41 protein-coding genes, 1 pseudogene and 1 other annotated feature are annotated in these 53,150 nt (G+C 46.3%); of the genes and pseudogenes, 24 read left to right on the forward strand and 18 right to left on the reverse strand.

The genetic code is table 11. From position 1 onward, the window contains the following. Positions 1 to 234, forward strand: a 234-nt coding sequence (locus KIV40_RS04620; protein WP_285348082.1) for a hypothetical protein, incomplete at its 5' end; no start/stop codon positions are given. A 206-nt stretch (positions 235 to 440) separates the two neighbouring features. On the opposite strand, the gene KIV40_RS04625 is transcribed toward KIV40_RS04620, so the two are convergent. Then, positions 441 to 1,274, reverse strand: a complete 834-nt coding sequence (locus KIV40_RS04625; RefSeq protein WP_012126999.1) for a hypothetical protein — start codon at positions 1,272 to 1,274, stop codon at positions 441 to 443. 251 nt (positions 1,275 to 1,525) lie between these two features. Here KIV40_RS04625 and KIV40_RS04630 point away from each other — a divergent pair, with 251 nt between their 5' ends. Continuing rightward, complete coding sequence (locus KIV40_RS04630; RefSeq protein ID WP_009707726.1) at positions 1,526 to 2,305, forward strand: TSUP family transporter; 780 nt, start codon at positions 1,526 to 1,528, stop codon at positions 2,303 to 2,305. On the opposite strand, the gene KIV40_RS04635 is transcribed toward KIV40_RS04630, so the two are convergent. The 10 genes from KIV40_RS04635 to gltB (KIV40_RS04680) form a co-directional block, all read right to left on the reverse strand. Beyond that, positions 2,241 to 3,101 carry a LysR family transcriptional regulator gene (locus tag KIV40_RS04635; RefSeq protein WP_045379595.1) on the reverse strand — a complete coding sequence of 287 codons (861 nt, stop codon included), beginning with the start codon at positions 3,099 to 3,101 and terminating at the stop codon, positions 2,241 to 2,243. The genes KIV40_RS04630 and KIV40_RS04635 overlap by 65 nt on opposite strands. A 130-nt stretch (positions 3,102 to 3,231) precedes the next feature. After that, entirely contained in the window at positions 3,232 to 3,852 is a 621-nt protein-coding gene (locus KIV40_RS04640) for a TRIC cation channel family protein (RefSeq protein WP_285348083.1), read from the reverse strand. A gap of 77 nt (positions 3,853 to 3,929) precedes the next feature. After that, positions 3,930 to 4,754, reverse strand: a complete 825-nt coding sequence (btuF, locus tag KIV40_RS04645; protein ID WP_285348099.1) for a vitamin B12 ABC transporter substrate-binding protein BtuF — start codon at positions 4,752 to 4,754, stop codon at positions 3,930 to 3,932. Next, on the reverse strand, positions 4,754 to 5,707 hold the full coding sequence (locus tag KIV40_RS04650; protein WP_134977285.1) for a cobalamin biosynthesis family protein: 954 nt from the start codon (positions 5,705 to 5,707) through the stop codon (positions 4,754 to 4,756). Before KIV40_RS04650 ends, btuF begins: the two co-directional genes overlap by 1 nt. A gap of 14 nt (positions 5,708 to 5,721) precedes the next feature. Further along, positions 5,722 to 6,417, reverse strand: a complete 696-nt coding sequence (gene mtnN, locus KIV40_RS04655; RefSeq protein ID WP_285348084.1) for a 5'-methylthioadenosine/S-adenosylhomocysteine nucleosidase — start codon at positions 6,415 to 6,417, stop codon at positions 5,722 to 5,724. A gap of 65 nt (positions 6,418 to 6,482) precedes the next feature. Further along, on the reverse strand, positions 6,483 to 6,911 hold the full coding sequence (locus KIV40_RS04660) for a DUF1499 domain-containing protein (protein WP_285348085.1): 429 nt from the start codon (positions 6,909 to 6,911) through the stop codon (positions 6,483 to 6,485). 91 nt (positions 6,912 to 7,002) lie between these two features. Next, complete coding sequence (locus tag KIV40_RS04665) at positions 7,003 to 8,415, reverse strand: FAD-dependent oxidoreductase (protein ID WP_005528667.1); 1,413 nt, start codon at positions 8,413 to 8,415, stop codon at positions 7,003 to 7,005. 20 nt (positions 8,416 to 8,435) lie between these two features. After that, positions 8,436 to 12,899, reverse strand: a complete 4,464-nt coding sequence (gene gltB, locus KIV40_RS04670; RefSeq protein ID WP_285348087.1) for a glutamate synthase large subunit — start codon at positions 12,897 to 12,899, stop codon at positions 8,436 to 8,438. A gap of 452 nt (positions 12,900 to 13,351) precedes the next feature. Next, on the reverse strand, positions 13,352 to 14,821 hold the full coding sequence (locus KIV40_RS04675; protein ID WP_285348088.1) for a glutamate synthase subunit beta: 1,470 nt from the start codon (positions 14,819 to 14,821) through the stop codon (positions 13,352 to 13,354). Beyond that, positions 14,821 to 19,371: a glutamate synthase large subunit gene (gltB, locus tag KIV40_RS04680; protein WP_285348089.1), complete on the reverse strand. Its 4,551-nt coding sequence runs from the start codon at positions 19,369 to 19,371 to the stop codon at positions 14,821 to 14,823. Before gltB (KIV40_RS04680) ends, KIV40_RS04675 begins: the two co-directional genes overlap by 1 nt. Positions 19,372 to 19,925: 554 nt before the next feature. Here gltB (KIV40_RS04680) and KIV40_RS04685 point away from each other — a divergent pair. From KIV40_RS04685 to KIV40_RS04700, 4 genes are all read left to right on the forward strand, one after another. Then, entirely contained in the window at positions 19,926 to 20,870 is a 945-nt protein-coding gene (locus KIV40_RS04685) for a TIGR01212 family radical SAM protein (RefSeq protein WP_103413582.1), read from the forward strand. A gap of 50 nt (positions 20,871 to 20,920) precedes the next feature. Next, positions 20,921 to 22,666: a diguanylate cyclase domain-containing protein gene (locus tag KIV40_RS04690; protein ID WP_285348090.1), complete on the forward strand. Its 1,746-nt coding sequence runs from the start codon at positions 20,921 to 20,923 to the stop codon at positions 22,664 to 22,666. Between the two features lie 223 nt (positions 22,667 to 22,889). Then, positions 22,890 to 25,250, forward strand: a complete 2,361-nt coding sequence (gene arcB / locus KIV40_RS04695; protein ID WP_012127010.1) for an aerobic respiration two-component sensor histidine kinase ArcB — start codon at positions 22,890 to 22,892, stop codon at positions 25,248 to 25,250. A gap of 1 nt (position 25,251) precedes the next feature. Continuing rightward, positions 25,252 to 25,701, forward strand: a complete 450-nt coding sequence (locus KIV40_RS04700; protein WP_005425382.1) for a hypothetical protein — start codon at positions 25,252 to 25,254, stop codon at positions 25,699 to 25,701. A 104-nt stretch (positions 25,702 to 25,805) separates the two neighbouring features. On the opposite strand, the gene arcA is transcribed toward KIV40_RS04700, so the two are convergent. After that, positions 25,806 to 26,522, reverse strand: coding sequence for a two-component system response regulator ArcA (gene arcA / locus KIV40_RS04705; protein WP_285348091.1), 717 nt, complete (start codon positions 26,520 to 26,522; stop codon positions 25,806 to 25,808). Between the two features lie 360 nt (positions 26,523 to 26,882). Between arcA and KIV40_RS04710 the strand changes: the two genes are divergently transcribed. Next, positions 26,883 to 27,290 carry a DUF3293 domain-containing protein gene (locus KIV40_RS04710; protein ID WP_285348092.1) on the forward strand — a complete coding sequence of 136 codons (408 nt, stop codon included), beginning with the start codon at positions 26,883 to 26,885 and terminating at the stop codon, positions 27,288 to 27,290. A gap of 54 nt (positions 27,291 to 27,344) precedes the next feature. Further along, the gene (locus KIV40_RS04715) at positions 27,345 to 27,827 is read left to right on the forward strand and encodes a putative 4-hydroxy-4-methyl-2-oxoglutarate aldolase (RefSeq protein WP_012127012.1); all 483 of its coding nucleotides are present in this window, start codon (positions 27,345 to 27,347) and stop codon (positions 27,825 to 27,827) included. On the opposite strand, the gene KIV40_RS04720 is transcribed toward KIV40_RS04715, so the two are convergent. Further along, on the reverse strand, positions 27,824 to 28,294 hold the full coding sequence (locus tag KIV40_RS04720; protein WP_005426464.1) for a hypothetical protein: 471 nt from the start codon (positions 28,292 to 28,294) through the stop codon (positions 27,824 to 27,826). The two genes, KIV40_RS04715 and KIV40_RS04720, sit on opposite strands and share 4 nt — an antisense overlap. 442 nt (positions 28,295 to 28,736) lie before the next feature. Next, positions 28,737 to 28,853: a sequence feature (Thr leader region), on the forward strand. 53 nt (positions 28,854 to 28,906) lie between these two features. On the opposite strand from KIV40_RS04720, the gene thrA reads away from it, so the two are divergent. The 4 genes from thrA to KIV40_RS04740 all read left to right on the forward strand — a co-directional run bounded on the left by thrA (position 28,907) and on the right by KIV40_RS04740 (position 34,420). Then, a complete protein-coding gene (gene thrA / locus KIV40_RS04725) occupies positions 28,907 to 31,366 on the forward strand; it encodes a bifunctional aspartate kinase/homoserine dehydrogenase I (RefSeq protein WP_285348093.1) in 2,460 nt (819 codons plus the stop codon). Between the two features lie 20 nt (positions 31,367 to 31,386). After that, positions 31,387 to 32,343 carry a homoserine kinase gene (gene thrB, locus KIV40_RS04730; RefSeq protein ID WP_285348100.1) on the forward strand — a complete coding sequence of 319 codons (957 nt, stop codon included), beginning with the start codon at positions 31,387 to 31,389 and terminating at the stop codon, positions 32,341 to 32,343. Continuing rightward, positions 32,340 to 33,620: a threonine synthase gene (gene thrC, locus KIV40_RS04735; protein ID WP_038888976.1), complete on the forward strand. Its 1,281-nt coding sequence runs from the start codon at positions 32,340 to 32,342 to the stop codon at positions 33,618 to 33,620. The genes thrB and thrC overlap by 4 nt, the downstream gene beginning before the upstream one ends. Positions 33,621 to 33,760: 140 nt before the next feature. Beyond that, positions 33,761 to 34,420 (forward strand): NAD(P)H-dependent oxidoreductase, encoded by a 660-nt coding sequence (locus KIV40_RS04740; RefSeq protein WP_285348094.1) that lies wholly within the window; start codon positions 33,761 to 33,763, stop codon positions 34,418 to 34,420. 110 nt (positions 34,421 to 34,530) lie between these two features. On the opposite strand, the gene grcA is transcribed toward KIV40_RS04740, so the two are convergent. Then, positions 34,531 to 34,908 (reverse strand): autonomous glycyl radical cofactor GrcA, encoded by a 378-nt coding sequence (gene grcA / locus KIV40_RS04745; protein WP_005426458.1) that lies wholly within the window; start codon positions 34,906 to 34,908, stop codon positions 34,531 to 34,533. Positions 34,909 to 35,234: 326 nt separating this feature from the next. On the opposite strand from grcA, the gene nfo reads away from it, so the two are divergent. From nfo to KIV40_RS04760, 3 genes are all read left to right on the forward strand, one after another. Beyond that, on the forward strand, positions 35,235 to 36,122 hold the full coding sequence (gene nfo / locus KIV40_RS04750; RefSeq protein ID WP_005426457.1) for a deoxyribonuclease IV: 888 nt from the start codon (positions 35,235 to 35,237) through the stop codon (positions 36,120 to 36,122). A 398-nt stretch (positions 36,123 to 36,520) separates the two neighbouring features. Continuing rightward, on the forward strand, positions 36,521 to 37,201 hold the full coding sequence (ung, locus tag KIV40_RS04755; RefSeq protein ID WP_012127020.1) for a uracil-DNA glycosylase: 681 nt from the start codon (positions 36,521 to 36,523) through the stop codon (positions 37,199 to 37,201). A gap of 144 nt (positions 37,202 to 37,345) precedes the next feature. Continuing rightward, positions 37,346 to 37,897, forward strand: a complete 552-nt coding sequence (locus tag KIV40_RS04760) for a hemerythrin domain-containing protein (protein WP_043882983.1) — start codon at positions 37,346 to 37,348, stop codon at positions 37,895 to 37,897. 230 nt (positions 37,898 to 38,127) lie between these two features. Here the strand turns inward: KIV40_RS04760 and KIV40_RS04765 are convergent, their stop codons facing one another. Further along, positions 38,128 to 38,313 carry a DUF3545 family protein gene (locus tag KIV40_RS04765; protein WP_005426455.1) on the reverse strand — a complete coding sequence of 62 codons (186 nt, stop codon included), beginning with the start codon at positions 38,311 to 38,313 and terminating at the stop codon, positions 38,128 to 38,130. 722 nt (positions 38,314 to 39,035) lie between these two features. Between KIV40_RS04765 and KIV40_RS04770 the strand changes: the two genes are divergently transcribed. From KIV40_RS04770 to KIV40_RS04780, 3 genes and pseudogenes are all read left to right on the forward strand, one after another. After that, entirely contained in the window at positions 39,036 to 40,472 is a 1,437-nt protein-coding gene (locus KIV40_RS04770; RefSeq protein WP_038889001.1) for a sodium:alanine symporter family protein, read from the forward strand. Between the two features lie 110 nt (positions 40,473 to 40,582). Beyond that, positions 40,583 to 41,359 carry a peroxide stress protein YaaA gene (gene yaaA / locus KIV40_RS04775; RefSeq protein ID WP_010646571.1) on the forward strand — a complete coding sequence of 259 codons (777 nt, stop codon included), beginning with the start codon at positions 40,583 to 40,585 and terminating at the stop codon, positions 41,357 to 41,359. Positions 41,360 to 41,554: 195 nt separating this feature from the next. Next, a pseudogene (locus KIV40_RS04780) lies at positions 41,555 to 42,189 on the forward strand (alternative oxidase). A gap of 62 nt (positions 42,190 to 42,251) precedes the next feature. On the opposite strand, the gene srmB reads toward KIV40_RS04780, so the two are convergent. Together srmB and KIV40_RS04790 are read right to left on the reverse strand one after the other, a co-directional pair. After that, positions 42,252 to 43,475, reverse strand: a complete 1,224-nt coding sequence (srmB, locus tag KIV40_RS04785; protein WP_285348095.1) for an ATP-dependent RNA helicase SrmB — start codon at positions 43,473 to 43,475, stop codon at positions 42,252 to 42,254. Positions 43,476 to 43,582: 107 nt separating this feature from the next. Beyond that, positions 43,583 to 44,302: a tRNA1(Val) (adenine(37)-N6)-methyltransferase gene (locus tag KIV40_RS04790; RefSeq protein WP_050914549.1), complete on the reverse strand. Its 720-nt coding sequence runs from the start codon at positions 44,300 to 44,302 to the stop codon at positions 43,583 to 43,585. Positions 44,303 to 44,631: 329 nt separating this feature from the next. Here KIV40_RS04790 and brnQ point away from each other — a divergent pair, with 329 nt between their 5' ends. After that, entirely contained in the window at positions 44,632 to 45,945 is a 1,314-nt protein-coding gene (brnQ, locus tag KIV40_RS04795) for a branched-chain amino acid transport system II carrier protein (protein WP_038889002.1), read from the forward strand. Positions 45,946 to 46,032: 87 nt separating this feature from the next. Here the strand turns inward: brnQ and fldB are convergent, their stop codons facing one another. Then, a complete protein-coding gene (fldB, locus tag KIV40_RS04800; protein ID WP_005447890.1) occupies positions 46,033 to 46,551 on the reverse strand; it encodes a flavodoxin FldB in 519 nt (172 codons plus the stop codon). A 158-nt stretch (positions 46,552 to 46,709) separates the two neighbouring features. Here fldB and xerD point away from each other — a divergent pair, with 158 nt between their 5' ends. The 5 genes from xerD to lysS all read left to right on the forward strand — a co-directional run bounded on the left by xerD (position 46,710) and on the right by lysS (position 53,103). Beyond that, the gene (xerD, locus tag KIV40_RS04805) at positions 46,710 to 47,627 is read left to right on the forward strand and encodes a site-specific tyrosine recombinase XerD (RefSeq protein WP_285348096.1); all 918 of its coding nucleotides are present in this window, start codon (positions 46,710 to 46,712) and stop codon (positions 47,625 to 47,627) included. 61 nt (positions 47,628 to 47,688) lie between these two features. Continuing rightward, positions 47,689 to 48,477 (forward strand): bifunctional protein-disulfide isomerase/oxidoreductase DsbC, encoded by a 789-nt coding sequence (gene dsbC / locus KIV40_RS04810; protein ID WP_285348097.1) that lies wholly within the window; start codon positions 47,689 to 47,691, stop codon positions 48,475 to 48,477. 46 nt (positions 48,478 to 48,523) lie between these two features. Then, entirely contained in the window at positions 48,524 to 50,263 is a 1,740-nt protein-coding gene (gene recJ / locus KIV40_RS04815; protein WP_285348098.1) for a single-stranded-DNA-specific exonuclease RecJ, read from the forward strand. Positions 50,264 to 50,436: 173 nt separating this feature from the next. Then, positions 50,437 to 51,535 (forward strand): peptide chain release factor 2 gene (prfB, locus tag KIV40_RS04820; protein ID WP_100208484.1). Its coding sequence is split into 2 segments (ribosomal slippage): positions 50,437 to 50,511 and positions 50,513 to 51,535, totalling 1,098 coding nucleotides; the frame shifts between segments, so codons are not numbered across the junction. A gap of 35 nt (positions 51,536 to 51,570) precedes the next feature. After that, positions 51,571 to 53,103 (forward strand): lysine--tRNA ligase, encoded by a 1,533-nt coding sequence (gene lysS / locus KIV40_RS04825; protein ID WP_103410231.1) that lies wholly within the window; start codon positions 51,571 to 51,573, stop codon positions 53,101 to 53,103. The last annotated feature ends 47 nt before the right edge of the window (positions 53,104 to 53,150 follow it).

The raw sequence follows: 53,150 nt of genomic DNA on the forward strand, positions 1-53,150 counted from the left end.
TTTTATGGAGCGCTTACTTTGTATAGCATCAAACTGATAACTGAAAGTAACGTCCCTAAAGATGAAGCAATAGTACTGCCATTTGTAATAACAAAATTAGCGCTGCAAGTAACAAGAATAAATGCAATGGTGAACAAGTTTACTTTCGCTGCAATACTCAATCCCTTGCTTATAGTCAGAATGTTTGGCACACATATTACTGTTGCAGTTATGGTACCGAAGAGAATGAAATAAGTATCGAGTTCCATTTGTTGAGTGATAGAAAACCATTCATTCCAGATACTTAGGCTTATTGCTAGACCAATGGTTAAAGCTAAATATAAGCATATGCTTACTAATATGTTCACAATGCCAATCGATTCAGTATTCAACTTTCAACTCCTCATAAATGCCAATGGCAAGGTTTTTGATCTCACCTGAATAGCCGCTTCCAACTATGCTCACTGAGCCTCCAATAGCGTCGAGGAGTTGATGGGAAACAGACGTAGAAATCGTTGCTTGTGAATACCTTTAGGTATCACCCCAGACAGCGTAAGCTGCTTGCGCGCTTTACTTGAAAACGTAGGAAGGTTTTTACGGACAATTTCTTTAGTTAAGTTTGCTCGTTCTTGTCTGTTTAGTCCTTTTAGGATCTCGGAGACTCCTTTTCCGGTGGTTTGTTTGAGAGATAGAACCATTTTTGTTGTCTGATATCCGCTTACACTAGCCCCAGCTAAAGACATGTAATCTAAAGCTTTTGTTGTGTTTTGGTACCATTCATTACTGTCTAAATTAGATAGCTTATCTGGTGATTTTGAAGCCATTACAGTTCTTGCTACTCCTATAGAGCATTTAGCTGTAGCCGCGGCAGTCGCTCCAAATGAAATATAGGACATGGCTAAACCAGCGGGACCACTAATAGGTATTGTCAAACCGGAGCCAATAACACCAAGCCACCCAATAGCAGCTCCAACGCAGCTAATGCTCGCTGACAAAAGTTCTTGATGGAACTTGGATTTTGGCTCTTCTTGTTTTATCTCTTTTGCAAACTCATGCGTGGTTTGAGCTTTTATCGGCTCACGTAAGACGATGAAAATGGGGTTGATACGGCATGTAGACTTAAAGTCTCTCAAGCGAATAATGGTAAATTTGCTATCGATATAAATAACCCCAGCACCCGAAGTTTCAGGCCTAGAGTCTATGACTTTAAAGAGCTGTTTTAGACTTACGGTTTGTTCTATATGAGAGCGTAACTGTTGCTCTTTTATTGATGGGCGAATCCCTAAAGCATCCATTGTTTTCACTTTCTATAAGATTGAATTTACCAGATTAGGCCAGTGTTTTTCTTTCCCATCAAAAATTTGAAATGCTCTTGAGAGTCAATTCTATTGGAAATGTAATTGATACATTTAACGTATCATTTCTTAGAACTTTCTAATTGATGAAAATGTGGAATAGGTTAGTGTCTTGAGTTTCCTTTTGTGCGTTTGCTTGGCAGTGCTATCGTTGCCTCATCTTAGTTACAAATATTTACAAGGACGCACAAGTGGAAGTTACGTTCGAAATCTTAATTGCCCTGTTTTTTGTCGCATCCGCTGCGGGATTTATTGATGCGATGGCGGGAGGTGGTGGCCTCTTGACGCTGCCTGCTTTGTTGGCAGCAGGCTTAAGTCCTACTCAGGCATTGGCGACCAACAAACTCCAAAGCTCGTTTGGAAGCTTTTCTGCCAGTTGGTACTTTGTGCGTAATGGCATTGTTAGCCTTAAAGAGATGCGCTTAGCGATTCTATGCACCTTTATTGGTTCCGCTATTGGCGCAGAGGCTGTGCAGTTTATTGATGCCGGTGTGCTCACTAGTCTTATCCCTGTCTTGCTGATCGCGATTTCACTCTATTTTTTGCTCTCTTCAACTTCGAAAGCCGCGGAAGGGGAGCCAAAGCTCTCTGAAGCGATGTTCGCTTTGTGCGTTGGTGGCGGCGTGGGCTTTTACGATGGCTTTTTTGGTCCAGGTACTGGCTCTATCTTCGCGCTTTGCTTTGTCGCACTGGGTCACTTCTCTTTAGTTGATGCGACCGCTCGTACTAAGATTCTCAACTTCACCTCAAATATCGCGGCCCTGCTGTTCTTTATTCTTGCTGGCTTGCCTGTTTGGGAAATCGGTCTGACCATGGCTGTGGGGGGCTTTATTGGTGCTCAGCTTGGTGCCAAAGTAGTGGTGACCAAAGGCCAAAAGTGGATTCGACCTTTGGTGATTACTATGTCTATGCTGATGGCCGCGAAACTTCTCTGGCAACAACATCACCAATGGTTTCTATCACTGTTTTAACTCTTGGTGACTGGTACACGTTTTGCCTAACGCAGATATGAATCGGTCGAATTAAAGATGTCAGTTGTTCGAACATAAAGCAGTGATGGTCAGGGATCTTTAACGCTCTAACGATCGATAACGGTATTAATGCTGGCGCTGCCCCTCCAAGTGCAAGTTGGGCTGCAGCAGTGTAGGCATCCATTTCCATCAATGGTTTGATGCCGATTTTCTCTAATGCAGGCAGTTGGTAGCTATTGGACGGGTTAGCTAAATCATTTGTGATGACTTTTTTCGGTAGTTCATTCAGTGGTTGATCACTAACGAGGAAAAAAGGTTCATCGCACAGATGAAAAGCCATCAAGCCGTGATGTGGTGGAAGCAAACCAGCGCAAAGCCCAATGGTCGCTTTACCGGATTGAACTCGCTCAACGATTCTAGGGCTGTGGTTGGTGGTTATGGTTAAGTACTGATCTTGCTTGAGGTAATCACCAATGGTTTTTCCAAGATAACCCGCAATAAGAGACTTTGAGCTATCGAGGGTGATTAATGATGTGTCTTCTAGCTCTTGCTGTTCATAGATAAGGCCACGTAACTCGTTAAAAGAAGGGCCAATATTCTCGATCAAAGCCATGCCATCAGGTGTGAGTTTAATGGTTCTCCCCGACGGTTCGACAAGTTTTTTTCCCAGTTTTTTCTCTAGGTTCGCGATACGTTTACTCACCGCAGATTGGCTGATATACAGCAAACTCCCAGTGCGACTCATTGTTTTCGCTTTGCTTAAAACTAATAGTGTTTCGATACCTTCCAGTAACATGTCTATCCATGAATATTGGGAATAATAGGCCTAATATAGCCAAGCTTGAGATGAGAAGCGACAGGTGATTTTACAAACAAAAAGAGCCGACGTATCAGTCGGCTCTTTTGCGTAAATTGATTGGTATCGCTCAACGATTGATAGCAAAGGTTGGCAGTGACAAATGCCAGCGAATCGCACCAAGGCGAATAATCAAGGTTGAGATGACACCTGCGAGTAGGGCGACTGAATGGTCGTGTCCCATACTCAATGCCGTTGTATGGAAAATTCCGCCTATGATACATGCGGTCGCATAGACTTCACTTCGCAGTACCATGGGTACCTCGCGAGCCAGTACATCACGGATAATACCGCCACCGCAGCCAGTGATCACGCCCATGATCACCGCTACCATGCCAGAAGCATTGTAGGCGAGAGCTTTCTCGACACCGATACCGACGAATACCGCCAAACCAATGGCGTCACAGACAGGTAGAACCCACCAAGGCAAGCGCTTAGGGCGACGAATGATAATCATGGTGAGCAAACAAGTGATGAAAATTACCCAAAGATAAGTGGTGTCAGTGATCCAGAATACCGGGGTTGCGCCAAGCGCCATATCACGAATGGTGCCGCCGCCAATAGCTGTCACACTACCGAGTACGATCACACCGAAAGGATCCATCTTTAATCGGCCTGCGAGTAAAACGCCAGAAACCGCAAAGACAGCAGTACCGAATAAATCGATCATATAAAGCAGCATGGAGTCCATGTTACTTGGTACCTTTTAAACAAATTGTGGGGGAACAGAAATGGGACGGAAATTGTACGGGATTTCCAACGAAAACGTTAGCGTTTTTGCCGAACGGTTTCAAAGTGTTCACACACCTCTGTGATCGCGTTTAAGGTTCTTGGGGTTGGGCGGTTGATCCAATCGGAATTGAGTGACCAAACGTGGTTGTTCTTTAACGCAGGGAGGTCGTTTTTCCATTCAGCCCACATGCCATCATTACTCATGGCATGGCGAGAGGTAAACAGGACTTCGGGTTGGCGAGTAATCACTTGCTCGATGCTGACTTGTGGGTAAGGGGCACTGCCTTTAGCAAAGATATTCTCGCCACCACAGAAGGTGAAGACTTCACTTGGCCAGTTCTTGCCCGCAACGGTGATGATCGGTTTCTCACTTAATTGATAGAAGTAACTGACTTTATCCTCGGTATTGTATTTTTCTTTTAATGCTTCTAACTGCGCGCGGAATTCTGCGGCGGCTTTTTGCCCAACTTCTGGCTTCTCACTGTACTGGCTAAGTTGCCCAATGTTCGTAGCGATGTCTTCTAACGTTCCGGTAGTTGAGTAGTAGATAGGAATGCCAAACTGCTTGAGCTTTTCAAGCTCTTTGGCTGGATTACCTGCTGGCCAAGCGATAACCAAATCGGGTTGAAGGGCAATGATGCGCTCTAACTTGATGCCTTGATAGTTTGATACTTTCTCTAAATCTTTAGCTTGTTCTGGGTAGTCACTCATCTCACTGACGGCAATCAGTTTGTCACCAAGACCTGCAGCATAGGCGATTTCTGTTGAGTGTGGTGCCAGGCTGATGACGCGTTGAGCTGGTTCATTGGCAAAAGAAGCGGCAGAGAAGATAAGAGCAAGAGCAAAACAAAGTTTCTTCATCATAGTCCTTGATAAATGAGTCCGAGAATCAGGCTTTGGATAACGATCCAAGCAAAAATACGCCACACAATGAGGGTTTGGATTTGTGCTAAATGAATAGCAGATGGTGCTATACGACCACCAATTTTCGCTCGTTCAGCTCTTTGACCTTGGTACAGCGCTGGGCCGCCAAGTGACAATTGAAGTTTGTTACCAATTGAGCACAACAACCAAGCTGGCCCCGGAAGTGGCCAAGACTTCGCTTGTTGAAGCATGGCAATCGAAACACTCGATAGGTTTTTACCCATGCTAATGAACACGGCAAACAAGCGTAAAGGAACAACCTCCAATGCAGCCGTTAGCTGAATAGCAGGCTTACCAAAAGGTGAATACTGGCGGCGACTTGGGGACCAAGCACGAGCGAGCTCTGCCGTTAGGCGATACATTAATGCGCCAATTCCACCAGTCAATCCATACCAGAACAACACGCACACAACGTTACGTCCGTAACCCATGATGATGGTCTCTGCACCAGCTTTACCAATCCCAAGCAGTGATAAGCTCTCGGTATCTCGATTAAGGTAAGGTTTTAGTAGTGCTCGGCACTGTGCTTTGTTCTCATTAGACATCGCAGTAACGAGTTGTTTCGCAAGTGATTCGTTGTTTCGCCAGTCGAGAGCAATAAGCAGTAATGCCAGCTCAAATAAGGGCGCTTGCCAAACTAAAGGTTTCATCGCGAGCAGTAATATCAAGCAGGGTACAAGCATAAGAAGAAGTGCGAGTCCGCCAGAGAGAATGCTTTGTGAGTAGTTATGGTTGTTATTAACTTTGTTCGCCAGTTGTTCTGCGAATTTATGCCACAAAGTCACAGGATGAGCAGCGTGAGGAATAGGGATTAATAAGTGGAATAGTAATGCGCCCCACATGACGAGGAGCGCACCATTGGCATAGAGCTGTTGAAATATTTCTTCCATGAAATTCTGGGGACTTACTTAGTCAGTTCCAACATTTTGCATACCATTTCTGAAGAGCTTTTCGCTGCTAGCGGTAGGAACTCTTCGAAGCTCATTGGCGATTCTTTGTCTGCTACGTCAGAGATAGCACGAACAACAACAAACGGTGTGTTGAATTGGTGACAAGTTTGAGCGATAGCAGATGCTTCCATCTCTACAGCGATAACTGAAGGGAAGTGTTTACGGATAAACTCTTGGCGTTCTGCTGTGCAAACAAACGCATCACCAGTACAGATCAGGCCGCGAACTGCGTGAGTGTTTTCCATTTGAGCCATTGCTTTTTCAGCAAGGTCCATTAACTTCTCATCCGCTTTGAATGCTGCTGGTTGGCCTGCCATTTGACCCATTTCGTAGCCAAACGCCGTTACGTCTGCATCGTGGTGACGAACTTCTGTTGAGATAACAACGTCGCCTAGGTTTAGGCTTGAGTCAAAGCCGCCTGCAGAACCAGTGTTGATAACCACATCTGGTTGGTACTCGTCTAGCAGAATGGTTGTACCAACTGCTGCCGCTACTTTACCGATGCCAGATTGAAGCAGTACCACATCAACGTCGTTAATCTGACCAGAGAAAAACGTACAACCTGCTTTGTTTACTGTTTGGCAGTTTGTCATTGCTTCTTTCAGGATGGTGACTTCTTGTTCCATCGCACCGATGATACCAACTTTCATAACACTCTCTTTCGATAAAAATTAAAGTTGGCGAGAGTATACCACTCTGCACCAATATGTGGTTGTTATTTGATTAATCCAGCATTCGCCAACAGTGAACGTAATTGTTCGGCACGCTTACGGTTCACGCCAAAATCTGAATAGCCAACGCGAGATTCTGAGCGAACAATGAGCTTATCGCCTTCGATCTTAAGCTCTAAATCGTCCACAAAGCGCATGATTTTAGATGTGCATTCGAAACGTAGATAATTGCCTTCTTTAACGGCTGTCTTCGCGCCTGGCAGTTCAAGCGCCACTTGCTCAATTGCATCGATGTTCGTGGATTCGGTTAGGGTGAATGGTGTTAGGTTGTATTCTTCACGCGTGTCTTGGGTGGAGACGCAGTTGGGTTTGTCACCACAAGGTGATTGAGAACGATCCGTCATGGTTGTGACTCCTTGGCTACAAGCGGTTAAGCCGAGCAAAGTAATGGAAAGGAGAGCGGTTTTTTTCATTGGTTCTATCCCTTATCTTAGGAATTTAATTATATGTAATAAAAGAAAAAAGGATCCAATAGTAGGATCCTTTTTGAGACGTTAGCTGTGATTAAACTTCAAGGTAATCGAGAATACCTTCTGCGGCTTTTCGACCTTCATCAATCGCGGTCACGACCAGATCAGAGCCTCGTACCGCATCGCCACCAGCGAAGATCTTTTTGTTGCTGGTCTGGAATTGGAACTCTTGTTTCGCAGGAGCTTTGATGCGGCCCCATTGGTCCAATTCGACATCAAACGGAGCTAGCCAGTCCATTTTGTGTGGTTGGAAACCAAACGCCATGATAACAACGTCTGCTGGTAGAACGTGCTCGCTGCCTTCGACGGGTTCTGGACGGCGACGACCCGCTTCATCAGGCTCGCCAAGGGCAGTTTTCACCACTTTGACCCCCGAGACCTTACCTGACGAATCGACTTCAATTCCTAAAGGCTGGAGGTTGAACATAAACTTCACGCCTTCTTCTTTGGCGTTTTTCACCTCGCGGCGAGAGCCGGGCATATTGGCTTCATCACGACGGTAAGCACATACCACGTTTGACGCACCTTGGCGGATAGAGGTACGAACACAGTCCATTGCGGTATCACCACCACCAAGTACGACGACGCGTTGTTTTGCCATGTCGATAAAAGGTTTGTCGTGCTCCAAGCCCATGACCTTGTAAGTATTTGAAATCAAGAATGGCAGAGCATCGTAAACGCCCGGCGCACCTTCATTTTCTAGTCCCGCACGCATGTACTTGTAAGTACCAACACCCAAAAAGACGGCATCGTACTCATCAAGTAGCTCTTGCATCTGTACATCTTTACCTACTTCGACATTCATCTGGAACTCTACGCCCATCTCGGTGAAGACGCGACGGCGGTTTTCCATTACGCCTTTTTCAAGCTTGAACGAAGGGATACCGAAGGTCAGTAGGCCTCCAATTTCAGGATAGCGGTCAAATACGACAGGTTTCACGCCATTGCGCACTAGGATATCAGCGGCTGCCAAGCCTGCAGGGCCTGCACCAATGATGGCAACCTTTTTGTCAGTCCATTCCACCTTGGACATGTCAGGTTTCCAGCCCATTTCAAAGGCTTTGTCGGTAATGTATTTTTCAACGTTACCTATAGTGACTGCACCAAAGTCCTCATTGAGAGTACAAGAGCCCTCGCATAGACGATCTTGCGGACATACGCGGCCACAAACTTCAGGCAAGCTGTTGGTTTGGTGTGATAGCTCAACGGCCTCAAGGATACGACCTTCATTGGCTAACTTTAGCCATTGAGGAATGTAGTTGTGGACTGGGCACTTCCATTCACAATATGGGTTACCACAATCCAAGCAGCGATCCGCCTGCGCAGTCGCTTGTTGTTTGGTAAACGGTTCATAGATTTCAACGAATTCGATCTTACGAACTTTGATAGGCTTTTTCGCAGGATCTACGCGTTGAACATCGATAAATTGATAAACGTTCTGACTCATGATTCAAACATCCTCCATGATTACTGGGCTTGAACGCGCAGTTCTGCGGCACTGCGACTCTGGTGACCAAGTAGCGTGCGCAAGTCCGCCGCTTGTGGTTTCACCAAGTAGAACTTTGGAATCCATTCATCAAAGTTCGCCAAGATATCTTCTGCGTGGCTAGAGCCGGTTTCTTCAAGATGTTCGGCAATAAGACCACGTAAGTGCTCTTGATGGATGTAGAGATCTGACAGAGAAATCGCTTCAACAGACTCGTTGTTCACGCGACCTTGGAAATCTTGGTTCTCATCCAATACGTAAGCAAAACCGCCAGTCATGCCTGCGCCAAAGTTCACGCCTGTCGCGCCAAGAATGGCAACAATACCGCCGGTCATGTATTCACAAGCGTTATCGCCAGCGCCTTCAATAACAGCAATCGTACCTGAGTTACGTACGCCGAAACGCTCACCTGCTTTACCTGCCGCAAACAACTTACCGCCGGTCGCGCCGTACAAACACGTGTTACCAATGATGGTCGCTTCATTACACTTAAATGCAGTGCCAAGGTGAGGTTTGATAACCACCTTACCGCCAGCCATGCCTTTACCTACGTAGTCGTTGGCATCACCAGTGAGGTAAAGCTCTACGCCACCCGCGTTCCAAACGCCAAATGACTGGCCTGCAGTGCCATCCAAATGCAGTTTGATTGGCGTCGCCGCCATGCCTTGGTTGCCGTAACGCTGAGCGATTTCACCAGATAGGCGAGCACCAACAGAGCGGTCGGTGTTGATCACGTTGTAGAAGAAGCTAGCAGATTGACGTTTTTCAACCGCTTGTAGTGCGTCTTCGATGATCTTGTTGTTTAGCTCTGCTTTATCAAATGGTGTGTTTGGCTGTGTCCAGTAAAGAGGGTGTCCGTCTGGAGAGACTGGTGCCTCAAGGATATTCGACAAATCCAGCTTGGTTTGTTTCGCTGTCAGACCTTCAACGGTTTCCAACAAATCCGTGCGACCAATCAAGTCAGTCAGTTTTTCAACACCAAGTTCAGCGAGCAATCCACGCACTTCGTCCGCCAGACCGATGAAGTAGTTCATCACCATTTCCGGTAGACCTTTGAAGTACTCTTTACGTAGTGTCTCGTCCTGAGTCGCGACTCCAGTCGCACAGTTGTTGAGGTGACAAATACGTAGGAACTTACAACCCATTGCCACCATTGGCGCAGTACCAAAACCGAAGCTTTCTGCACCGAGAATCGCCGCTTTCACTACGTCTAGACCCGTTTTTAGACCACCATCTACTTGCAGACGGATCTTATGGCGTAGGCCATTAGCAACCAGTGCTTGTTGTGTCTCTGCTAGTCCCAACTCCCAAGGGCTACCTGCGTATTTCACTGAGGTTAGTGGGCTTGCTGCGGTACCGCCGTCGTAACCCGAGATGGTAATGAGATCAGCGTAGGCCTTCGCGACACCTGTTGCGATGGTGCCGACGCCTGGTTCAGAAACTAACTTCACCGAAACCAGCGTATTTGGATTGACTTGTTTTAGGTCAAAGATCAGCTGGGCTAAGTCTTCAATCGAATAAATATCGTGGTGCGGAGGAGGGGAGATCAGAGTCACCCCCTGTACCGAATAACGCAGTTTTGCAATTTCTGCGGTGACTTTGTGTCCTGGTAACTGACCACCTTCGCCCGGCTTCGCACCCTGTGCGACCTTGATCTGCAGTACGTCAGCATTGGTTAGGTAGTGAGGGGTAACACCAAATCGCCCGGAAGCAATCTGCTTGATACGCGAGTTACGCTCTGTACCGAAGCGACGAGGATCTTCACCGCCTTCACCCGAGTTGGAGTAACCACCAAGACGGTTCATCGCTGTTGCAAGTGCTTCGTGCGCTTCTGGGCTAAGTGCGCCAATGGACATCGCCGCAGAATCAAAGCGTTTGAAGAGCTCAGTGCTAGGCTCAATTTGCTCTAAAGGTAGCGGTGAGTCTGATTTTTTCAGCGCCATTAAGTCACGCAGCATGGCAACAGGGCGTTGGTTCACCTGCTTAGCAAAGCTCTGATAATCGTTACTTTCGCCTGATTTAACCGCAGTTTGCAGTGTGCCAACCACGTCTGGGTTGTAGGCGTGATATTCACCACCGTGGACATATTTCAATAGACCACCATGCTCGATGGCCTTACGTTTTGCCCAAGCTTTACGAGAAAGGTTGTACAAATCTTGTTGGAAGTCGTCGAAGTTCGCGCCTTCAATACGAGTTGTAACACCTTTAAAGCACAAATCGACCACTTCTTGGCTCAAGCCAACCGCTTCAAACAGTTGCGAGCAACGGTAAGAGGCGATGGTAGAAATCCCCATTTTCGACATGATCTTGTACAGACCTTTGTTGATGCCGTATTGGTAGTTTTGCATCACATCGCGGTAGTCTTTTTCTAGCGCTTTATCATCAATCAGCTTACCTAGCGCTTCATAAGCTAGGTATGGGTAAACTGCAGTGGCGCCAAAGCCAAGCAAGACAGCAAATTGGTGTGGGTCACGTGCAGTTGCGGTCTCAACAACAATGTTGGCATCACAACGTAAGTTCGCATCAATCAAGCGAGTTTGAACCGCACCGACCGCCATTGCTGCAGGAATTGGCAGCTTGCCTTTGACTAAAGCGCGATCTGAAAGCACGACTAGAACCGTGCCTTCACGCACCACTTGTTCTGCTTGCTCACACAGATCATCAATGGCTTGTTTGAGATCTTTCTGTTGTGGATCGTAGTTGATATCGAGAATGGTATTACGGTAGTGATCGTCACCAAGCTCAAGCAATTGCTGCATGTCTGAGTAAAGTAATACTGGCGAATCGAAGGTCACTCGGTAGGCGTGGCCATCGGTTTCACAGAAGACGTTCATCTCCTGACCAATACTGGTCGCCAGTGACATAACGTGTTTTTCACGCAATGGATCGATTGGCGGGTTGGTTACCTGAGCGAACTTTTGGCGGAAGTAATCAGTCACCAAGCGCTCTTTCGACGAGAGAACGGCCATTGGGGTGTCATCACCCATAGAGCCGACCGCTTCTTGGCCCATATCACCAAGGACGCGCAGAACTTGATCGACTTCTTCATTGCTCATGGCGAATTGCTTTTGATAAGTCTTAAGCAAGTCTTCATCAAAGCTGCGCTCCCCCACTTGATCTTCAGGTAGCTGAGCAAAAGGTGTGAGTTTGCGAACGTTGTTTTCCATCCATTCGCGGTAAGGGTGGCGAGATTTCAGATCGTTATCGATCTCGCTAGACTGCCAAAGCTTACCTTTACGAGTATCGACAACCAGCAGTTCACCCGGACCAACACGGCCTTTCTCGGCAACTTCATCGGGAGCGTAATCCCAAATCCCTACCTCTGATGCTAGGGTGATAAATTTGTCTTTAGTAATCACATAACGTGCAGGGCGCAGACCATTTCGGTCTAGGTTACATGCAGCGTAACGGCCGTCGGACAATACGATACCTGCCGGACCATCCCATGGCTCCATGTGCTTGGAGTTGAAGTCGTAAAACGCTCGCAGATCCGGGTTCATGTCTGGGTGGTTTTGCCATGCTGGTGGCACAAGCATGCGCATGGCACGGAAGATATCCATACCGCCAGAAAGGAATAGATCCAACATATTATCTAAGCTGGAAGAATCTGAACCTGTCTCGTTCACAAACGGTGCTGCGGTTTGTAGGTCCGGCAGCAGTGGTGACGAGAACTTGTAAGCACGCGCTCGCGCCCACTGTCTGTTACCTTCGATAGTGTTGATCTCACCATTATGTGCAAGGTAACGGAACGGTTGAGCTAATGGCCAACGCGGTTGAGTGTTGGTAGAAAAACGCTGGTGGAACAGGCAGATAGCAGATTCCATGCGTAGATCAGCAAGATCAAGATAGAAGCGCGGTAAGTCCGCAGGCATGCACAAGCCTTTATACACCAAAACTTGTGTTGACAAGCTACAGATGTAGAAATCAGGATCTTCGGTGATTTGTTTCTCGATGCGACGACGTGCGATGTAGAGACGACGTTCAATGTCACGCTCGCGCCAACCTGCCGGAGCAGAGATAAATACTTGTTGAATGTCTGGAAGTGAATCGGCGGCGATTGGGCCGAGTACTTCTGAATTGGTTGGTACTTCACGCCACCCTGCCACCGTCAGAGTCTCTTGTGCGAGCTCTTTGTTGATGATGTCTTTAGCTAGTTGAGCTTTCACCGGGTCTTGGTTGAAGAAAATCATTCCTATGGCGTATTGCTTGCCAAGGTTGAAGTCACTTTCTTCAGCGATAAGGCGTAAATAGGAATCGGGCTTTTGTAAAAGAAGACCACAACCATCACCGGTTTTACCATCGGCGGCGATGCCACCACGGTGGGTCATGCGATCAAGTGCAGAAATTGCTGTACGTACCAGCTTGTGACTTTGCTCGCCTTCCATGTGCGCGATTAAGCCAAATCCACAGTTGTCTTTCTCAAGACTTGGATCATAAAGAGCCATTGCAATTCTCCCTTTGCTTATCTGTCATCCCGACAGATATATCAACACTGCTCAAGTTGATAATGATGACTAACTATGCGTCACTCTCTAAGTTTTATGTATATCTATTCAATAAAATTCGTCAAATATATTAACAAAAATTGTGTGTTTTATTTTCACCAACTTCACAAGCTATAGCTTATTGTAAAAAAGGTCAAGTTATTAGTGAATCATCGCGTGAATATGCGATTTACCATTTAATTGGCTGAAATAGTTCAAGAAAAACAGTGAGATAGAAAAGTAGTTGTTACAAAAAAGTAACATTTGATTCTGAAGGGAATAAAAAAGACCAGCACAAAATGCTGGTCAAAATAAAAAGATTGGAAGGAACTATTTTCTTTCCTGACAACCAGCCATCGATAGTACTGATGGCTGGATTTATGCCTCGAAAAGAGGAAGTGAGCGCACTCCCTTTAAGCTGAAAGCATCAGTGAATCTGCTTTTGCTTCTAGGTTCGTGCCACCCATTAGGTAATCATCGATAGCACGGGCACATTCGCGGCCTTCATTGATACAACGAACCACCAAAGATTGGCCTGTTCGCATATCACCAGCAGCAAATACACCTTCTTGGTTAGTAGCAAAACCTTGAGTTGCTACGTTACCGCGATCATCTAGCGCGATATCCAGTTGAGCAAGTACGCCTGTTGGTTCAGGGTGTAGGAAGCCCATCGCTAGAAATGCCATATCACATGGAATCACACGCTCGCTGCCTTCTACTTCTTTGAAGCTTGGACGCTCGCCTGGTTTCGCATCTTGCCAAACGATATCAGCTAAACGAAGGCCTGTAACTTCACCTTTGTCATTGCCGATGAACTCTTTGGTTAGGATATTCCAGTGACGATCAACTCCTTCTTCATGAGACGTCGAAGTACGTAGAATCATCGGGTACTGTGGCCATGGCATATTGGCAGGGCGTTTCTCTGGTGGAATCGGCATGATTTCAACCTGAGTGATGCTTGCTGCACCGTGGCGGTTTGATGTACCTACACAGTCAGAACCCGTATCACCACCACCGATAACGACAACATGTTTACCCGCAGCGTGAAGTTCTTCACCCTTGAGATCCATGTTGTTGGCACGGCGGTTGTTTTTACCTAGGAATTCCATTGCGAAGTGAACGCCTTTTAGCTCACGCCCCGGAACTGGCAAATCACGAGGAACGGTTGAACCACCCGTTAGTAGAACCACATCGAACTCTTGACGCAGCTGCTGGGCATTCACATCAACACCAACGTGTTGATTAACTTTGAATTCAATACCTGCTTCTGCCATCAAGTTGATCTTACGATCAATCACGTCCATACCCAGTTTGAAATCTGGGATACCAAAACGTAGCAGACCGCCTACTTTCTCGTCTCGCTCGAATACTGTCACAGTATGGCCAGCGCTGTTTAGTTGCTCAGCAGCCGCAAGGCCAGCAGGGCCCGAACCGATGATCGCAACGGTTTTGCCTGTGCGAGAGCGTGGTGTTTTTGGTTTGGCGTACCCTTCACGATACGCCGTTTCCACGATGGTTTTCTCGATATTACAGATAGTGATTGGATCTTGATTGATACCAAGGACACAAGCACTTTCACATGGAGCTGGGCAAACACGACCAGTGAACTCTGGGAAGTTATTGGTTGAGCTTAGAATGTTCCATGCTTCTTCCCAGCTATCACGATAAACTGCGTCGTTAAACTCTGGGATGATGTTACCGATAGGGCAGCCGTTATGACAAAACGGCACACCACAATCCATACAACGAGAAGCTTGAGTATTGATCTTGTCACCAAACTCCTCGTTCAGAACGAACTCTTTGTTGTTCTTGATACGTTCAGTTGGGTCGATCTTCTGTGGTAGTTCACGACCATGCTCTAAAAATCCAGTAGGCTTACCCATTATACGGCCTCCACTTGAGTTTCGTTTCCTTGAGACTGTGCTTCAGCTTTACGCTTTTGAAGAACCGCTTTGTAGTCACGCGGCATTACCTTAACCATAGAGGCTAGGCTTGCTTCAAAGTTGTCTAGGAAAGACTGAGCGACTTCACTTCCTGTGAATTGAACATGCTTAGTTAGCATGTCGAGTAATAGATCTCTGTCTTCTTGCTCGATTGGATCTAGGTCTACTAGCTCTGGGTTCAGTTTTGACTCAAAGTCGCCTGATTTATCCCATACGTAAGCCACACCGCCACTCATACCTGCGGCAAAGTTACGACCTGTTGAACCAAGGATGAGGGCTGCACCGCCCGTCATGTATTCACAACCGTGGTCACCGACGCCTTCTACTACTACTTTCGCGCCTGAGTTACGAACACAGAAACGTTCGCCAGCCATACCGCGAATGAAAGACTCACCCGAAGTTGCACCGTAGAAACACACGTTACCAACCACGATATTGTCTTCCGCGACAATGCTTGATTTCGCATCCGGGTAAAGTACTAAGGTACCGCCAGATAAGCCTTTACCCCAGTAGTCGTTCGCGTCGCCTTCCACTTCAAACTTCACGCCCTTAGCGAGGAATGCACCGAATGACTGACCCGCAGAACCTTTGAACTTCACGTTCATTGGTTGAGGTAGACCCGCATCTTTGTACACTTTCGATATTTCGTTCGACAACATGGTACCTGCAGAGCGGTCTGTGTTGACGATAGGGAACTCGGCGTTCACCGCTTCGCCTTTCTCGAGTGCAGGAATCGCTGCTTGAATCAGCTTACGGTCTAGTACTTCTTCTAGGTTGTGGTTTTGCTGAGCTTGGTTGAATACACCATCAGCTTCACGTGGTTGCTCAACGTGGAGAACAGGAGACAGATCTAGGTTCTTGTATTTCCAGTGAGAAACGTCTTGGCGAATCTTCAGCTTCTGGCCTTGACCGACCATCTCATCGATAGTGCGGAAGCCAAGTTCAGCCATGATTTCACGCAGACCTTGTGCCATGTATTGGAAGAAGGTGACGACGTCTTCTACGCGACCATCAAAGCGCTCACGAAGCGTCTTGTTTTGAGTCGCGATACCAACAGGACAGGTGTTCTTATGACACTTACGCATCATGATACAACCTTCAACCACCAAGGCTGCGGTTGCCACGCCCCATTCTTCTGCACCAAGTAGTGTTGCCACTGCTAGGTCGCGAGGTGTCTTCATCTGACCATCCGCTTGAACCACGATACGATTACGTAGACCGTTCTTCAGTAGCGTTTGGTGCGTTTCTGCCAAACCAAGTTCCCAAGGAAGACCTGTATGACGGATTGAAGACATTGGGGATGCACCTGTACCGCCGTCGAAACCTGCGATAAGTACAACGTCCGCTTTCGCTTTCGCTACACCAGAAGCGATCGTACCTACGCCAGCTTCCGATACCAGCTTCACGTTTACACGACCCGCGCGGTTCGCGTTCTTCAAGTCGTAGATAAGCTGAGCCAAATCCTCGATTGAGTAGATATCGTGGTGTGGCGGTGGCGAGATAAGACCAACGCCCGGAGTCGAGTGACGTGTTGCACCGATCCAGTCATCTACTTTATCGCCTGGTAGCTGACCACCTTCACCTGGCTTCGCACCCTGAGCCATTTTGATTTGTAGCTCTTCAGCGTTAGTTAGGTAGTAAGAGGTTACGCCGAAACGACCTGAAGCCACCTGCTTGATTGCAGAGCGTTCCCAATCGCCGTTCTCTTTGCGTTCGAAACGCATTGGGTCTTCACCACCTTCACCAGAGTTCGATTTCGCGCCAAGGCGGTTCATCGCAACAGCCAGTGTGGAGTGTGCTTCGTAAGAAATAGAACCGAATGACATTGCACCAGTCGCGAAGCGTTTCACGATGCTTTCAATTGGCTCGACTTCGTCGATAGAGATAGAACCGGCAGGGTTCTTAATGAACTCAAGTTGACTACGCAGAGTTACCGCGTTGTCGCCTTGCTTATCTACAGCAGTCGCGTATTGCTTGAACTGTTCGTAGTTCTTGTTGCGCGTAGACTCTTGCAGTAGAGAAATAGTCTCTGGATTGAATAGGTGCTTCTCACCACGCTGTTTCCATTGGTAAACACCACCAACATCCAGCATTTGAATTGGGATTTCGCGTTGTGGGTAACCGATGCGGTGACGGATCAGCACTTCTTTGGCGATATCATCAAGGGTTAGACCTTGGATACGAGAAACCGTACCAGTGAAGTATTTGTCGACCACTGACTTGTGGATACCCAAGGCTTCGAAGATTTGCGCACCGTGGTACGATTGTAGCGTTGAAATACCCATCTTCGAGAAGATCTTCAGAAGACCGCCATTGATCGCTTTACGGTAGTTGTTGAACAGGTCGCGAGGGTTCGCTTCTGGAGCCAACTTCTTCGTACGTTGAAGTTCAATGATGGTTTCAATTACTAGGTATGGGTTAACTGCGTTTGCACCGTAACCAAGTAGCGTTGCAAAGTGGTGCGTTTCACGCGCATCACCGGTTTCAACCACGATGTCACACTTCGCACGTAGACCTTTACGGATCAAGTGGTGGTGCACTGCACCAACTGCCAGCATTGCTGGGATCGCCGCGTGGTTTGAGTTCACTGCACGGTCAGTTAGTAGGATGATTGAGTAACCATCGATAACTGCGTCTTCTGCGTATTGGCAGATACGTTTTAGTGCACGTTCGAGCTTGCCTTGATCTTCATTGGCTTGGAATACGATATCCAGCGTCTTCGCTTGTAGGTGCTCGTTATCGATCGCACGCAGTTTTTCAAGCTCAGAGTTCGCTAGAACAGGCGATTCCAATTCGACTTTCTGACAGTGAAGTGGTGTTTCATTCAGAAGGTTTTGGTCTTTACCCAAGTAAGTGTTCAGCGACATAACCATGCGCTCACGGATCGGGTCGATCGGTGGGTTAGTTACCTGTGCAAACAGCTGCTTGAAGTAGTTTGAAAGGTGCTGAGATTGATGAGATAGAACCGCAAGAGGCCAGTCGGCACCCATTGCTGATAATGGCTCTTTCGCATCATTCGCCATTGGAACGATGATTTCGTTCACTTCTTCAGTGCTCACACCGAAAGCTTGCTGACGATGTAGCAAACGCTCTGGAGAAGGTTGGCTGAACTGGTTGCTCGCATCTGGCAACTTCTTCAAGCTCAGTAGGTTTTCTTCTACCCACTTCTCGTAAGGCTGCGCCGTTGCAATGGTGTCTTTCACTTCTTCATCAGAGATGATGCGACCTTGCTCTAGGTCTGCAACGAAGATACGACCTGGTTGTAGACGACCACGGAACTCAACGTTCTCTGGCTCAATATCCACAACACCAGATTCAGATGCCATTACTAGGAAGTTGTCTTTGGTCACTGTGTATCGAGAAGGGCGCAAACCGTTACGGTCTAGTGTCGCACCAACTTGAACACCATCAGTAAAACATACTGAAGCAGGACCATCCCATGGTTCCATGATGTTCGCGTGGTACTGATAGAACGCGCGACGTTTAGGATCCATGTTTTTGTTTTCTTGCCATGCTTCCGGGATCATCATCATCAATGCGTGTGGCAGGCTGCGACCAGAAAGAACTAGGAGCTCAAGTGCCATGTCAAAGTTAGATGAATCCGAGCTGCCTTCCTGACAGATTGGAAGAAGCATGTCGATTTCAGCCTGAGTAAACAGGTCTGATTCTAGGATTGCTTCACGGGCTTTCATCCAGTTCAAGTTACCGCGAACTGTATTGATTTCACCGTTGTGGGCAATGTAACGGAAAGGCTGTGCAAGACGCCATTTCGGGAAGGTATTAGTAGAGAAACGAGAGTGTACCAGTGCCAGTGCAGTCACCATGGTCGGGTTTTGCAGATCAAGGAAGTACTGAGGTACTTGCTCGGTCGTTAACTGACCTTTGTACACCAATGTCTTGTAAGACATGGAGTTAATGTAGAAGTCGTCACCAATGTTCGAAACGCTTTCTAGGCAAACTCGCACTGTGTAGTTACGAAGTACGTACAGTTTACGTTCTAGCTCTTCAGGTGTGATGCCAGGGCCACCAGAGATAAACACATGCTCAAACTGAGGCTCTGTGCTTAGTGGGTCTGCACCGATCATGGAGTTATCGGTCGGCAATACACGGTAGCCGATAACTTCAAGGTCTAGACGTTGTGCGTTACGTTCTAGAATGTCACGGCATTGTTCGCGTTTGTATTCGTCTTTCGGGAAAAGAACGACACCAACACCATACTTTTCAAACGAAGGCAATTTAATGCCTAACTTAACGGCCTCTTCTAATAGGAATTCATGAGGTTTTTGTAGCAAGATACCCGCACCGTCACCGCTGCATGGGTCACAACCTTGACCACCACGGTGTTCCATGCGAGCCAGCATATCCAATGCTTGAGTCACTACTTCATGAGATTTACGGTTTTTAAGGTGAGCAACAAAACCGATACCACAAGCGTCATGCTCCAGCTCCGGAGTGTACAGACCCTGTGAATTTTGCTCTCTATCTACCATAGATACATCCTTCCAGTTCAATGTCGACGCAAGAATCCCGGACAGATCTCGACTGCCTTAGGTGCGCTCTTTGCGTCTTGTCCTTTATATTTATGATTCGCCACTGGCCGAGGTTGACCAGTCTTGATTCCTTTCCGTATCTCGCAGGAAAAATTTTGCGAGAAAAACAATCCTTGGTGATATCCCTTTATTTATTGCCACAATTTAGTGACTTATATAGGTGGGAGCGGGGTATCGCCGACAATTCCCGCAGTTATTGTTGTAATAAAAGTCACAAAAATAGCGGGGTTGTGTAAGTATCCTACAATTTTGTGACTTGAGAATGCAACGAAAAGTCGCTTTTGTGACCCAATTTTTTCGTTTAAATATTCACTTTTTGTTTAACATTTGCGCAACATTGCGGTTTTTGAGTTGATTTTATGCAGTTTTATTGATTTCACACCGATACCTGTTTGTTTGAATTGACTAGAATTATTTGTTTTTTCTTGCAGGGATGTAATTTATTTACATGAATCGTAGTGAGATTTATTACGGTTTACTATTGGTGAGAATCTATGCAGTTACATGAGTTGGTCAACACATTAGGCCAAGACCTTCAGCGTCGTTACGGCGAAAAAGTCCATAAGCTGACTTTACATGGTGGCTTTAGTTGCCCAAACCGCGACGGCACGATTGGCCGAGGTGGTTGTACATTCTGTAATGTGGCTTCGTTTGCTGACGAAGAAGTGCAGATCAAAAGCATCCACGATCAATTGAAAGATCGCGCTGGAGAGATCCATCGAGCGAAGAAGTATCTGGCTTATTTTCAGGCGTACACCAGTACCTATGCAGAAGTACAAGTTCTTAAAAACATGTACGAAGAAGCTCTCAAAGCGGCTGATATCGTCGGCCTTTGTGTGGGTACTCGTCCTGATTGCGTTCCTGATGCGGTATTAGATCTGCTGTCGGATTACGTGAATCAAGGCTATGAGATTTGGCTAGAGCTCGGTCTTCAAACTGCCAACAATGATACCCTCAAGCGTATCAACCGTGGTCATGATTTTGAGTGCTATGCAGAAATCACTAAACGCGCTCGTGCTTTGGGTATTAACGTTTGTACCCATCTGATCGTTGGTTTGCCGAAAGAGACACGCGACGACAATGTTGAAACACTGCGTAAAGTGCTCGAAGTCGGTACTGACGGCATCAAGCTTCACGGTCTACATATTGTCGAAGGCAGTACTATGGCAAAAGCGTGGCGTGCTGGAAAGCTAGAAGCGCCTGAGCTTGAAGAGTATGTGGCTATCGCCAGTGAAGTGATCCGCATGACGCCAAAAGAGGTGATTTATCATCGTGTTTCTTCTGCGGCGCGTCGTCCAACCTTATTATCGCCATTATGGTGTGAGAACCGCTGGTTGGCGATGACTGAAATTGGTCGTGCATTAGATAAAGATGGCGCACAAGGTAGCTTAACCGGCGATGCTTTCATCTATAGCAAACCAGAATTAAAGGCAGAATGATCGATTAAGAACTGTTATATTTCTCCCGATTTGCTTTAAAGGTCGGAAAAATGGATCAGTTACTCAATTGGCTCTGGGATGGGCAGGGCGACTACGGATTTGTGGTCCTGCTCTCTGTGGTATGTGTAATCACTGTTACGCTGATCTATCTGCGATTCCAATCCGCTTTAAAACACCTCGTTACTGACTCTCCTTACCCAGTACTTGTACTCGACGCAAGTCATGGTCAATTACTGCTTTCTAACGATCCTGCGATGCAATTACTTGGTATCCGCGCATTAGGTTCTGGCTTTCTCTATCCTGCCTCTTTTCACACTGAAGAGCTGGTGGCGTTACTCGATAGCTTTTCCAGCCGCCATTTCCGCCATCAATTATTTGATTGGCGATTATCCGAAACAGAAAACGTCAAAGTTGAACTGTCTGGTAAAAAGAGTGTGCTGCGTGGTCATCGTGTCTGGATTATCTACGCTCAACCTTATCAAGCGACACTTCAAGAGCAGCAGAAAGAGCTAGAAAAATTAGGCATTGCTCGCTCTGCGATCGATTCTCTATCTGAGTTAATTTGCTTACAAGATCAGCAGGGCAAAGTGTTAACAACTAACCGAGCGTTTGATCTTTTCTGGGAGGGGCGAAGAGAAGAAGCCTGCTCTGCAAACATTAGCCCGATCGCGACAAGAAAAAGTGAGCGTCGTTGGACGACAGATCCTCAAGGGCGAAGTTGTTTGCTTGAGGTTAATCAGAGCTCGTTAGTCACTCAAAGTGGAGAGATGATCGGCACCTTGTCTATCAGCCATGATGTCACCGAATGGCATAAGATGCAGCAGAACCTGCGTGATGAGATGGAACGTCGTAAAGATACCGAAGTCGCTTTGGCACAGCGCGATACCATCTTACAAACCATTCTGGATGCTAGTCCGGACTCGATCGGTATCTTCAATGAAAACATGGTTTACCAAGCCTGTAATAAACCCTTTGTTAACGCTCTCGGCATTTCCGATGTGGGAGATTTGATTGGTAAGCGCCTGCAAGATGTCATTCCTGAGGATATGTATATCCGTTTAGAGGCGAGTGACCTACAGGCTTTACAACAAACTCAGCCAATTCGATACATCGATAAAGTGAGCAGCACCGATGGTTACTACACATGGTTTGATGTGGTGAAATCGCCGTTCAAAGATAAAGCCTCTGGCACCAATGGTGTGCTGAGCATGGCTCGTGATATTTCAGAGCGTTATCTTGCCGAGCAGAAACTTGAAGAAGCGAATTTAGAACTAGAGAAACTCAGCTTCTCAGACAGCTTAACTCAAGTGGCCAACCGTCGTCGTTTCGATGAGCAACTGCATACCCTTTGGTACCACCATATTCGTGAGAAGTTACCACTGACCATCATGCTATGTGATATCGACTTCTTCAAAGACTACAACGATTGTTATGGTCACCAGCAAGGTGATGAAGCCTTAGTGAAGGTGGCTGCGGTATTCCAACAAGTCGCGAGCCGATCTTCTGACTGCGTGGCGCGTTACGGTGGTGAAGAGTTCGCTTTCATTTTACCTAATACAACGACGGAGGGGGCGCTGAAAGTCGCGCAGCGCATCCATGAGCAAATTCACGAACTGGCGGTCGAACATCGCAGTTCAAATACATCGGACCGACTGACAGTCAGTATCGGTTTTGTCGCTTATGTTCCTCATCATGGTGATGAGCCAGAAATGGGCGTTGCAATGGCAGACAGTGCGCTTTACCAAGCCAAGGCTGATGGCCGTGATTGCACCAGTGTTCATCCAAGTTCTTACTAACGCTTTGTGACCGCTTGCTCTAAGTTGAGAGTAGGCTGTTTAAATCACCGTATTAAACACGTTAAACTGCAAGCACATAGGATGAGGCGTTGATGAGCCCTGAAACACCGCTACTCCATCCGTGTGTCTTTCAAATATGTAAATCGTTGTTGCTTCTTCGTTCAGCGGTTTCGCTTTTCATTTTGTCAGGGTTCGATATCTAGCTTGTTCCGTGGAGTAGTGAATGAAGCCCATGAAAAATCTCGCCCAGTACTATGTTGACCTATTGGTCAAGCTGGGGATTGTCCGTTTCTCGATATTGCTGGCGCTGGCGTTGGTGGCATTGGCTGTTGTGGTGCAAGTGGGGATTACCTTAGCGCTGAAAGGCAATGTCGACGATATTGATATTGTCCGTTCAGTGTTCTTTGGTTTGTTGATCACCCCTTGGGCGGTGTACTTCCTATCTGTGGTAGTCGATCAACTAGAAGAGTCACGTCAAAGATTGACCAAGTTAGTATCTAAGCTTAAAGACATGCGCTCTCGTGACCAAGAGCTGAATTTCCAGCTACAGCAGAACATTGAGAAGCTCAACCAAGAGATTGAAGAGCGCATTAAAGCCGAAGAAGCTCGCGAAGAAGCGATGCAAGATCTTGAGAACGAAGTTTTCCAACGTGAACGTACTCAGCTTGAGCTTGCCGAGCGTACGGCACTGTTGCGTTCTTTTATCGACGCATCTCCAGACTTGATTTACTACCGTAACGCTGACGGTGTTTTCTCGGGCTGTAACCGCGCGATGGAAGAGCTAACTGGTAAGAAAGAGCACCAATTAGTCGGCTTGAGCCCGTGGGATGTCTACAGCAAAGAAGTAGCGGAGCATATCGTCGATACCGACCAAAAAGTCTTTGCCGACAATCAAGCTATTACTTACGAACAATGGCTGGAATACCCTGACGGACGTAAACATTACTTTGAGCTGCGCAAGGTGCCGTTCTACAGCAAAGATGGCCGCCATCTTGGTCTGGTTGGTTTCGGCCGTGATATCACTGAGCGTAAACGCCACGAAGAATCACTAGAAAAAGCCAGCCGTGACAAAACCACGTTTATCTCTACGATCAGTCATGAGTTGCGTACGCCATTAAATGGCATCGTTGGCTTGAGCCGTATGTTGCTTGATAGTCAGTTGACTGAAGAGCAGCGTAAGCACATGCAAACCATTAATGTCAGTGCTATTACTTTGGGCAACATCTTCAACGACATCATCGATATGGACAAGTTCGACCGTCGTAAGTTGGAGCTGTTACCAGCCCCATTGAACTTTGAAGACTTCGTCGCTGAAATCGAAAGTATCTCGGCTCTGATGGCTGAGCAGAAAGGGTTGCGCTTCGATCTAGAGCGCTTGAGCTCGCTGCCAAAAGCGATTGAAGTGGATGCGACTCGCTTGCGTCAGGTGATTTGGAACCTCGTTAGCAACGCCATGAAGTTCACTAAAGAAGGTGGCGTAGTGATGACGGTGAGTGCAGATGTAGAAGACGATTACGCGACCATCATTATGGAAGTGGAAGATACTGGCATCGGTATTCCAGACGAAGAGTTGGATAAGATCTTCGCTATGTACTACCAAGTGAAATCTGGCAAAGATAACCTGCATGCGGTTGGCACAGGTATTGGTTTGGCAGTTTCTAAGCAGCTGATCAACATGATGGACGGTGATATTACCGTAGCGAGTGAAGAAGGCTTTGGCAGTACCTTCACCGTGTCCATTCACGTCCCAATTGTTGAGCTCGCAGAGCCCGTTGTCGATGCAAAACGCGATAACGTGCGCCTGAATATCTTTATGGTGGAAGACATTGAGTTGAACGTCACCGTTGCTAAGTCACTGCTTGAGAGTTTAGGGCATACCGTGACCGTTGCAATGACAGGCCAAGAGGCGCTAGTGAACTTTGTTCCGGATGAATATGATTTAGCACTGCTTGATATTCAATTGCCTGACATGACAGGTTTTGATGTCGCCAAGTACTATCGCGAGCACTACGACAATCTGCCGCCGCTGGTGGCCCTGACGGCTAACGTCATGAAAGATCGTCGCGAGTATCTAGATAATGGTATGGACGATGCCATCAGCAAACCGCTTGCGGTTCAGGCAATGCAGGCAGTGATTGATAAGTTCTTCGTTAATCGTATTGAAAGCCAAGAAGAAGTCGTTATCGAGCCTGAAGTGGTTGAGGATGTTACACCGACCCCATCACCAGTCATCAATACCCATTTGCTTGATTTAGATATGCTAGAGTCGTACGTGGATATCGTGGGCGTGAAGCCTGTGTACGATAGCATCAAGATGTTCGAAGACATGATGCCGGATTATATTGAAGTGCTCGACTCAAATATGACGGCCAAAGACCAAGATGGCATTGTCTCCGAAGCTCACAAGATCAAAGGTGCGGCGGGCTCCATTGGTCTTAAACATATTCAAAGCGTTGCTCAAAAAGCGCAGTCTCCAGACATGCCAGCATGGTGGGAGAACATCTCTGATTGGGTCGAAGAAATTAAAAACGAGTATCAAAACGATATTCAAGTCTTGAAAAGTTGGTTGGAACAGAGGAAATAACATGAAGAAATTTGCATCGGCAGCACTGGCAATGGCGCTTCTGGCGGGTTGTAGTTCTGCTCCTCAGGTTGGTTGGCAAGGGGACAGTCAAATCACCATGAATAAGGTGAATGTCGAACTGAAAAGCAATCTGTGGGTAAATCTAATGCCAACCATTGGCGAAGTTCAAGAACAGAACGTGCATGGCGCACTTTACTTGAAGGCCGATAAAGAACTTCCCGCAAACTTGACCGTTGATTCGTTGATCATCAAGCAGGGTGACTCTGAGTGGGAAATCGATGGTGATCTGCTCGAACTGCGTACTCACAGCGAAAATCAGTGGGAAGTAGCGTTTGTATGGCAAATTGAAGCGGATATGGAGAAGTCGGTCGATTTAGCACTCTTGTTGGATGACGCAGGTAAGAAAGGCTGGTTAGTTGAGAAAGGCATCCGAATCGACAAGGTGTACTAATCACTAGGTTTGTACTAATTACGTTTTTTGTATTATTTGCTCATTTACAGATAGAAAAAGGGCTTGCTCATAGAGCAAGCCCTTATTGTTTTTACTGAGGCAGATTAGTCTTCTAGATCGCCACAGAAGCGGTAGCCTTCACCGTGAATTGTCGCGATGATTTCAGGTGTACCTGATACTGATTCAAAGTGCTTACGAATACGACGGATAGTTACGTCTACAGTGCGGTCGTGTGGCTTAAGCTCACGGCCAGTCATCTTCTTAAGAAGATCAGCACGAGTTTGAATCTTACCTGGGTTCTCACAGAAGTGCAGTAGAGCACGGAACTCAGAACGAGGCAGTTTGTAGCTATCACCAGCTGGGCTCACTAGCGAGCGGCTGTTGATGTCTAGCACCCAACCGTTGAACTCGTATTTTTCTACCGAGCGTTTATCTTCCTGTACAGCGTTAGTGCTCATAGAGCGGCTTAGCAGGTTGCGCGCACGGATAGTCAGTTCACGTGGGTTAAATGGTTTAGTGATGTAGTCATCAGCACCAATTTCAAGACCTAGGATCTTGTCTACTTCATTGTCACGACCAGTTAGGAACATCAGAGCGATGTTCGCTTGCTCGCGAAGTTCACGTGCTAGAAGGAGACCATTCTTGCCTGGAAGATTAATGTCCATAATAACCAAGTTGATTGAATTTTCAGACAACACTTGGTGCATCTCTTCACCGTCACTGGCTTCAAAAACAGCGTATCCCTCTGCTTCAAAAATACTCTTAAGAGTGTTACGAGTTACTTGCTCATCTTCAACGATAAGAATCTGCGGGGTTTGCATTGGCGGTACCTAAATTTGTGACAAAATTGTGCTAATAGAATAAATTCTAGGCAAAAATATAACATACAGGTAATGTGATTTTGATAATAAATCAAGTTGATCAAAAAAACACTTCTTTCAGTTATCCGCCCTCCTTGGAATTTTGCCAACTCACCAGTATCCAATGGCGACGTTTATTCTATAGGGCTTGTTTACCTTTCAATTCCAGTATTTATGGGGCCTGAAACGTAAACACCCTAAGATATGGAGCGGATTTTATATTGTTAACAGCATGCTAACAATGCTCAAATGTTAATTCCATTCAGTTTGTTGATTTACATCAATTGATGAAATGTAACTGTTATTAATCGTTTAAGAGTTATGATAGAAAAAAGTAATACGAACATAGACGCATCGTTATGGAATGCTTATTCAAAGTCTTTCTTCCGTTTTCATGCTGAATGGCAGGTTACCAGCTACGCAGTGATAACTGCTTGGAACCCTTACAGTAATTTGCGGTCAAAAGAAGAGAATTGCATAAGTAATCATAAGCTCGAGAAACAATTAAACCACGTAAAGTACGTGCCTGTCACGGTAGGCGATCAGGCATTTGAGTGGTTGGAAGAAAGTTACGCTGCGGAGTTAATCCCACAAGCGGCGGTAGAGTTGGCCAATAAGTTCCAGCAGAACGCGATTTACTACGTTATTGATGACGAACTTTATTTGATTGCTTGTTCCGCTCCTGAGGTGATGCACAAGCTAGGGTCGATAACACCGCGACTCGTATAGAAGGATACTACTCACCTGAGCGTTGGTTCGGATGAGACAATTCACGGAGGAACTATGAGAGACATTACACCAGACATTTGTGACCAATTTGAGGACCAAGTTACCCTGCTGAGCTTGCCATTGCAGAACTTTGGTCAACGCAGTGCCTTTCACGGCGAAATTGTCACTGTGCGTTGCTACCATGATAATTCCAAAGTACGTGAAGTGCTGAGTGAAGACGGCACAGGAAAAGTGCTGATCGTGGATGGACACGGCTCTTGTCAAAAAGCTTTGCTTGGCGATCAATTGGCGATTCTTGGTATCGAAAATGGATGGGAAGGGATCATCGTTTACGGTGCGGTTCGTGATGTGGCGCAGATGTCACAGATGGACATCGGTATTCAAGCATTGGGTGCATGCCCGTTTAAAACTGAGAAGCGTGGCATGGGAGAAGTCAACGTGACACTGACCATGCAAAACCAGATCGTACAACCTAAGCATTATGTGTATGCGGATTGGAATGGGGTATTAACTTCGAAAGAGGCGTTGGATTTTTAGAAGCGGAAACCTAGGCCTACTTCAAAGCCTTGTTGCCAGTCTTGATAATCCAAAGTGGCGTGAAGATCCAAGTTCTCGGTGATTTTCACGCGGCTCGATACTTCTGCGGCAAGGCTACTGTCTTCTTCACGTATGCCTTCTGTCGTTTCGCCTTTGTAAGAACGCACCGTACTTTTCACCGTTACGCGATCGTTCAAGTGATAGCTGATACCACTTAAAAAGCCGCTCTGATTCTGAGTTGGAGAGTTATTGACGCGAGCACCCACGTAAAGATCGACAGAATCAAACAGCTCATACGCGTACCCACCATCGATATTCCAGACGTCAAAGCTGTCGGTTTGGTAGTTTTCACTAGAAATGAAAAGTTTGTGTGGAGACGAAGAAGTTTTGCCCGGTAAAGGCGGAAGATCACTGGCGACAGAAATGCCAGGCACAACGAACAGTAACAGAAAAATCCATTTTTTCATGTTGACCACTCCTTGTGTCTAACTTTGTTATTAGTATGTGCTAAAAGCTTCTCACTATTAAAGCATAGAATATGAAATCCAGCTCATTTATTTTCTGTTTAATTCGATCCTATGAACATTGATCACGGTTAAGTGTTTGTTAAGTAATGTCAGTAAAGGATGGCATTTTGATCTTGTGCTCAGCGTTTAAGATCGGCTCAAGGATCATTCGATGATTTGGTTTTTAGTGAGATACGAACTGTGCACAAAAAAGTAACCCAAACCGCTGTAACGGTAAATCCTTGTAATTACTTTTAAATATCAATGACATTGCGTAGCAGAAATCTCTGCAAGGCCGGAAAATAAACAATTTTTTGTTGACTCTGTTTACGAAACTCGGTAAACGTAGAGTTAAGCAAACACATAATTATCGTTGAATATTTATTTATGACATCTCACAGCCAAGTAGTAATGACCACAACCATTATTATTACCAACACGACCAATGTTGGGGCAGGCTGCTGAGCGAAAGAAATTCACAAAGAAGGCCTGTATCCAACAAGATACAGGCCTTTTTTTATGCTTTTTTATACAGAATTTAGACAGATTTAAGAAGATACATCGGAGGAAGGGATGCGAGTATTAAAGTTTGGCGGCTCATCATTAGCAGATGCAGATCGCTTTTTGAAAGCGGCGGATATCATCGCCAACAACGCACAACAAGAAGAAGTCGCAGTGGTACTTTCTGCACCTGGCAAAACAACCAACAAGCTGGTAGCGGTGATTGAAGGTGCGCTTCGCAATGGTGAAGCTGAACTGCAAATTAATGAGCTGGAAGCTTCTTTCAAAGCTCTGTTTGCAGATATCCAAGCTGTATTACCAAACATCGATGGTGCAGCTTTCGATAACCAAGTTAAAACCTCACTTTCTCAACTTCGCCAGTTCGTTCATGGCATCAATCTTCTTGGCATGTGCCCAAACAACGTCAATGCACGCATCATTAGTAAAGGCGAGCGCGTTTCGATTCAGCTGATGAAAGCGGTATTGGAAGCGAAAGGGCAACCAGCGCATCTTATCGACCCAGTTGAATACCTCTACGCAAAAGGCGATCACCTAGAAGCCATGGTCGATGTTGAAGTTTCAACTCAGAAGTTCCGTCAGAACCCTCTTCCTCAAGGCCATGTGAATATTATGCCGGGCTTTACCGCAGGTAACGAGAAAGGTGAACTAGTTACACTAGGTCGTAATGGTTCAGACTACTCAGCAGCGGTTCTTGCGGCTTGTCTGCGCGCAGATTGCTGTGAAATCTGGACAGACGTTGATGGCGTGTACAACTGTGACCCTCGCTTAGTAGAAGATGCTCGTCTGCTTAAATCGCTTAGCTACCAAGAAGCGATGGAGCTTTCTTACTTCGGTGCTTCTGTTCTGCACCCGAAAACCATCGCACCAATCGCACAATTCCATATTCCTTGTCTGATCAAAAACAGCTTTAACCCACAAGGTGCGGGTACGCTGATTGGTCAAGACACTGGCGAAGATAACCTCGCTATCAAAGGCATCACGACGCTGAACGACCTAACGATGGTTAACGTGTCTGGCCCGGGTATGAAGGGTATGGTTGGCATGGCAAGTCGAGTATTTGGCGCAATGTCATCAGCAGGTGTGTCTATCGTTCTGATCACTCAATCTTCTTCTGAGTACAGCATCAGCTTCTGTATCGAAGCGCAAGACAAAGCAAAAGCACAACAAGTATTGGCGGATGCGTTTGAACTTGAATTAAAAGACGGTCTACTCGAGCCCGTTGAGTTTATTGATGATGTGTCTATCGTCACTTTAGTTGGTGATGGTATGCGTACTTCACGCGGTGTTGCATCTCGCTTCTTCTCATCTCTTGCTGAAGTGAACGTAAACATTGTAGCTATCGCACAGGGCTCATCTGAGCGTGCTATCTCTGCCGTGATTCCTGAAGACAAAATCTCTGAAGCGATCAAAGCGTGTCACGAGAACCTATTCAACTCTAAGCACTTCCTAGACGTATTCGTGGTTGGTATTGGCGGCGTTGGTGGTGAGCTGGTGGACCAAATCGAGCGTCAACAAGCGAAGCTTGCGGAAAAAGGCATTGTGATTCGCGTATGTGGCTTGGCAAACAGCAAAGGTCTTCTGCTTGATAGCGAAGGTCTGCCACTAGAGCATTGGCGTGACCGTATGTCGGCAGCGACAGAAGAGTTCAGCCTAGCGCGTTTGATTTCTTTGGTTCAACGTAACCACATCATCAACCCAGTATTGGTGGACTGTACTTCAAGTGAAGATATCGCGAATCAATACGCTGATTTCTTAGCGGCTGGTTTCCACGTAGTTACACCAAACAAGAAAGCAAACACAGCCAGCATGTCTTACTACCATCAGCTTCGCGATGTTGCGCGCAGCTCTCGCCGTAAGCTGATGTACGAAACAACCGTAGGCGCAGGTCTTCCGGTGATCGAAAACCTACAAAACCTAATCTCAGCGGGTGATGAACTAGAGCGCTTCAGCGGTATCCTTTCTGGCTCTCTGTCATACATCTTCGGTAAGTTAGATGAAGGTATGAGCCTAAGTGAAGCAACCAACATCGCCAAGCAAAATGGCTTTACTGAACCGGATCCTCGTGACGATCTATCGGGTATGGATGTGGCGCGTAAGCTACTTATCCTTGCTCGTGAAGCTGGCATGTCTCTAGAACTAGAAGACGTTGTGGTTGACCAAGCTCTGCCACCAGGTTTTGACGACTCAGGCAGTGTTGAAGAGTTTATGGAGCGCTTACCAGAAGCGGACGCCTACTTTAAAGAGCTGTCAGCTAAAGCGGCAGAAGAAGGCAAAGTACTGCGCTACGTGGGTGAAATTGTTGATGGTAAATGCACAGTAAGCATTGCAGCAGTCGATGAAAACGACCCTATGTTTAAGATCAAAGATGGTGAAAACGCACTGGCATTCTACAGCCGCTACTACCAACCAATTCCACTGGTATTGCGTGGTTACGGTGCGGGTACTGAGGTTACGGCTGCTGGCGTATTCTCGGATGTGATGCGTACTTTAGGTTGGAAGCTAGGGGTATAACAACAATGAGTTCAAGTGATATGGATGTAGTGGTTTATGCCCCAGCATCAATTGGTAATGTAAGCGTAGGTTTCGACGTTCTGGGGGCGGCGGTGTCTCCAGTCGATGGCACACTATTGGGTGACCGAGTATTGGTTAAGTCCGGAAATGAGCCGTTCAGCCTAAAGACGGCGGGTGATTTTGTTGAGAAGCTGCCAACCGAGCCGAAAGAGAACATCGTTTACGACTGTTGGGGGGTGTTTGCTCGTGAGCTAGACAAAAAAGGTGTTGAGCTAAAGCCACTTGAAATGACGCTAGAAAAGAACATGCCAATCGGATCAGGATTAGGCTCAAGTGCATGTTCTATTGTTGCTGCATTAGATGCATTAAACCGATTCCATGGTCAGCCGCTTAACGAGACAGAGTTACTGGCGCTGATGGGAGAAATGGAAGGCAAAATCTCTGGTGGTATTCACTACGACAACGTCGCGCCGTGTTACCTTGGCGGTGTGCAATTGATGCTTGAAGAGTTGGGTATCATTAGCCAAGAAGTGCCTTGCTTTGACGATTGGTTCTGGGTGATGGCGTATCCGGGTATCAAAGTATCAACTGCAGAAGCGCGTGAGATCCTACCATCTCAATACCGCCGACAAGATATCATTGCTCATGGTCGTCACCTTGCGGGCTTTATTCATGCGTGTCATTCTGGTCAGCCAGAACTCGCTGCAAAAATGATCAAAGACGTGATCGCAGAACCGTATCGTGAGAAACTGCTTCCTGGCTTTGCGAATGCACGTCAATACGCAGCGTCTGCGGGTGCATTGGCAACCGGTATTTCTGGCAGTGGTCCGACACTGTTCAGTATTTGCAAAGAGAAAGATGTCGCTGAGCGAGTTGCTCGCTGGTTAGAACAGAACTACGTACAAAACGAAGAAGGATTCGTCCACGTTTGTCGTCTAGATAAACAGGGTTCGAAAGTAACAGGAAGTGAGCTATGAAGCTTTACAATATAAAAGAAAATGATGAACAAGTTTCCTTTGGCCAAGCCGTTCGCCAAGGATTAGGCCGTAACCAAGGTCTATTTTTCCCATCGGAATTACCAAAATTTGAAGATGTTGATGCGCTGCTGGCAGAAGACTTTGTTTCTCGTAGCACGAAAATCCTATCAGCACTGATTGGCGATGAGTTGGCGGAAGAGCAAGTTAATGCATTGGTTGACGCTGCATTCCAATTCCCAGCACCAATCAACCAAGTAAAAGACGATGTTTACGCTCTGGAGCTTTTCCATGGTCCAACGCTTGCGTTTAAAGACTTTGGTGGTCGCTTTATGGCGCAATCTCTTGCGGCAGTTTCGGACGGTGGCAAGATCACTATCCTAACGGCAACTTCTGGCGATACTGGCGCAGCCGTTGCGCACGCTTTCTATGGTATGGAAGACATCAACGTTGTGATTCTGTATCCGAAAGGCAAAATCAGCCCATTGCAAGAGAAGCTATTCTGTACGCTTGGTAAGAACATCCATACTGTCGCGATCGATGGAGACTTCGATGCGTGTCAGGCTCTGGTTAAGCAAGCTTTTGATGATTCTGCACTGCGTGAAGAGATCGGTCTCAACTCTGCAAACTCAATCAACATCAGCCGTTTGATGGCGCAAATCTGTTACTACTTTGAAGCAGCTGCGCAAATGAGCAAACAAGAGCGTGAAAACCTAGTGGTATCAGTACCAAGCGGTAACTTCGGTAACCTAACTGCTGGCCTACTGGCAAAAGCACTGGGTCTGCCTATTAAGCGCTTCATCGCTGCAACGAATGCCAATGACACTGTGCCACGTTACCTAGAAACGGGTCAGTGGGCGCCGAAACCAACGGTTGCAACAACATCGAACGCAATGGACGTGAGCCAACCAAACAACTGGCCTCGTATCGAAGAGCTATGCCGCGTGAAAGAGTGGGGCTTGGAGACGCTAGGTAAAGGTGCAGTGTCGGATGAGCAAAGCGCTCAGTCGGTGAAAGACCTATACGCACTTGGCTACCTATGTGAGCCACACGGTGCGATTGCTTACCGCGTTCTTGAAGAGCAGCTGCAAGAGGGTGAAACCGGTCTGTTCCTATGTACTGCTCACCCAGCGAAGTTCAAAGAAGTGGTGGATGATATTCTAGAATCCGACATCGACCTTCCTGCACCACTAGCGAAGCACGCTGCGATGGAGCTGCTATCGGAAGATCTCGACGCTGACTTTGACGCATTGAAACAAGTACTGCGCCGCGTGCAGTAAGCTTCAAAAGTACAGTAAGTATCAAAAACAGAAATAACGAGAGGTGAATGAGCAATCATTCACCTTTTTTATTGCTAGTCAGTTTTAGCTCTCTTTAAGATTGAAAAACGAACTTAACTACATGAGATGGAAAGAGCAGCATGCATTTTTTGATTTTTCTTGGCTCAGTGAGAGACAGCACGCCACCACGACCAGCGCGCTTAGGAATGCGAGTCAGTAGAGCGTGTGAAAAACTTATCGCGAGTCAGCACTCACAACATACGGTCGAAATCATTGACCCATTGAACTACGACTTTGGTGATGTGTTTAAGCCCGAGTTTGCTTATCATCGCTCAAAAGTGCCGGAGCACCTCAGCGAGTTGGCAGATAAAATCAAACATGCGGATGGGTATGTGATGGTTAGCCCGGAGTACAATCATTCGATGAGTCCTGCTTTGGCAAACATGCTTAATCACTTTGGCAGCTCGCTGTTTTCCTATAAGCCAAGTGCTATCGTGACCTATTCTGCAGGGCAATGGGGCGGCGCTCGTGCTGCAGTGTCGATGCGCACTTTCTTATCCGAGTTGGGATGCTTACCCGTGTCGGCAATGATCCATATTCCGAAAGCACAAGAGGTGTTTGATGAGCACGGTGTTGTTGCGGATGAGTCGGATCAGGCGCAGTGGGATAGCTATATGAATCGCACTTTGCATCAACTGATTTGGTGGGCAGAAGGGGTGTCATTGCAAAGAGAGAGGCTTGATCCAACCTCGTTGGCACAAGCGTTCAAGAAAGATCCTTCGCAAAGAAACGCACCTTAGAAAGATGCGTTCGCCACTATCGGAGGGGACTCGAAGGATCCAGAAACAAAAAAAGCTTGGTCATTGCTGACCAAGCTTTTTAAATTCTAGCAAGCTAGTCTACTGAGAGATTATAGAGACTCAGTAAAAGTACGAGCGATTACGTCACGTTGTTGTTCTGGAGTTAGCGAGTTGAAACGTACTGCGTAACCAGAAACACGGATAGTTAGCTGTGGGTAGTTCTCTGGGTGTGCAACTGCATCTTCTAGAGTTTCACGCTTAAGAACGTTCACGTTTAGGTGTTGACCGCCTTCAATGCGAGGAGCTGTTTCGATTGCTACTTCGCGGCTTTCGTAGTCACCTAGGTCGCTGATTGCGATAACTTGGTCTGCTTCGTAAGTTGATGCTGCAGCAACACAACGCGCTTCGTTCTTCTCGCTATCTAGTAGCCAGATTGAGTTTAGTAGTTCGTCGTTAGCTGCTTTAGTAATTTGGATACCTTGGATCATCACTATCTCCTAGACCACTTACGTGGTGATTATTGGTGTTAATTTTCGAATTTTTGTCGAGCTAAGTATTGTATAGCGAATATCCATTATTTTAATATTGATTTAAGTCAAAAAACAACCAAAAACCTTAATTTTTTGAAGGTAATTTTCTTGCGCTAAATCAATAAAACCTTTGAAAACATAATATTTACAATTTATTTGATAATATAAAAAATATTTAATAGTTAGTTTTGTTGTAAATTTACTACAAAATAAGCTCAAAAATTAACCTTGCTAACGCAACTGCCTGTATTTAGGTAGCCATACTGAAAGTCTAAAGTGATTAAATGACAAACATAAAAAACACGTTTGGAAACAAATTTATTGGTGCTCATGTCTCGGCTGCGGGCGGTGTTGACCAAGCGCCTCTGCGCGCTCGCGAAATTGGTGCGAATGCATTTGCTTTGTTTACCAAGAACCAACGTCAGTGGGTTGCGAAGCCGCTTGAAGAGAAAACCATTAGCGCATTCAAAGCGAACTGCAAAATGCTTGGCTTTGGCGCAGAGCATATTCTTCCCCATGATTCTTATCTGATTAACTTGGGTGCGCCGGAAGAAGAAAAGCTGAATAAATCCCGCGCGGCATTTATTGATGAGATGGAGCGTTGTAATCAACTTGGGTTAACGCTGCTGAATTTCCATCCTGGTAGTCATCTAAAGAAAGTATCGGAACAAGAGTGCTTAGCGACGATCGCCGAGTCGATCAATCTTGCGCACAAAGCGGTGCCCAATGTGATCGCTGTGATTGAGAATACGGCTGGTCAAGGGACAAACCTAGGTTGGAAGTTTGAGCACCTTGCTGAAATCATCGATCAAGTGGAAGACAAAGAGCGTGTTGGCGTATGTCTCGATACTTGCCACACGTTTACCGCTGGTTACGATCTGCGTACTAAAGAGGATTGTGAGCATACCTTTGCTGAATTCGATCGTATTGTTGGGATGCACTATTTAAGAGCAATGCATCTAAATGATTCAAAAGTTGAATTCGCTAGCAAGGTTGACCGTCATCATTCATTAGGCAAAGGCGAGATCGGTTGGAGTTGTTTTGAGTACATCGCTAAAGATCCGCGTTTTGATGGTATACCTCTGATTTTAGAGACAATTGATCCCGATATTTGGCAGCAAGAAATCAATACTTTGCGCAAATTCCATATCGAAGAGATCGCTAATTCGTAACGAAACAGCGAAGTTGGCATACTTCTTTCTTAGCTAGATACATGAGCTATTCGCGCTTGTTTTAAATGCCTGAATCCAGAGTGGTATTTAGGCGAAGCTAGTTAGGAGGATGACAGCATGTCTCGACCAGTTTCTTTGAGCCCAGTGACACACACTCGACGAGTATTACGTTTACCAACCCCAAATCGCCATATATCAGGGCAGGGGCACTATCGAACGCCGCAGCGCAATTAGCGGTACTAGTTCTAGTTATCTCAGGCTGTATTAGGTGTCGCATTGCTCAACGCAGACAGTTCGCGTATCCGTTTTTGAGAAGCCGTCTCAAGCTGGTGGTAAGTTTTTGTTTGTTTTGGTTTCGCTCGTTAGAATAGAGGGAAACACTAGGATAGGAACCTTCCATGAATCAGTTACCCACTTGGCACGATGTAATCGGCGAAGAAAAACAGCAGAGCTACTTTGTCGACACTTTGAATTTTGTTGAAGCAGAGCGAGCGGCGGGCAAAGCTATCTATCCGCCAGCCAAAGACGTGTTCAACGCGTTTCGTTTTACCGAGTTCAATGACGTTAAGGTTGTGATTCTAGGACAAGACCCTTACCACGGCCCTAACCAAGCACATGGTTTGTGCTTCTCTGTATTACCAGGCATCAAAACCCCGCCGTCTTTGGTGAACATGTACAAAGAGCTGGCACAGGACATTGAAGGTTTCCAAATTCCTCAGCATGGCTTTTTGCAAAGTTGGGCAGAGCAAGGGGTGTTGCTACTGAATACTGTATTGACGGTAGAGCAGGGTAAAGCACACTCGCATTCGAAAACTGGCTGGGAAACGTTTACTGACCGCGTTATTGAAGCCATTAACCAGCATCAAGAAGGTGTGGTGTTCTTGTTGTGGGGGTCACACGCGCAGAAAAAAGGGCGTTTTATCGACCGTAATAAACATCACGTGTTAACGGCTCCGCACCCGTCACCATTATCTGCTCACCGAGGATTTTTTGGCAGTAAGCCATTCTCACAAGCAAACCAGATTCTTGTTCAGCAAGGGAAAGAAGTGATCAATTGGCATTTGCCAATGACGGTATAAAGCCCACTTTTCCTCTTAATATAGAGAAAGAAAAAATAGTACAGCGATCGTGACACTACGATCGCTGTTTTTTTGAACACCGTCGAGTCAGGTATTGGCTTTCTCATATACACTTATCAAAAGTAGGTGTTAAGGAGAGACGCTATGATGATCGAAAGAATTCGACGCGAACACGGCTATATGGTCCGTCTGTTGGCGATACTGCGCCACAAATTGAATGAGATTAAACAAGAGCACGCTATCAACTATGCGTTGGTGAGTGAAATTGTGGATTACCTCTCTAACCATTCGGAAAAGATTCATCACCCTAAAGAAGACATTCTCTACCACTATTTTCTGGAACACTATGGTCAGCAAAAGACCATGGAAAACTTAGAGCTTGAGCATCAAGAGTTAGCGGAGAAAACCAAAGCGTTTTCGATGTTAATAGAGATGATCCTTCAGGATGCAGTTGTCCCACAAGACATGTTTATTGCACAATTAGAAGATTTCATTGTGACCCAAAAACGCCACCTTGAGCTGGAAGAGCGCCAAATCTTACCTCTAATTGAAGAGCTCTTTACTTCTGAAGATTGGCAGTACGTTGAAAGTTTATGGCATGAGAATGAAGACGACCCAGTGTTTGGTAATACGATTGCCGATCGCTACAAGCAGCTCGCCGATCGAGTACGTCAGAGTGACGCTGAGTTTGTCTAAATCATAAAAATGGCGAAGTAAACGATTGCGTAAGCAGGATTTGTTTCGTCATTTTCTTATCCAGTGGGAATATCTGGGAAATTGTTTGGCTATTGCTATGAGTAAAAACTGAGGGAAATTCTCAACAGGTAAGAATTGTTGTTATGCCAATAGAGTCAGCCTCAAAATCCTCCCATTTTTTTGGTATCCATAAAAGACAAAAGGCACCATCTAGGTGCCTTTTGTACAAATTATAGTTTGATGTCATCCAGAGTGATGTCGTTGCAGACATCGAGTTCACGCAGTTCCTTGAGTAAAGTGCGTCTGTCGTTCATTTCTTCAATTTCTCGCCACTTACGCTTCACTGGTTTCGAACGAGATTTGGTTGTTGAGGTAGTATCCAGACCAAATAGGTCATCGAGTTGAAAGCCTTCCATAAGCCACCTTTACCTTTTTCTATCTAAACTGTTATATCCAATCCTTGTGGAGTTTTTTAAGTACCACAATAGCCTTGAGGATAACCATGATATATTTCGCATTTGTGTCGGTAACATGACATTTTCGTGCAAAAATACTCACAGAATCACATTTTGCATGCATTTAAAATGAACAAAAAATAAGCGAACGATCTCACGAAAACGATTAAATGAAGAGATTTGGTATGTTAATTCGAAGGGCTGATTTCACTCAATTTTTGAATACTAAGGTTGCATAGCATCGCTTTGATGAAAATGTATCCAATGGTAACAAACCGACACAGGAAATATTTGTCGGATACCTTGTGATTGCTAGCCTTATTAAAAATAAACGATACGCCGTTTTATTAAGTTTGAGGGGGCTAGTTATGTTGAATTTTGATAAACAAGATGTTGCTGTTTGTGAGCGTTAAGTTTTCCTTTTATGTTAACTTTTGGTGACTTTATAGTGAAAAATAACAAGCTTATTTTACTTGTTGCATATTGATTTTTGCCTTTCGAGGCTGCATTATCCGCCCGTCAAAAAATACGCTGGTACGTAAAATGGATGCATGAAGCGACATTTACGATTCTAGATTGCACAATAAACATTACTCAAAAAGCTAAGCACACTTTGACACTTAGCAGGCAATCTGGTGGATGGCTCGGAAGCAAAGACCGGCGCAACTCACTTTGAGGTACACATGACAGACTTAATCAATTTGATGAACGATCTCCTTTGGGGTTCGATTCTGGTTTATCTTCTTGTTGGTGTAGGAATCTACTTCACCGTTCGATTGGGTTTCATCCAATTCCGTCACTTCGGTCACATGTTCTCTGTTCTTAAGAACAGCCGTAAAGCAGACAAAGCTGGTATTTCTTCTTTCCAAGCGCTTTGTACTAGTCTTGCTGCACGTGTAGGTACCGGTAACATGGCGGGTGTTGCAGTTGCATTGACTGCGGGTGGCCCTGGTGCAATCTTCTGGATGTGGTTGATTGCAATGCTTGGTATGGCGACGTCGTTTGCAGAAAGTACGCTAGCGCAGCTATACAAAACCAAAGATGATGATGGCAACTACCGTGGTGGTCCTGCTTACTACATGGAAAAAGGTTTGGGCATGCGCTGGATGGGCGTGTTGTTCTCAGTTTTCCTAATCATCGCTTTTGGTTTGGTATTCAACGCCGTTCAAGCAAACTCAATTGCAAACGCAATGAGCACTGCATTTGGTTGGGATGATCTTTACGTTGGTATCGCAGTTGTTGCGCTATCAGCAGTGGTTATCTTTGGTGGTATCAAGCGTATTGCGAAAGTAGCGGAGCTGATTGTTCCTGTGATGGCACTTGCTTACCTAGTGCTAGCACTGTTCGTTATGTTCTCTAACCTAGACAAACTTCCTGATGTACTGATGCTTATCTTCAAGAGCGCATTTGGTCTGCAAGAAGCAGCGGCTGGTGGTCTTGGTTACGCAATCGCACAGGCGATGATTAACGGTATCAAACGCGGCCTATTCTCGAACGAAGCTGGTATGGGTTCTGCGCCAAACGCGGCAGCATCAGCAACGCCTTACCCACCACACCCTGCATCTCAAGGTTATGTTCAGATGCTAGGCGTGTTCATGGATACTATCGTTATCTGTTCGGCGACTGTGGCTATCATCCTGATGTCAGGTGAATACGTAGGCCAAGCGACGGAAGTGACTGGTATCGAGCTAACTCAGCGTGCATTGAGCTCGCAAGTCGGCGATTGGGGCGGCATCTTTGTTGCTGTAGCAATCTTCTTCTTCGCGTTTACTTCTATCATTGCAAACTACTCGTACGCAGAAACGAACTTAATCTTCCTGGAGCATAACCACAAAGCGGGTCTAGGTATCTTCCGTATCGTTGTACTAGGTATGGTTATGTTTGGTGCGCTAGCTTCTCTACCAGTGGTTTGGTCATTGGCCGATGTTTCTATGGGTCTGATGGCGATTGTGAACTTGGTGGCGATTATCTTGCTATCAGGCATCGTGATTAAGCTGGCGAAAGATTACAACCGTCAGCTAAGCGAAGGCAAAGTGCCTACGTTTGATCCGAATGACTTCCCTGAGCTGAAATCTCAGTTAGAAGAAGGTATTTGGGACAACAACAAGAAAGATAGCTAATTGATGTCCAATCATCGTTGAAAGCTATCAACACGATTCAAAAAGCCATGCAGACAATGCATGGCTTTTTTTGTACTCTAATGAAAAACAAAATTAGGGAAGTTAAAGTCATGCTTATCGTAGTTTCTCCAGCTAAAACGCTCGATTACGAATCACCACTCGCGACCGAGAAGTTTACTCAGCCAGACTTGGTTAGCTATTCAAAAGAGCTGATCGAGGTATGCCGTAAGTTAACACCTGCCGATGTTTCATCACTGATGAAAGTGAGCGACAAGATCGCTGATTTAAACGTCGGCCGTTTCCAAGAGTGGAGTGAAACCTTCACTACCGACAACGCGCGCCAAGCGATTCTTGCGTTTAAAGGTGATGTGTACACTGGTCTTGAAGCGGAAACTCTTTCAGATGCCGATTTCGATTACGCGCAAGATCATCTACGAATGCTGTCTGGCCTTTACGGTCTGCTTAAGCCGCTTGATTTGATGCAGCCATACCGTCTTGAGATGGGCACTAAGCTAGCAAACGAAAAGGGCACTAACCTTTACCAGTTCTGGGGGAATGTCATTACCGATAAGCTGAATGAAGCGATTGCTGCGCAAGGCGACAACGTACTGATCAACCTAGCATCGAACGAATACTTCAAAGCGGTGAAGCCAAAGAACTTGGATGCACAAGTGATCACACCAATCTTCAAAGATTGTAAGAATGGTCAATACAAGGTGATCAGCTTCTACGCGAAGAAAGCGCGCGGTATGATGGCTCGCTACATCATCGAAAACCGTATCGAAAGCGTTGCTGACCTCACTAAGTTTGATGTTGCGGGTTACTACTTCGTTGAAGAAGAGTCGACACCAACAGACTTAGTGTTTAAACGAGAAGAGCAAAACTGATTGAGCGAAGTTAAGTTTCAGCTCTGCTAAACAATTCAAACGAAAAGCCGGATAGTTATCCGGCTTTTTTTATTTCATCGAACACTGATCTTAATTTCATTTATTACATAAAAATTTTAGTTATTAAAAAATAGTTGAGTAAGAAGAATTAAAGTTGTATTTTAAATGCAACTTTAAAAATAAAGGAGTTCTCCTATGTCAGACTTCAAGCTCACACACAAAAAAGCCTCTAAGTTATCAGAGTACGTTGCACTGCGTATTACCAAGTTGCTGAAATTCACTCTGAACATCTTCTACGGCAAGAAATACGCAAAGCGAGCGGTGATTCTTGAAACGATCGCAGCTGTGCCCGGCATGGTTGCGGGCATGTTCAACCACCTCAAAGCGCTACGTCGAATGAAAGATGATGAAGGCTGGATCCGAGAACTCCTCGACGAGGCCGAGAACGAGCGCATGCACCTGATGATTTTCCTCGATATTGCCAAGCCGAGTTTGATTGAGCGTTTGCTCGTGCTGCTTGGGCAAGGCGGTTTATTCTCGTGTATAGCTTCATCTATCTACTGTCTTCTAAAATCGCTCACCGTGTTGTGGGCTACTTCGAAGAAGAAGCATGTAATAGCTACACAGAGTACCTAGAGAAAATTGATAGTGGGGAAGTGGAGAACGTACCAGCTCCGACTCTGGCGGTTGATTACTATAAGCTGCCTGCTGATGCGATGCTAAGAGATGTGATTTTGCGGATTCGAGAAGATGAAGCGGGGCACCGTGACCGTAACCATGGCTTCGCGGATGCCTATGAAGACAAAACTCTTCCAGCCCATCAGCTGTAAACATGAAAAACAAAAAGAGCCGCGATTGCGGCTCTTTTAGATTTGGAATTAATCAGACGTGATTACTTTTTCTTAGCGGTTTTCTTCTTAGCTACTTTCTTCTTGTCGTCTTTTTTCTTTTTCTTCTTAAACACAGGTTTTTTGTGTTTAGGGCGCATCTCTTTCACGAAACGCTCTTTGATGTCTTCTTTTACGTAACGAGCAACGCGATCCATCATTGGTTGGTCGTGTGCTTCTACGATTGAGATAGCGTTACCTTTCTTACCAGCACGAGCCGTACGGCCGATACGGTGAAGGTATACGTCAGCCGTGCGCGGCATATCGTAGTTGATTACGTGTGATACGTCTGGAAGGTCGATACCACGCGCCGCTACGTCTGTCGCTAGTAGCACGTTAACTGTGCCTTCACGGAAGCGAGAGATTGCGTTGTTACGACGATCTTGAGGCATTTCACCTTGAATCCAAGAACATGGAATCTGTGCGCTCTCTAGTTGTGCACGGAGCTCTGCTAAACGCTCACGAGTCTTCAAGAACACGATAGTGCGTTCTGCTTGCTCTGTAATGATGTGTTTTAGTAGGGCAAGTTTATGCTCTGCGTCATCAGCACGGTGGTACCACTGTGCAATCTTCTTACGCTCACGCAGTGGGGACTTAGCGTCGATCTCTGCTGGTTCGTTCAGTAGGTCTGCTGTGAAACCTTCTACGCCTTTGCCTTCTAGTGTTGCTGAGAACAGAAGGGTTTGTTTACGCCAGCGACATTCGTTAGACAGACTGTCAACCGTTGGCGCAAAGCCCATGTCTAGCATGCGGTCTGCTTCATCAAGGATTAGCCATTCAATTGCACGACAGTCAAAACGTTCTGCGTCGATGTATTCACGTAGACGACCTGGTGTTGCTACTACGATGTCTTGTGTGGTTGCTAGGATGTCTGCGTGTTCTTGGTATTGAACGCCACCAGTGATGGTGAAGATGTTTAGCTTGGTGTTTTTCGCCAGTGCACGCGCTTGATCCGCTACCTGCATTGCAAGTTCACGAGTTGGCGTTAGGATCAGAATACGTGCAGGCCCAGGTTTACGACGTGGGAAATCTTGCAGGTATTGCAGTGCTGGCAGGACGAACGCTGCCGTTTTACCCGTACCAGTTGGTGCTGACGCTAGAATGTCACGACCATCTAACGCTTGTGGAATCGCTTCGGCCTGAATTTTAGTTGGGCGTTCGTAGCCCATCTCATCAATGGCTTCAAGTAGGTTTTGGTCTAGATCAAGTTCAGCAAAGGTTCTGATCACAATGAGTTCTCCACAAGCAAAGCTTGGTTAATGGTTCGCCACAGCAGCATAGAATATAAAAAGGTCGCACATTATAAAGTGATTGGTGACAAGGATCACATGTTATTTCACATCTTAAGGTAAAACTCGCGAGTTAGCTGGATAAAGTCGTCGCTGTAGCCCTCGTGCGAGTGGATGATCAAATGCGTTTCTTGAGTATCACAAGCTTGTTTGGCTAATTCAAACAGTAAACGGTGCACGGGCTTTTTCTGTGATGGTTGCACGCGGCACAGACGTGACAAGTGCCACCCCTGTTGCAGCGCCATAGTAATAAATTGCTCGCCTTCGGTAATCGGCAGGACGAAATTGGCTGTCCCTTCCTCAGTCAGCAGTTCATGACATCGGTTGAGTAATGCGCTGTGCTGCAAGGTATCTGTGTGCCTGGCGGTTGCGCGCTGGCTTTGTTTCGATTGCTCACCATTGTTGAAGTAGGGTGGGTTACAGATAATGCGTTCAAAACGATGCTCAGGTTCAAACTGCAATACATCGCTGTGGTGAAGACTGAGTCTGTCTGACCATGGTGATTGAGCGAAGTTTTGTTTTGCCGCTTCGATCGCTGTGATTTCGATATCAAGGGCGGTGATTTGCGCTGAAGGAAATCGCTGTGCGCACATTAAGGCCAGCAAACCTGTGCCCGTACCGATGTCCAAAATTTTATTCTGTGGTGTGCAATTTGCCCAAGCTCCAAGCATCACACCATCGGTACTGACAGGCATGCCACTTTCGCCACCGTGAATGGAAAATTGCTTGAACTTGAAGCCTTTAGTCTGAATTCTTTCGCTCTTCATGATTGTTTTATATTTACTCAATAATAGAGAGAAATGCTCTATTGTTTCTTAATTGTATAGGTTGTTATCTTGTTGGTTATTAAATTGTATTCTCAATTGAACGAGACAAAGAACTGGTCATAAAACCTAGAGTAGTGATATTCACTGCTTTTAAGTTGGCGAACTAAATTAATATGGTGTTTTTTTCTTAAAGGTTGCCAAATGATGGGTCTTTCGTCATTATGCGGCGGAAAATTTATAGATTGAACCACAGGTACTCATTTTATTTGGGTATACAAAAAGTGGTCGATGCATACACAACATTCATTAATTCAGAAAAAGGGTTATCTGTGAAGCAGACGTTAAAACTAACAGATATTATCGCAGTAGGCTTTATGCTATTTGCGTTCTTTTTGGGTGCCGGCAACATCATTTTCCCACCACTAGCGGGTCAGCTAGCGGGTGATCATTTGATGCCAGCAATGTTCGGTTTCTTGCTAACAGCGGTAGGTCTACCTCTTATTACTATCGTTGCTATTGCTGTAGCAGGCGGCTCTTGGGATCACTTGACTCAAGATCTTCCTAAGAAAGCAGCAGTGCTGATGGCGGCGTTGATCTTCATCATCATCGGTCCTGCATTTGCTGCACCTCGTACTGGCCTTGTGGCTTACGAGATGGCTATCAAACCATTCTTCTTAGATGCATCACAAGCACATCTAACGTCATTCTCAATCTTGTTCTTCGCGGTAGCAATGGCTTTCGCTTGGTTCCAAGGTCGTTTGATTGACTTGATTGGTAAAGTGCTAACGCCAGTACTGTTCCTTGGTCTTATCGTTCTTGCGATTGCTGTATTTGTTGACCCGCAAGGCGAAATGATGGGCGCGCATGGCGAGTACTTAACTCAGCCGCTAACCAAGGGCTTCCTTGAAGGTTACAACACCATGGATACGTTCGCATCGTTGATGTTCGGTATGCTAATGGTGGATGCACTTCGTAGCAAAGGCATCACTGAGCGCGCGGCAACAACGAAATACCTAATCTGCGCTGGTTGTATTGCCGCTGCGGGTCTTGCGTTTGTATACATCTCATTGTTCTACCTAGGCGCGACGAGTGCAACTATTGCAGCGGGTGCAGACAACGGCGGTGCAGTACTGAGCCAGTACGTTCAAGCGTTATTTGGTCCTTACGGCCAGATTGTTCTTTCAATCATTGTACTGTTGGCATGTTTGACGACAGCGATTGGCCTTATCTCGGCATGTTCAGATTTCTTTAGCTCTAAGACAAAACTGACTTACAAGCAGTGGGTTATTATTAACGGTGCGGCTTGTGCTCTAATTGCTAACGTTGGTCTAGCTCAACTGATCTCTCTATCAGTGCCAGTGCTATTTGCACTTTACCCTGTAGCGGTTGCATTGGTTGCGCTAACGTTTGTTCGCAGCAAGCTGCCAAACCCACGTGTGGCATACCGCTCTGTACTACTAGTATCTCTACTGTTTGCATTGATTGATGCTGCGAAAGTAGCAGGTCTAGACGTTTCAGCATTCGACATGCTGCCACTATTCGAAGTGGGCATGGGTTGGGTTCTACCAACGTTTGCAGCGATTGTTTGCATGTTCTTTGTTGCTAAATCTTCACAACCAGAGTTGACTGAAGAAGCGGCATAATTGCTGACTCGCAAGATTAAAAAAGCCCGGTGAAGTGATTCACCGGGCTTTTTGTTTGTCTGTTGTATCGTCACTGCTATTGCTGACTTATAGCGTGTCGTGAAACTCCACCAACACTTGCTCACACCATTTCTCGATGCGTTCGTCACTCAGTTCATACTGGGAATCTTCATCCAGTGCTAAGCCGACAAACTGGCTGCCATCTTCAGTCAATGCTTTTGACGCTTCAAACTCATAACCTTCGTTTGGCCAGTAGCCAATGAATTGCGCGCCAGTCGCTTTGAGTTCGTCATGCAGTAGACCCATCGCGTCAAGGTACCATTCGCCATAGCCTTCTTGGTCACCCAAGCCAAACAGAGCAACCACTTTGCCTTTTAGCGGGGTCGTTGCAATGTCTTCCCAGATTGCACTCCAATCTTCTTGGATTTCACCGAAGTCCCAAGTCGAGATACCAATCAGCAGTAAATCGTAGTCTGCCATCAGTGACAGCGGTGTCTCTTTCACGTTGTGAATGTCGACAAGGTCTTCACCAATGATATTGCGAATTTTCTCTGCTGCCATTTCTGTGTAGCAGGTTGTTGAGCCGTAAAAGAGTCCGATTTTCATTATATTCGTCGTTTTTTGTGTTGCTGTTGTGGCAGATTCTAACCATAAAACGGAGAAGATTGCAGCGAATATCCCGCGGGAGATGATTTTTTTATGGTATTGGTTGGGCTCTTGTCTTACTCTCAATACTGTAAATATAAACAGATAAGGAAGCATTCATGACGGCACAACAGCCTGTCAATCAACAAGATTTTGGCCTTGTTGAGCAATTCTTAGATGCGATGTGGATGGAGCGTGGCTTATCAGAGAACACGTTGGCTTCCTACCGAAATGATTTAATGAAACTGCTCGCGTGGATGGAGCAACACAGCTACCGTCTGGATTTCATCAGTCTGTCTGGCTTGCAAGAATACCAAAGCTATCTTGTAGATTTAGATTATAAGCAGACTTCCCGCGCGCGTATGCTGTCGGCGATTCGCCGCTTGTTCCAATACATTCACCGTGAAAAAGTACGCGCGGATGATCCGAGTGCTTTGTTGGTCAGCCCAAAGTTGCCGCAGCGCCTACCTAAAGACATCAGTGAAGAGCAAGTCGATGCTCTGCTAGATGCGCCAGATCCGAATGACCCAGTTGAGCTGCGTGATAAAGCCATGCTAGAACTGCTTTACGCGACAGGTCTGCGTGTGACAGAGCTAGTCAGTTTGACAATGGAAAACGTCAGTTTACGCCAAGGGGTAGTGCGCGTGACGGGTAAAGGTGGTAAAGAACGCCTTGTCCCAATGGGAGAGAACGCGGTCGATTGGATTGAAACTTTTATCCAACAAGGTCGGTCTGCTTTATTGGGGGATACTACGTCAGATGTGGTTTTCCCGAGTAAACGTGCTAGGCAGATGACTCGCCAAACGTTTTGGCACCGTATCAAGTACTATGCAGTGATAGCGGGTATTGATACTGACCAGTTGTCGCCGCACGTACTTCGCCATGCTTTTGCAACACACTTATTGAACTATGGCGCAGATCTCAGGGTCGTACAGATGCTGTTGGGGCATAGTGACTTATCGACCACGCAAATTTATACTCACGTGGCGACTGAGCGATTGAAACAAATCCACAGTCAACACCACCCAAGAGCATAATGATGGTTTGGTTCATCCATTGTCTCATTGGATGAAAAGATTTAATTTTAAGGTGAATTTAATGAGCGTATTACGCCGACTAACTCTACTGACTTTACCGTTTTTCGTTACCGCTTGTGGTGCTGAAGAAAGTCAGGCAAAAACGGAAACTCCTGCACAACAAGTCGCACCAGCGGCAAAACAGAATTTTGATGAGGCTGCACTAAAAGCCAAGTTCTCTAAGTTGGGGGTATCTATTCTTGATATCCAACCATCAGACGTTGCTGGTTTATTAGAAATTCAAACCAATGGCGGTGTGCTGTTCGCATCAAACGATGGTAATCACTTTATTGCCGGTCCGCTTTACGCCATCGATGATAACGGCGGCTACAAAGACGTCGTTGCTGAACGTCAAGCACCATTGAATGCAGCAAAAATCGCGAAGTTCTCTGACAGCGTGATCGAATATAAAGCGGACAACGAGAAGTATGTGGTGACGGTATTTACGGATATCACATGTGGTTACTGTGTGCGTCTGCATAGCCAAATGCAAGGTTACAACGACTTAGGCATTACTGTTCGTTACATGGCGTACCCTCGTCAAGGCGCAACAGGCCCAGTCGCTGAGCAGATGGCAACTATTTGGTGTGCAGAGGATCCTCAATCCGCTATGCACAACGCAAAAGCGGAACGTACATTTGATAACCCAGCGAAAGATCTTAAGCAGTGTAAAGAAACTATCCAAGCGCATTACACTCTAGGTAGTGAGCTTGGTATTTCTGGTACACCTGCGATCTTTCTACCAAACGGTGAGCTAGTAGGTGGTTACCTTCCACCAGCAGATCTGCTAAAACGTTTAGAGCAACAATAATCCTTTAAGGAGCAGAGCCAGCCGTATTCGCTGGCTCTTTTCAAACATGATAGAAATTCAACGACGTCCCGAACCGGATCTTTCTCTTCTTCCTGATTCCATTCCTGCCATTCTAAAGCGCATTTACATTAACCGTGGCATCACGGATGTGGCTCAACTAGAGACCTCTGCACGTGGTTTGCATTCGTACCAGCAGTTGGGTGGCATTGACCAAGCTGTTGAACTGCTGTTCCAAGCCATTAATGAGCAAAAGCGCATTATTGTCGTAGGCGACTTTGATGCCGATGGTGCAACCAGCTCTGCTTTGTCGGTGCTTGCCTTACGTATGCTGGGCAGCAATAACGTGGATTACTTGGTGCCGAACCGTTTCGAAGATGGCTATGGTCTGAGCCCGGAAGTGGTTGATCAAGCTTTAGAGCTTGGCGCAGAAATGATCATGACGGTGGATAACGGGGTCTCGTCGATTGAGGGTGTCCGTTATGCCAAAGAAAACGGCATTACGGTGCTGGTGACTGACCACCACTTACCGGGGCAAGTGCTTCCGGATGTGGATGCGATGGTGAACCCAAACCTAGACAGCTGTGCTTTCCCATCGAAGGCGTTGGCTGGGGTAGGCGTGGCTTTCTATCTGATGATGGCGCTGTGTGTGTACATGCGCAAACAGAACTGGTTCGCGCAGCAAGGCATGCAAGAGCCTAAGTTAATGGAACTGATTGACTTAGTGGCACTTGGTACGGTCGCAGACGTTGTTCCACTTGATGAGAACAACCGAATTCTTGTACACCAAGGCTTGCAGCGCATTCGTGCGGGCAAAGCACGTCCCGGCATTCAAGCCTTGATTGAAGTCGCGAAGCGCGATGCACGTCGTTTGGTCGCGTCTGATTTTGGTTTCGCTCTGGGCCCACGCATTAACGCCGCAGGTCGCTTGGATGACATGTCATTCGGTGTCGAGCTGCTGATGTCTAATAACATCCATGCCGCGCGTCGCATGGCGAGTGAGTTGGACGGTTTGAACCAAACTCGTAAAGAGATTGAAGAAGGCATGAAGCAAGAGGCGATGGCTTTTTGTGAGCGTCTTCAGTTTGGTGAAAACAGTGAACTGCCATACGGCCTAGCACTGTTCCAACGTGATTGGCACCAAGGCGTGATTGGTATTCTTGCTTCGCGTATCAAAGAGAAGTTCCATCGTCCGGTTATCGCCTTTGCTGATGGTGGTGAAGGGACAATTAAAGGTTCTTGTCGCTCTATTCCGGGGCTTCACATGCGTGATGCGCTGGATTTCATCGATACACAAAACCCTGGTTTGATCATCAAATTTGGTGGCCACGCGATGGCGGCGGGCTTAACCATCAAAGAGCAAGACTTTGAACGCTTTAGCCGTTTGTTTGATGAAGTCGTGAAGAAAGAGTTGGATGAAGCAGCGCTGAAAGGTGTGATCATGTCTGATGGTGAGCTTAAGCCTGAAGAGTTTTCCATGCATGTCGCGGAGCAGCTGCGCTCGGGTGGCCCTTTTGGTCAAGCCTTCCCAGAACCAATTTTCGATGGTGAGTTTAAAGTATTGCATCAAAAGCTGGTGGGTGAGAAGCACCTTAAGCTGATGTTAGAACCGCTTTATAAAGGCCATCCAACCAATGTGATGATTGATGGGATTGCGTTTAACGTTGATTTGCGTCGTTGGCCAGATGCATCGGTCAAAACAGTACGCCTAGCGTATAATTTGGATGTGAATGAATTTCGTGGCAACCAATCATTGCAACTAATGATTGACCTCATCGAAGCTAAGTAATACCTAGAAAGTCACTTCTTATAGAGTACGGTCGCCTTTTTGTGGGGCAAAAATTTTATGACCGTGCTCTCTCTAATTGCAATCTGATTTCCCACCCGAAATTTTCCTGTATCTCCGTCACATTTTTGAGTAGAATTTCTCGGTTAAATTCTATTCTAAAATGTTGAGCCAACATGTTTGAAATCAATCCAATTAAAAACCGTCTGCAGGACGTGTCTGAGCGCACGAATGTCCTGAGGGGGTATCTTTGACTATGACGCTAAGAAAGAGCGTCTAGAAGAGGTCAACGCAGAACTTGAACAACCGGATGTATGGAACGAGCCAGAACGTGCACAAGCACTAGGCAAAGAGCGTGCATCTCTTGAAGCGGTTGTAGAGACGATCGATCAACTGGAACAAGGTGTAGAGGACGTTGAAGGTCTTCTAGAACTTGCGGTTGAAGAAGAAGATCAAGAAACGTTTGACGAAATCGAACCAGAACTTGCTGAGTTGGAAGAGAAGCTAGAACAGCTTGAATTCCGTCGTATGTTCTCTGGCGACCACGACAGCTCTGATTGCTACATCGATTTGCAAGCAGGCTCAGGTGGTACAGAAGCACAAGACTGGACCAACATGATGCTACGTATGTACCTACGTTGGGCTGAAGCGAAAGGCTTTAAGTCTGAGGTGATCGAAGTATCGGAAGGCGAAGTTGCGGGTCTTAAGGGCGCAACTGTGAAGATCTCTGGTGAGTACGCTTACGGCTGGCTACGTACAGAAACAGGCGTTCACCGTCTTGTTCGTAAATCGCCATTCGATTCAGGCGGCCGTCGTCATACCTCATTTGCTTCTGCGTTTATCTACCCAGAGATTGATGAAAACATTGATATCGACATTAACCCGTCTGACCTACGTATCGACGTTTACCGTGCGTCAGGTGCAGGTGGTCAGCACGTTAACACCACTGAATCAGCGGTACGTATCACGCACGTTCCAACGAACACAGTAGTGCAATGTCAGAACGACCGTTCTCAGCATAAGAACAAAGATCAGGCAATGAAACAGCTTCGAGCGAAGCTATTTGAGCTTGAATTGCAAAAGCAAAACGCGGAAAAACAAGCTAATGAAGACGCTAAGTCTGACATTGGCTGGGGTAGCCAGATCCGTTCTTACGTATTGGATGACTCGCGCATTAAAGACCTCCGTACGGGCGTTGAAAACCGTAATACTCAAGCGGTTCTTGATGGCGATCTGGACAAATTTATTGAAGCTAGCCTGAAATCAGGTCTATAAAGCTTTTCACCGACAAAAAACAGGATACATCGAAAATGACTGATGCTGTTCAAAACGAAACTGTACAAGAAGCCTCTGCACAAGAAGAGAACAAGCTAATTGCTGAACGCCGCGCTAAACTGGATGCAATCCGAAAGAGCTGCAAAGCGAACGGCCATCCAAACGACTTCCGTCGTGACGCACTAGCGGGCGACCTTCAGAAAGAGTTCGGTGAAAAGACGAAGGAAGAGCTAGAAGAGCTTAACCACGTAGTAGCAATCGCTGGCCGTATCATGGCTAAACGTGGCCCATTCTTGGTAATTCAAGAAACTTCTGGCCGTATCCAAGCTTACGCTGATAAAGCGGTACAAAAAGTACTGAAAGAAAAATACCAAGGTCTAGATATCGGTGACATCATCGGTGTTAAAGGTGCGTTGCACAAGTCTGGTAAAGGCGACCTATACGTGAACATGGAAGAGTTCGAATTGCTAACCAAAGCACTTCGTCCACTACCAGAGAAGTTCCACGGCCTAACTGACCAAGAGATGCGTTACCGTCAACGTTACGTTGACCTAATCGTTAACGAAGATTCTCGTCAAGCGTTCGTAGTACGTTCTAAAGTAATGTCTGCAATCCGTAACTTCATGATCACTAAACAGTTCATGGAAGTTGAAACGCCAATGATGCACGTTATCCCTGGCGGTGCGAGTGCGCGTCCATTCATCACGCACCACAACGCACTAGACATGCCAATGTACCTACGTATCGCACCAGAGCTATACCTGAAGCGTCTAGTTGTTGGTGGTTTCGATCGCGTATTCGAAATCAACCGTAACTTCCGTAACGAAGGTCTTTCTCCACGTCATAACCCAGAATTCACTATGATGGAATTCTACATGGCGTACGCGGATTACAAAGATCTGATGGACCTAACTGAAGAGCTACTAAGCTCTGTTGCTCTAGAAGTTCTAGGTTCAACGTCAATGCCTTACGGTGATGACACGGTTGAGTTTGGCGGCACTTACACTCGTATGAGCATGTTCGAAGCAATCAAGCACTACAACCCAGACCACGCGCAAATCCAAGCGCTAACAGAAGAAGATATTCAAAACCGTGACCTAATGGTTTCTATCGCGAAATCTGTTCACGTTGAAGTAGAATCTTTCTGGACATGTGGTCAGCTTCTTGAAGAGATCTTTGGTGAAACAGCTGAACCTAAGCTAATGCAGCCAACGTTCATCACTGGTTACCCAGCAGATATCTCTCCATTGGCTCGTCGTAGCGATGACAACCCGTTCTTCACTGACCGCTTTGAATTCTTCATCGGTGGTCGTGAAGTAGCGAACGGCTTCTCTGAGCTTAACGACGCTGAAGACCAAGACGCACGCTTTAAAGCACAGGTTGAAGCGAAAGAATCTGGTGATGACGAAGCAATGTTCTACGATGCTGACTACATCACTGCACTAGAGCACGGCCTACCGCCAACAGCAGGCCAAGGTATCGGTATCGACCGCCTAGTTATGCTGCTGACTAACACGCACACTATCCGTGACGTGATCCTATTCCCAGCGATGCGCCCACAAGCGTAATCTCCTCGCTGAGTCATAAAAAACCACCTTCGGGTTAACTCCGATCA

The sequence above is a fragment of the Vibrio sp. D173a genome, from assembly GCF_030248475.1.

Coding starts and splice junctions, on each gene's coding strand:
- KIV40_RS04625 (WP_012126999.1), bottom strand. CDS start 1,274: ATGGATGCTTTAGGGATTCGCCCATCAATAAAAGAGCAACAGTTACGC.
- KIV40_RS04635 (WP_045379595.1), bottom strand. CDS start 3,101: ATGTTACTGGAAGGTATCGAAACACTATTAGTTTTAAGCAAAGCGAAA.
- KIV40_RS04640 (WP_285348083.1), bottom strand. CDS start 3,852: ATGGACTCCATGCTGCTTTATATGATCGATTTATTCGGTACTGCTGTC.
- btuF (WP_285348099.1), bottom strand. CDS start 4,754: ATGAAGAAACTTTGTTTTGCTCTTGCTCTTATCTTCTCTGCCGCTTCT.
- KIV40_RS04650 (WP_134977285.1), bottom strand. CDS start 5,707: ATGGAAGAAATATTTCAACAGCTCTATGCCAATGGTGCGCTCCTCGTC.
- mtnN (WP_285348084.1), bottom strand. CDS start 6,417: ATGAAAGTTGGTATCATCGGTGCGATGGAACAAGAAGTCACCATCCTG.
- KIV40_RS04660 (WP_285348085.1), bottom strand. CDS start 6,911: ATGAAAAAAACCGCTCTCCTTTCCATTACTTTGCTCGGCTTAACCGCT.
- KIV40_RS04665 (WP_005528667.1), bottom strand. CDS start 8,415: ATGAGTCAGAACGTTTATCAATTTATCGATGTTCAACGCGTAGATCCT.
- gltB (WP_285348087.1), bottom strand. CDS start 12,899: ATGGCTCTTTATGATCCAAGTCTTGAGAAAGACAACTGTGGATTTGGC.
- KIV40_RS04675 (WP_285348088.1), bottom strand. CDS start 14,821: ATGGGTAAGCCTACTGGATTTTTAGAGCATGGTCGTGAACTACCACAG.
- gltB (WP_285348089.1), bottom strand. CDS start 19,371: ATGGTAGATAGAGAGCAAAATTCACAGGGTCTGTACACTCCGGAGCTG.
- KIV40_RS04685 (WP_103413582.1), top strand. CDS start 19,926: ATGCAGTTACATGAGTTGGTCAACACATTAGGCCAAGACCTTCAGCGT.
- KIV40_RS04690 (WP_285348090.1), top strand. CDS start 20,921: ATGGATCAGTTACTCAATTGGCTCTGGGATGGGCAGGGCGACTACGGA.
- arcB (WP_012127010.1), top strand. CDS start 22,890: ATGAAGCCCATGAAAAATCTCGCCCAGTACTATGTTGACCTATTGGTC.
- KIV40_RS04700 (WP_005425382.1), top strand. CDS start 25,252: ATGAAGAAATTTGCATCGGCAGCACTGGCAATGGCGCTTCTGGCGGGT.
- arcA (WP_285348091.1), bottom strand. CDS start 26,522: ATGCAAACCCCGCAGATTCTTATCGTTGAAGATGAGCAAGTAACTCGT.
- KIV40_RS04710 (WP_285348092.1), top strand. CDS start 26,883: ATGATAGAAAAAAGTAATACGAACATAGACGCATCGTTATGGAATGCT.
- KIV40_RS04715 (WP_012127012.1), top strand. CDS start 27,345: ATGAGAGACATTACACCAGACATTTGTGACCAATTTGAGGACCAAGTT.
- KIV40_RS04720 (WP_005426464.1), bottom strand. CDS start 28,294: ATGAAAAAATGGATTTTTCTGTTACTGTTCGTTGTGCCTGGCATTTCT.
- thrA (WP_285348093.1), top strand. CDS start 28,907: ATGCGAGTATTAAAGTTTGGCGGCTCATCATTAGCAGATGCAGATCGC.
- thrB (WP_285348100.1), top strand. CDS start 31,387: ATGGATGTAGTGGTTTATGCCCCAGCATCAATTGGTAATGTAAGCGTA.
- thrC (WP_038888976.1), top strand. CDS start 32,340: ATGAAGCTTTACAATATAAAAGAAAATGATGAACAAGTTTCCTTTGGC.
- KIV40_RS04740 (WP_285348094.1), top strand. CDS start 33,761: ATGCATTTTTTGATTTTTCTTGGCTCAGTGAGAGACAGCACGCCACCA.
- grcA (WP_005426458.1), bottom strand. CDS start 34,908: ATGATCCAAGGTATCCAAATTACTAAAGCAGCTAACGACGAACTACTA.
- nfo (WP_005426457.1), top strand. CDS start 35,235: ATGACAAACATAAAAAACACGTTTGGAAACAAATTTATTGGTGCTCAT.
- ung (WP_012127020.1), top strand. CDS start 36,521: ATGAATCAGTTACCCACTTGGCACGATGTAATCGGCGAAGAAAAACAG.
- KIV40_RS04760 (WP_043882983.1), top strand. CDS start 37,346: ATGATGATCGAAAGAATTCGACGCGAACACGGCTATATGGTCCGTCTG.
- KIV40_RS04765 (WP_005426455.1), bottom strand. CDS start 38,313: ATGGAAGGCTTTCAACTCGATGACCTATTTGGTCTGGATACTACCTCA.
- KIV40_RS04770 (WP_038889001.1), top strand. CDS start 39,036: ATGACAGACTTAATCAATTTGATGAACGATCTCCTTTGGGGTTCGATT.
- yaaA (WP_010646571.1), top strand. CDS start 40,583: ATGCTTATCGTAGTTTCTCCAGCTAAAACGCTCGATTACGAATCACCA.
- KIV40_RS04790 (WP_050914549.1), bottom strand. CDS start 44,302: ATGAAGAGCGAAAGAATTCAGACTAAAGGCTTCAAGTTCAAGCAATTT.
- fldB (WP_005447890.1), bottom strand. CDS start 46,551: ATGAAAATCGGACTCTTTTACGGCTCAACAACCTGCTACACAGAAATG.
- xerD (WP_285348096.1), top strand. CDS start 46,710: ATGACGGCACAACAGCCTGTCAATCAACAAGATTTTGGCCTTGTTGAG.
- dsbC (WP_285348097.1), top strand. CDS start 47,689: ATGAGCGTATTACGCCGACTAACTCTACTGACTTTACCGTTTTTCGTT.
- recJ (WP_285348098.1), top strand. CDS start 48,524: ATGATAGAAATTCAACGACGTCCCGAACCGGATCTTTCTCTTCTTCCT.
- lysS (WP_103410231.1), top strand. CDS start 51,571: ATGACTGATGCTGTTCAAAACGAAACTGTACAAGAAGCCTCTGCACAA.